The following is a 43,943-nucleotide window of genomic DNA, read 5'->3' as shown; positions in this document are numbered from 1 at the left end:
TTGTCCTGATTTAAATTTAATCCACTATATTTCCGACAACTGGCACAAACCGGATTCCGCTCTTTATCCACGCCCAACAGACCAGTAAGGGGTCGTCTGAAAATTTCAGACGACCCTTTGCCTTGCCTCATCGACTTCCTAAACCCTATCCGATTTATAGTGGATTAACTTGTTGTCTGATTACATTCAATCCGCATCCGTTTCCAAATACTTCAGAAAGATAGTTTCAAGCCTATTTAAATGCAATATTTTTCAAGATAGTTTGTAAACTAATGTTTTTAATATGGTTTGAAAAATATTTCAGTAAAACCGGCAAGCAACGGTCATCATGAGCTTTGCAAGCCTACTGTTTTCAGGTATCCTCAAACGGATTATTTACAATTTAATATGTTTTAATTACATATCTAATTGAATTAATAAATGATTTATTTCTAACAAGCTACAAAAAATAGAAATTTCCGCTGTATTTTAATTAGAAAAATGTTTGGGCGTGGATTGCCTGCAATTTCATCAGCCCGTGATTTTGAAGTTTTAGATGAGGAATAGTACATGAATCCCATGTATATCACTTTTGCAATCTATCTGATTGCCGTTCTCTTGATTGGTCTGGCCGCGTATTTCTCCACGCGCAATTTCGATGATTATATTTTGGGCGGCCGCAGCTTGGGTCCGTTTGTTACGGCGATGTCGGCGGGTGCGTCCGATATGTCGGGCTGGCTTTTGATGGGTCTGCCCGGCGAGATTTATCTTTACGGTTTGAATAAATCTTGGATTGCCATCGGTTTAGTGATCGGCGCGTATTTCAACTGGCTTTTGCTAGCTGGTCGTCTACGCGTTCATACCGAACATGCCAATAACGCGCTGACGCTGCCGGATTATTTCTTCCACCGCTTCGGCGCGGGCGGACATTTGATGAAAGTGGTTTCCGCGCTGATTATCTTGTTTTTCTTCACGATTTATTGCGCCTCGGGCATTGTGGCGGGGGCAACCTTATTCCAAAGCCTGTTTGAAGGCATGACTTACAAGCAGGCGATGTGGCTGGGCGCGGGTGCAACCATTGCCTATACCTTCTTGGGCGGATTCTTGGCGGTCAGCTGGACGGATACGCTGCAAGCTTCTTTGATGATTTTTGCGCTGATTTTGACACCTATGATGGTGTATTTGGGTCTGGGTGGTGCAGAACAAATGTCTGCCGCGATTCAAAGCGTTGCCGCAAGTACAGGCAAGGAATATAACAGTCTACTTGCCGGTACGACCGTCATCGGCATTATTTCCACAGCCGCATGGGGCTTGGGCTATTTCGGTCAGCCGCACATTTTGGCGCGCTTTATGGCGGCTGAAAGCGCGAAATCACTGGTATCGGCACGCCGCATCGGTATGACTTGGATGGTGTTGTGTCTGGCAGGCGCAGTGGCGGTCGGTTATTTCGGTATTGCGTATTTTGGTGCAAACCCCGACCAAACCGCTTCCATGCACGGCAACCACGAACGTATCTTCATCGCGCTTTCTACTTTATTGTTCAACCCTTGGATTGCAGGCATTATTTTGAGCGCGATTTTGGCGGCGGTCATGTCCACTTTGTCTTGCCAGCTTTTGGTTTGCTCCAGCGCGATTACCGAAGACTTCTACAAAGGCTTTTTGCGTAAAAATGCGCCGCAAAAAGAGCTGGTGTGGGTGGGTCGTCTGATGGTGTTGGCGATTGCCATCATCTCGATTTTGATTGCGTCCGACCCTAAGAGCAAAGTTTTGGGCTTGGTGTCTTATGCGTGGGCAGGTTTCGGCGCGGCGTTCGGTCCGATTGTGATTCTGTCGGTATTGTGGAAACGCATTACGGCATACGGCGCTTTGTCGGGCATGATTGCCGGCGCGCTGACTGTGGTGGCGTGGACGGAGTGGGTCAAAAAACCTGCTTTGGCAGCAAATGAAACCGGTATTTGGACTATGTACGAAATCGTCCCCGGCTTTATCGCCTGCTTGATTATCGCTGTTCTGGTTTCACTGACCGACAAAGAGCCGTCTCGTGAAATCCAAGAACGTTTTGAAAAAGCGGACACAGAATACCGCGAGGCGAAATAAGTGTTTTCAGACGACCTGCCGTTGACCGCAGGTCGTCTGAATTTTTATACGGGAAAGCAGGTTTTGTTTTTATATTGATGCTCATGCGGATAATGCACTCTTTTAGCTTTATCTGCTTTTTATCAAAGCAAAAAATCCTGTTTTTGAGATAAATTGCTTGTCCGGCCCTTATAAATTTATTAAGATATTATCTATATGCTTTAAATCTTTTCAGACGACCTCGAAAAGGGATGGGGTCGTCTGAAAATCATCATAAAAACTTTGGAGAACCTTAAAATGTTTGACTTTGCTTTTCCGACACAAACGCCACTGCGCCAAGCGATTACCGATGCTTACCGCCGCGACGAAATCGAAGCCGTTCAGGATATGCTGCAACGCGCCCAGATGAGCGATGAGGAGCGTCGGGCGGCGTCCGAACTCGCGCGCCGTTTGGTTACGCAGGTTCGTGCCAGCCGCACTAAAGCCAGCGGGGTGGATGCGCTGATGCACGAGTTTTCGCTCTCCAGCGAAGAAGGCATTGCGCTGATGTGTCTGGCGGAAGCTTTGCTGCGCATTCCCGACAATGCGACGCGCGACCGCCTGATTGCCGACAAAATTTCCGAAGGCAACTGGAAAAGCCATTTGAACAACAGCCCGTCCCTGTTCGTCAACGCCGCCGCATGGGGCTTGCTGATTACCGGCAAACTGACCGCGCCGAGCGACAAGCAGATGGGTTCGGCTCTGAACCGCCTCGTCAGCAAAGGCGGCGCGCCCCTGATCCGCCAAGGCGTGAACTACGCCATGCGCTTGTTGGGCAAGCAGTTTGTTACCGGACAAACCATTGAAGAAGCGCTGCAAAACGGCAAAGAGCGTGAAAAAATGGGCTACCGCTTCTCCTTCGATATGTTGGGCGAAGCCGCCTACACCCAAGAAGATGCCGACCGCTATTACAACGACTACGTCCAAGCCATTCACGCCATCGGCAAAGATGCCGCCGGACAAGGCGTTTATGAAGGCAACGGCATTTCCGTCAAACTTTCCGCCATTCATCCGCGCTACTCGCGCGCCCAACACGAACGCGTGATGAGCGAACTCCTGCCTCGTCTGAAAGAGCTGTTCCTTTTGGGTAAAAAATACGATATCGGTATCAATATCGACGCCGAAGAAGCCAACCGTTTGGAGCTGTCTTTGGATTTGATGGAAGCACTCGTTTCCGACCCCGATTTAGCCGGTTACAAAGGCATCGGCTTTGTCGTTCAGGCATATCAAAAACGCTGCCCCTTCGTCATCGACTATCTGATTGACCTTGCCCGCCGCAACAATCAAAAACTGATGATCCGCCTCGTTAAAGGCGCGTACTGGGACAGCGAAATCAAATGGGCGCAAGTGGACGGCCTGGACGGCTATCCGACCTACACCCGTAAAGTCCATACCGACATTTCCTACCTCGCCTGCGCGCGCAAACTGCTGGACGCGCAAGATGCCGTGTTCCCGCAATTCGCCACCCACAACGCCTACACCTTGGGCGCGATTTACCAAATGGGCAAAGGCAAAGACTTTGAACACCAATGCCTGCACGGCATGGGCGAAACCTTGTACGACCAAGTGGTCGGCCCGCAAAACTTAGGCCGCCGTGTGCGCGTGTACGCCCCGGTCGGTACGCACGAAACCCTGCTCGCCTACTTGGTGCGCCGCCTGTTGGAAAACGGCGCGAACTCGTCGTTTGTCAACCAAATCGTCGATGAAAACATCAGCATCGACACGCTGATCCGCAGCCCGTTCGACACCATCGCCGAACAAGGCATCCACCTGCACAACGCCTTGCCGCTGCCGCGCGATTTGTACGGCAGGGGTCGTCTGAATTCCCAAGGCGTCGATTTCAGCAACGAAACCGTGTTGCAACAGCTTCAAGAAAAACTCAACCGCGCCGCCGCGCAAGACTTCCACGCCGCATCCATTATCAACGGTAAAGCCCGCGATGTCGGCGAAGCGCAACCGATTAAAAACCCCGCCGACCACGACGACATCGTCGGCACAGTCAGCTTTGCCGATGCCGCGCTTGCCCAAGAAGCCGTCGGTGCAGCCGTTGCCGCGTTTCCTGAATGGAGCGCGACGCCTGCCGCCGAGCGCGCCGAATGCCTGCGCCGTTTCGCCGATTTGCTGGAACAACACACCCCCGCGCTGATGATGCTTGCCGTGCGCGAAGCAGGTAAAACGCTGAACAACGCCGTCGCCGAAGTGCGCGAAGCCGTCGATTTTTGCCGCTACTACGCAGGCGAAGCCGAAAACACCCTGCCCAAAGATGCCAAAGCCGTCGGTGCCATCGTCGCCATCAGCCCGTGGAACTTCCCGCTCGCCATCTTTACCGGCGAAGTCGTTTCCGCATTGGCGGCGGGCAACACCGTTATCGCCAAACCTGCCGAACAAACCAGCCTGATTGCCAGCTACGCCGTTTCCCTGATGCACGAAGCAGGCATCCCGACTTCCGCCTTGCAACTTGTCCTCGGCGCAGGCGATGTCGGCACGGCGCTGACAGGCGATCCGCGTATCGGCGGCGTGATTTTCACCGGTTCGACCGAAGTGGCGCAACTGATTAACAAAGCCCTCGCCAAACGCGACGACAGCCCCGTATTGATTGCCGAAACCGGCGGTCAAAACGCCATGATTGTCGATTCCACCGCGCTGCCCGAGCAGGTTTGCTTGGACGTGCTCAACTCCGCCTTCGACAGCGCGGGACAACGCTGCTCCGCCCTGCGTATCCTTTGCGTCCAAGAGGACGTTGCTGACAAGATGCTCGCCATCATCAAAGGCGCGATGGACGAATTGGTCGTCGGCAAACCCGTTCAACTTACCACCGACGTAGGCCCCGTCATCGATGCCGAAGCGCAGCAAAACCTGCAATCGCACATCAATAAAATGAAAGGCGTTGCCAAGTCTTACCACGAAGTCAAAGCCGCCTCCGACGTTGATCCTGCGAAATCCACTTTCGTGCTGCCGATTTTGTTCGAACTCAACAACTTGAACGAACTCACCCGCGAAGTCTTCGGTCCCGTCCTGCACGTTGTCCGCTACCGTGCCGACGAACTTGACCAAATCATCGACCAAATCAACAGCAAAGGCTACGCGCTCACCAGCGGCGTACACAGCCGTATCGAAGGTACGGTCAAACGCATCCGCGAACGCATCGAAGCGGGTAACGTTTACGTCAACCGCAACATCGTCGGCGCCGTCGTCGGCGTACAACCGTTCGGAGGACACGGTATGTCCGGTACTGGTCCGAAAGCGGGCGGCTCGTTCTACCTGCAAAAACTGACCCGTATCCCCGAATGGGTTGCCCCGCCGCTGAGCCGCATCGGACAAGCGGACGAAGCCGCGCTCAAACGCCTCGAAGCCTTGATTCACAAGCTGCCGTTTAATGCGGAAGAGAAAAAAGCAGCGGCATCAGCATTGGGACACGCCCGCATCCGCACCCTGCGCCAAGCAGAATCCGTCTTGGTCGGCCCGACCGGCGAACGCAACGCCATGAGCTGGCGCGCGCCCAAACGCGTCTGGGTACACGGCGGCAGTCTCCTGCAAGCCTTCTGCGCCCTGACCGAACTTGCCGCCGCAGGCATCGTAACCGTCGTCGAACCCGACAGCCCGCTTGCCTCCTACACCGCCGACCTCGAAGGCCTGCTGCAAGTCAACAGCAAACCTGAAAACACAGGCGTGCACCACGTCGCCGCCCTAAGCCCGCTGGACAGCAGCCGCAAGCAAGAGCTGGCAAAACGCGACGGCGCACTCATCCGCATCCTCCCGTCCGAACAAGGCTTAGACATCCTGCAAGTGTTTGAAGAAATTTCTTGCAGCGTCAATACCACAGCCGCCGGCGGCAACGCCAGCCTGATGGCCGTTTCCGACTAAAAGGACTGAATAAACGCCAGAGCGTTTGAACAAAGGTCGTCTGAAAACGTTAGCAAAACCCGCTAAGTCCATTTTCAGACGACCTTTTTATGCTTTGATAAAAAGTTGGATTAGTTATAGTGGATTAACTTTAAATCAGGACAAGGCGACGAAGCCGCAGACAGTACAGGTAGTACGGTAAGGAGAGGTAACGCCGTACTGGTTTAAAGTTAATCCACTATAACTTATGCCTTCAAAAATGAAGCAGAAATTTGAGAGATATCGTGGATAAGATAAGATGAGGAGAAAACTTATTCCGGTTATTTCGACAAATAGGGATAACGGCAGGCAAATACCCTACTTCTATTTCAATTCGCATCAACAAAAAAGGAAGAAACCGAGGTTTCTTCCTTTTGTATTTGAAGCCGAATATTTAACCGCCGAAATCATCCAAGAGGATGTTTTCATCTTCCACGCCCAAGTCTTTGAGCATTTTGATGACGGACTGGTTCATGATTGGCGGGCCGCACATATAGAATTCGCAGTCTTCCGGTGCTTCGTGGTTTTTCAGGTGGTTTTCGTAAACCACGTTGTGGATGAAGCCTGTGTAGCCGTCCCAGTTGTCTTCCGGCAGCGGATCGGACAAGGCGACGTGCCATGTGAAGTTCGGGAACTCTGCCGCGAGTTGGTCGAAGTCTTCAACATAGAACATTTCACGTTTGGAGCGTGCGCCGTACCAGAAGGTGATTTTGCGTTTGGAGTTCAAACGTTTCAACTGGTCAAAAATGTGAGAACGCATCGGCGCCATACCTGCACCGCCACCGATGAATACCATTTCTGCATCGGTATCTTTGGCGAAGAATTCGCCGAACGGACCGGAGATGGTTACTTTGTCGCCGGGTTTGAGCGACCAGATGTAAGACGACATTTGTCCCGGAGGCGCATCGGGTACGCGCGGAGGCGGTGTCGCGATACGCACGTTCAGCATGATGATGCCTTTTTCTTCTGGATATGAAGCCATGGAGTAAGCGCGCAAAATCGGCTCGTCCACTTTGGAAACATATTGCCACAGATTGTATTTGTCCCAGTCTTCATGATATTCCTTAGGAATGTCGAAGTCCTTATAGGCAACAGTGTGCGGCGGGGCTTCGATTTGGATGTAGCCGCCGGCGCGGAAGGGAACTTCCTCGCCTTCGGGAATGGCAAGCTTGAGTTCTTTAATGAACGTGGCTTTGTTGTCATTGGAGATGACGGTGCATTCCCATTTTTTCACACCGAACACTTCTTCCGGTACTTCGATGTCCATGTCGGTTTTGACGTTGACCTGACAAGACAGACGGCAGCCTTCGCGTGCTTCTCGTTTGCTGATGTGGGACAACTCGGTCGGCAGAATGTCGCCGCCGCCGCTTTTCACGACAACGCGGCATTGTCCGCACGAACCACCGCCACCACAGGCGGAGGGCACGAAGATGCCTTGGCTGGCAAGCGCGCCCAACAGTTTGCCGCCGGCGGGCATAGTCAGCTCTTTTTCATCATTGACTTTGATGGTGATGTCGCCTTCGCTCACCAGCTTGGATTTGGCAAACAGAATCATCAGTGCCAAAGCCAAGACGATGACGGTAAACATCACGATACCTAAAATAATTTCCATGCCGAATCCTTTCTTATAACTGGATGCCGGAGAACGACATAAACGCCATCGCCATCAGGCCGGCGGAGATGAAGGTGATGCCCAGTCCTTTGAGGCCTTTGGGAGCGTCCGAATATTTCATTTTTTCGGTAATGCCCGCCAAAGCGACAATTGCCAACATCCAGCCTAAACCCGCGCCAAAGCCGTACACGACGGATTCGCCGAAGTTGTATTCGCGTTGCGCCATAAACGAAACAGCACCAAAAATCGCGCAGTTTACGGTAATCAGCGGCAGGTAGATGCCCAGCGCGTTATAGAGGGCGGGAACGAATTTGTCCAAGAACATTTCCAAAATCTGCACCAAAGCCGCAATCACGCCGATGAAGGTGATGAATTTCAGGAAGGTCAAATCCACGCCTTCGACAATCGCGCCGTCTTTGAGCAGCGAGTAAACGAGCTGGTTGGCAGGGACGGACAGACCGAGTACGAAAGTAACGGCAACGCCCAAGCCGAATGCGGTGGATACTTTTTTCGATACCGCCAGAAAAGTACACATGCCCAAGAAGAAGGACAGCGCCATGTTTTCAATGAAGACGGATTTCACAAAAAGGCTTAAGTAATGTTCCATGTCTTATTCCTCCGCCTGTTCGGGTTTCCATGTACGCAAACCCCAAATCAAAAAGCCGATGATGAAGAATGCGCTCGGTGCCAGCAGGAAGAGGCCGTTGGTTTGATACCAGCCGCCGTCCTGCACGGTTTGGAAAACGGTGTAGCCCAAGAGTTTGCCAGAGCCGATAAGCTCACGGATGGTTGCGATGATAATCAGCATCATGCCGTAACCTGCGCCGTTACCGATACCGTCCACCAGGCTTTCCAGCGGCGGCTCTTTCATGGCGAAGGCTTCAGCACGACCCATCACGATACAGTTGGTAATAATCAGGCCGACGAATACGGAAAGCTGTTTGGACAATTCGTAGGCATAGGCCTGCAACAATTGGTCAACCAGCGTAACCAGCGACGCGACAATCGCCATCTGCACGATAATGCGGATGCTGTTCGGGATGTAATTACGCACCAGCGAGATAAAGAAGCTGGAAAAACCGGTTACCAAACTGACGGAAATACCCATCACGATGGCCGTCTGAAGTTTGGTGGTAACCGCCAGCGCCGAACAAATCCCCAAAACCTGCAAGGCAATCGGGTTGTTGTCGATAAAGGGTGAAAACATCAAATGTTTCAAGCGTTTCATATCAGCCATTATTGTGCTCCTGCTGATTTCAATTTGTTCAGGTAGGGGATATAGCCGTTTTCGCCGAACCAGTAGGCAAACGAGCCTTGTACGCCTTTGGAAGTCAGCGATGCGCCGGAAAGGGCATCTACGCCATGCTCTTTGTCCGAGCTTCCGCCTTTGGAAACATGCAGGGCAAGTTTGCCTTGTTCGTCAAAGAGTTTTTTGCCGACGAATTTTTGTTGCCACAACGGATTGCCAATTTCGCCGCCCAAGCCCGGAGTTTCGCCTTGGTCGTAGTAGGTAATGCCGTTGATGGTGTTGCCGTCAGGTTGGATGGCGACGAAGCCGTACATGACTGACCACAGACCGTTGCCGTGCATAGGCAGGATGATTTGGCTGACTTTGCCGTCATCGCCTTTTACCAAATAAACTTCAGTGTATTTGGCGCGGCTCTTGATGCCTGCCAAATCGTCTTCAGGTTTGATTTGGATGCTTTGCGCGGGGTCTTTGGCGGCAACGCGCGCGCTAAAATCTTTCGGCGCGTCTTTCACATATTCGCCGGTCGCCAAATCGACCACGCGTTGTTCGATGCGGTCGGCAAAGGTTTTGCTGATGTCGGTACTTTTATCGAGCAAACCGGCAACGCTCAGGATGTAGCTTTGCTTGTCCTGAACCTTTTGTTTTTCCTGCACCGGTTTCAAGCCGACAACCGCGCCCGCCACGATGACCGAGCAAATCAGGCTGACTGCCAACACCACAATCAGCGTGCCGCTGAAGCTGTCTTTATCGAATTTCTTAGCCATTGCTGCGCGCCTTTCTGCGTTTGATGTTCGCTTGTGCGACGAAATAGTCGAAAATCGGGGCAAACAGGTTGGCAAACAGAATCGCCAACATCATGCCTTCGGGGTAAGCCGGATTGACCACGCGGATTAACACGCACATCACACCGATTAGCGCGCCGTACCACCATTTGCCGACATTGGTAAAGGAAGCGGAAACAGGGTCGGTCGCCATAAACAGCATACCGATGGCGAAGCCGCCGACGACCAGATGCCAGTACCAAGGCATGCTGAACATCGGGTTAGTGTCCGAACCGATAACGTTAAACAGCGAAGACATGGCGATCATACCGATCATCACGCCGGCAATAATGCGCCAAGAAGCGATGCGGGCAAACACGATAAACGCGCCGCCGATTAAAAGCGCCAAAGTGGATACTTCGCCGATAGAACCGGGCACATTACCAATAAACGCATCCATCCAAGTGATGGATTGATTGGTAACGGCATTTTTCAGACCTTCCGAACCGTGTGCCGCCCACTGAGCCAGCGCAGTTGCGCCGGAATAGCCGTCAACCGCCGTCCAAACGGTGTCGCCGGTAATATTGGCAGGATAGGCGAAGAACAAGAAGGCACGGCCTGCCAGCGCGGGGTTCATAAAGTTTTTACCCGTACCGCCGAACACCTCTTTCGCAACCACCACGCCGAAGGTAATACCCAAGGCGGCCTGCCACAGCGGCAGCGTAGGCGGAACGATTAAGGCGAACAAAATCGAAGTAACGAAGAAACCTTCGTTGATTTCGTGTTTGCGTACGGTGGCAAACAAGACTTCCCAGAAACCGCCGACGGCAAATACGGTCGCGTAAATCGGCAGGAAGTAAATCGCGCCGAACAGCATTTTGCCCAACACGCCCGCTTCAGACGACATATTGATGCCCAAAGCGTTGGCAAGGGCGTAATGCCAGTCATTGGCGATGCTTTGTTGCAGCAAATCGGGCGTCAATGCGCCGAATGCCTGCGCGCCGACGTTGTACATACCGAAGAACATGGCGGGGAACAAAGCCAGCCACACCAAAATCATCATGCGTTTGGAGTCGAGCGCGTCGCGGACGTGCGCCGCTTTGCGCGTTACCACGCCGGATGTATAGAAAATCGTCGCCGCAGCTTCATAGAGGGCATACCATTTTTCATGTTTGCCGCCTGGCAGGAAGTGCGGTTCGATTTTTTCCAGAAAATGTTTCAAGCCCATAATCAGCCTTCCTTCTCAATGGTTTCCAGCACCTTGCGCAACAGCGGGCCGTATTCGTATTTGCCCGGGCAGACGAAGCTGCACAAAGCGAGGTCTTCTTCGTCCAATTCCAAGCAACCCAAAGCCTGCGCGCTGTCGGTATCGCCGACGATTAAATCGCGCAAAAGCAAGGTGGGCAGGATGTCCAGTGGCATTACGCGCTCGTAAGTACCAATCGGCACCATGGCGCGGTCGCCACCGTTGACGGCTGTCGTGAACTTGAAGAGTTTGTTTTTCAGGAAATGACCGAGGGTCGTACGCGTAATCGAGTATTTGTCCGGCTGCGGCGCAACCCAGCCGAACAGCTCTTTGCTGCGGCCTTCTTCGATAACGGAAATCTGATTGTGGTAGCGTCCCAAATAATCATGCGCGCCTTGTGCAATCGCGCCGTTCAATACCGAACCGGAAATCACGCGGTTGTCCGCATCAACCAATTCGCCGGCGGTAATTTGCGACGCCTTCGCACCCAAAACGGTACGCAAGAGGCGCGGTTTGTTGACTTGCGGGCCACCCAAGGCAACCACGCGTTCGGCGTTCAGACGACCTGTTACGAACAAACGTCCGATGGCAATCACGTCTTGATAATTGATTGTCCACACGGTTTTATTCGCACCGACAGGCTCAATGAAATGAATGTGTGTGCCGCTCAAACCCGCGGGATGAGGGCCGCCGAATTCGTGTGTTTCAATGTTGGCGGCGTTTTCAGACGGCACGTCCGCACCGGCTGCTTTACAAACATGGATTTTGCGTTCGGTCAGACGGCTCAACACCAGTAAACCTCGTCTGAAATCCTCGGCGGCTTCTTTGATCACGACCACAGGGTCTGCCGCCAGCGGATTGGTGTCCATCGCATTGACGAAAATGGCGAACGGCTCGGCATCGACGGCGGGGATTTTGCTGAACGGACGGGTGCGCAGCGCAGTCCACAAACCGGATTGAATCAGATTGCGGCGCACTTCTTCGCCGCTTAAGTTTGCCAACGCATCGGGTGCGTAGCGTTCGAACTCGATTTCGTCATCGCCTTCAACGGCAATCACGACCGACTGAAGCACGCGCTTTTCGCCGCGGTGAATCGCGGCGATTTTGCCGGAAGCCGGCGCAGTAAACACCACGCCCGGATTTTTCTTGTCTTCAAACAGCACTTGGCCTTTTTTGACGGCATCGCCTTCCTTGACTCTCATCGAGGGGCGCATACCGGCATATTCTTCGCCAAGCAACGCGACTTCGGTAATGGCCGGACCGTCGTAAACGGCTTGCTCCGGTCTGCCCGCGATGGGCAGGTCTAGGCCTTTTTTGATTTTAATCATAGATTTGCATTACTTGTGATGAGTTAAACAGAATAAAATGTTCCAACTTTTCAGACGACGTTTGAAATGGCAAAGCATGGGGGAGGTCGTCTGAAAGTAAAGCCTTACTTACGGAAAACAACAATTAAATGAAAACTGTAAAACGTTTGATTTTAGCAGGAACAGTCCGCCTTATGTCAGATTTACGCAGATTTTTTCCAGCTTCCTGCCCCGAATCCCACGCAAAGCAGCCCTCCAATAAAATTACAAGATATTGATGCCCCAAATTAATCCCTTCGAAACAAGCGGCAGAATACAAAAGGTCGTCTGAAAACCGAATCACAAGAATCAGGTTTTCAGACGACCTTTTGAAGTTTAAGAATCAGAACAACTGCCAAACGAAGAAAATCAGCGTGTGCAGTATAAACAGCGGAATCAACACCCCCACCGACCACATCATATAACCGAAGAAAGTCGGCATCGGCACGCCGCGCTGCTCGGCAATCGCTTTAACCATGAAGTTCGGCGCATTGCCGATATAAGTGAGCGCGCCCATAAATACCGAACCCATGGATACCGCCAACAGCGAATGGAACAGATGCCCCGTCATCAGCGCCTGAGCATCGCCGCCCGCCATATTAAAGAACACCAAATAAGTCGGCGCATTATCCAAAAAGGCGGACAACAAACCGCTCATCCAGAAATACATCGTATTAATCGGATTACCCGAAGCATCATGCACCAACGACACCACTGCCCCCAGCGCACCCGCCTCGCCTGCCTTCAAAATCGCCAAAACAGGGGAAATCGTAATGAAAATACCCAAAAACAGTTTGCCCACTTCGGCAATCGGGTCGAAATTGAATTCATTGCCCGCCCTGACCTGTTTGGGCGTAATCAGCAGCGAAACAACGGTCAGCACCAGCAAAATCACATCGCGCACCAAGTTTTGCAACGCATAGTGGCTGCCTAAAATCTCAAACCCCGGATGATCGGGCTTCCACAAGCCGGACAGCAAAACCGCACCGACCACGCCCGCCAGCAGCAGAAAATTCCATTTGCCGGCAATGCGCAAATCTTCATCGGCCTCCTCTTCCTGACGAATCTGCTCCACATTGGCTTCACGCGCGTGATACCGGCTGTCGATAATATAAAACACCAGCAACAGCACCACCGTACTGATCAATACGGGCATCAACATGTGTTTCACCGTCCACATGAAATCCACGCCCTTCAAGAAACCCAAAAACAGCGGAGGATCGCCCAACGGCGTCAGGCCGCCGCCGATATTTGCCACCAAAAAAATAAAGAATATAACGACATGCACCTTATTCTTGCGGTAATGGTTTGCCTTCAGCAGCGGACGAATCATCAGCATTGCCGCACCGGTCGTCCCCATAAAGGAAGCCATCACCGTCCCCGCTGCCAGCAGCCCGGTATTCAGCGCAGGCGTACCATTGAGCTTACCCCAAACCAAAATCCCGCCCGAAATCGTATATAAAGCCAAAAGCAGAAGGATAAACGGGATATATTCCTCAACCAGCGCATGGGCAACCGTATGCACACCCGCCCCGAAACCGAACACAACGGCGAACGGAACCAAAAACAGCAGCGTCCAAAACGCCGTAATTTTGCCGAAATGGTGATGCCAGGTATGCGCGAAAAAGAGCGGGCCCAACGCGATAGACAAAAGAATCAACGCGAACGGCGCACCCCAAAACAGACTGAGCGTTGCGCCGTCAAAATCAGCGGCGTGAGACACAGCGGGAAGCAGGATGAGGGATAGAATTGGTAAGCGGCGCATTGTTTTTCCTTGTTTTTCTTAGTTTTCTTATGAACGAAAAGCCTAAACAAACACATCCGCACAATGCCGTGAAATCAAACAAAAACGTCTGCAACCAACCTTGGCATCAAGCGGCGGAGTGTTGCCATATGTAAACCTTGTTTGATTGTAAGTGAAAACCCTGCCCCAAACCAGTCAAAATAACCGACCGCCCTACCTTGTTTCTCAATATTCACTCCCCTATTCCACCATGTCTGCCGAATCAGATTTTCAAAATCCTTTTGAAAATAAAATGCTAGGTCAAAACAATGTAAACTATCAAAATATAACTTTAGATTTATTTTTCCAAACATTTACACTCAGCCCATTGGACAGGAAATTATCGACCGCCGAAATCCGCTTTCCACCCAAAGCAGCAAACCACAGGCAAGACAAGTCTACTGCGGCAGTACAACCCAAATGATCAATATAAAGCCGGTCGGCAATAGCAGACATATTATAGTGGAATTAACATAAATCAGGACAAGGCGACGAAGCCGCAGACAGTACAGGTAGTACGGTAAGGAGAGGTAACGCCGTACTGGTTTAAAGTTAATCCACTATATCTTTTTCAGACGACCTTGTAAGCGGAATAATTTATGATACAATACGCCCCTACTCTTGAACGGGTCTGTAGCTCAGGGGTTAGAGCAGGGGACTCATAATCCCTTGGTCGTGGGTTCGAACCCCACCGGACCCACCAATCAAATCAATGCCTTGCGTAAGCAAGGTATTTTTTCATGTCGCAACTGTGTCCAATTTGTGTCTTAAATATAGTCGATTCCGTCCAATATCGCAGCATGGGCTTGAAGATATTCCGCCGACAAATTCGCTAAATCATTCCCTGCCTGATTTGCCTGCATCAGGGCAAACCCATGCAGCTCCTAGTGCCAATCTAGTGCAATCTAATCAAAACGTCGTCTGAAAATCGACAATTCGTTTTCAGACGACGTTTTATGAGAAATGCAGCGAATCTCTTTCACCTTCGCCAAAAAACTCAATCCCCTCCCTCGTTCCTTCCTTCTTCTCCCGCCAAGCCGTGCAGCAGCAATCCCAATACGTCTTGAGGCAGCTTTTGCGGCGCAGCGGCATAAAGCGCGGCCAGTTGCGGATGGCGCATCAATATATCCGCCTGACGGATGAACAGGTCGATGAGTTCCACCGGCAAATCGGGCTGGATCAGGCGGCGTTGTTGCAGGGTATGGAAGAAACCGCGCATAAAGGCGTATTTTTCTTCGTTCAATTCGTGGAAAAACCGCTCCAGTTCCAAATCGGTATTCTCTTCGATGTCGCGCAGGAAGGAGGCGGAATAAAGCTCGTCGAACGACCGCCGTTGCAGGGCGAAAACGGCTTCGGCGGCTTCGCGCAGGCTGCACTGCCGTGCAAGTAGCGCCTCAAATTCGGCACGGACGCGGTTTTTCTGCTCGGTAACGATTTCCTGCAAGAGCGCGTTTTTGCCGCTGTAATGTTTGTAAAAGGTAACGCGGCTGACGTCGGCCTCGGCGCAGATTCCGCCTACGGATACGGCGGAAAAGCCGTGTTCGCGGAACAGGCGGCGGGCGGTGTCGGCGATGGTTTGTTGTTTGCTGGCGGTCATGACGATAGGAAGCTTTTGATTTTATTCATAAAGGGTTTTCATTAAAGTTATCCGAAAGTCGGATACTCATCATATTTCCCCACGGCGGCAATGGCAATATGGCGGCGTTTCAGACGACCTCTTTCCTTATCCCTCCGCTCCGCCCTATGGATGAGGGCTGTCGAATGCTTAGCAGGCCAAATTCATAAAGGTCACGGAATTGCCCTCCCAAACCTTCTCCCGCCGAACTGGGAGAGGGAATTGTTTTTGAGATGGTTCACTATAAAAAGGAACAAGTAAAGTGAATGATAAACACTTGCATTCCTGTTTTTTGTTTCTTATACTTTACATTAATAGTTTGTTTTATGTAAATATGTAAACAACAAATATTTGCATACCGACGGAGCGGTTTGATTGTCTGATGTTCAATCCGCCCCGACGTATGCCGTCTGAAAGGATAAGGAAATGCAGAAACCTACCCTCCGCCGCCTGCCCCTATTGATTGCCGCCGCCTTTGCCTCCGAATGGATTTATGCCGCCGATGCGGCGCAAAATGCAGAACAGGTGCAGTTGGAAGAAGTCGTCGTAACCGGCGAACGCACCAACCACAGCGGCTTTGAAACCGCCACGTCCAACCGCGTCTTCACCACGCCGAACATCGACCGCAGCGGCCACAATCTTTCCGCGACCGACCTGCTCAAACAAACCGTGAACACGGTGGACTTGGGCAGCGGCAACGATTTGCCGACCGTGCGCGGCGTGGACGGCTCGGGACCCGCCGTCGGCGCGGTGGCGTTTTTCGCGGGCACGCGGCCGCGCCTGAACCTGTCCATAGACGGCCGCTCCGCCACTTACAACGAATTCGCCTTTGGCACGCAGTCGTTGTGGGACATGCAGCAAGTGGAAGTCTTGCGCGGGCCGCAAAGCCATGTGCGCGGGCAGAACGCGGTGGCTGGCGCGGTGGTGATGCGTTCCAAAGACCCGACCGACGAATGGGAAGGCGCGCTGCGCTTGGGTTTGGGCAACCAGAAAACGCGCAACATCGCCGGCGCGGTGTCCGGCCCGATTGTGAAAAACAACCTTGCCTTCCGCCTGAGCGCGGAGCGGCAGCAGCGCGAAAGCTACGAACCGTTCGTGTCCTACGAGCCGACCGGCAACCCGCGCCGCGTGGAAAACACCAACGTGCGCTTCAAACTCCTGCTCACACCCGAAAACCATCCCGATTTTTACAGCCGCCTGACGCTGAACCACATCCGTTCGCGCGCGCCGCAAAACGAAATCATGGGCAACACCGCCAGCCGCCGTTTTTTAAAAGAAAAACCCGTGTTCGTAACCGGCTCGACATCGGGCATCTGGGACGTATCGTGGCAGCTTAACGACTATTTGAAACTGGAAAACAAACTGGTTTACGGCCGCTACCACAACGAGCGGCTGCATCTGCCGATGACTGTCAGCCCGCAAGGCGTGCCCGCCGAACTCAAAGGCCGCGAACTGCAATGGGAGCCGGTATTGCATTTTTCAAACAAAGGCCGTCTGAAAGGCCTTGCTGGACTGCACTACTTCCGCAGCAAACAAGACGAATGGGTAGATATCCGCAGCGTCGGCGGCCGCAATACCTTTGACGACCGCAACAGCGTGCGCGCCCTGTTTGCCGAAACCACATACAGCCCCAGCGAAAAATGGGACATCACAGCCGCCGCCCGCCTTGAAAAAGAAACGCACAAACGAAGCGGCGGCAGCGGCGCGCTGCACCTTGATTTAGACAAAGGCCAGACCGTCTTCCTGCCCAAAATCGACATCGCCTTCAAACCCACTGACCAATGGGTCAGCGGCATCAAAGCTGCACGCGGCTACAACCCCGGCGGCGCGGGCATCACCTTCGGCCGCCCTGTCGTAACCTACACTTATGAACCCGAATATGTGAACAACTACGAGTGGTACACCCGCTGGCGCAGCGCGGACCGCCGCCTGCAACTCTCCGGCAACCTGTTCCTGAACCACTACCGCGACATGCAGCTCCCCTTCTATCTCGGCACCAACTCCGTCGTCATCCGCAACGCCAAAAAAGTCTACACCTACGGCGCGGAACTCGCCGCCGACTGGCAGGCGACCGACAGCCTGAAACTCACCACCGGACTGGGGCTGCTCAACACCAAAATCAAAAGCTATCCCGACAGCGGCATCGAAGGCAACAAACTCGGCCGCGCACCCAAATACACCGCCAACATCGGCGTGAAATACCTGAACGACAAAGGCTGGGAAGCCGGCGGCGACGTGAGCTTCTACGGCGGCTACTACTCCGCCGCCGACAATGCCGAATCAGGCAAAATCGGCGCATACAACCAAGTCAACCTCTACACCGCCTACAATTTCAAACAAGGCCGCGTCTCGCTCTACGCCAACAACGTGTTCAACCGCCGCCGACCCATATTCATTTCCAGCGCCGACCGCCAAGACGCGCTCTACCAACGCCCCAGAAGCGTAGGCGTGAGCGCGGAATGGAAATTTTAGGCGAAGCTGAAATGATAGAGGCCGTCTGAAAAAAACGTAGATCGGGCATCAATGCCCTACCTACGGTTACTGGAATAACGAAGGTCGTCTGAAACGGCCGTAACAACCGACTGCCGTCATTCCCGCGCAGGCGGGAATCCAGAATGGAGACTCGAAGACACTTCTTTATCCGATAAGTTTCTGTGCGGATGGGTCTGGATTCCCGCCTGCGCGGGAATGACGGCACAAGAAGTCTAATCATCAACAATATCCAACCTGCGCCCAACCCCCAAAACACCCAAAGGAACCCCATGCACTACTTCACCCCCGCCAAAACCCTGCCCGAAGGCACCATCTATCTGACCGACCTGACCCACGTCGCCGACTTCGCCGACTGGCTGGCCGAATTCGAAACCCTGTTAAACCAAAACCGCCGCTTCGCCACCGTCTGCACCCCGATGCGGCGGCAGGTAAGCGACGAACAGCGCATTGCCGACCGCAAAACCTACATCGAATGGATAAAGGCACACCGGCCGCAACTGTCCGAACGCTGCGCCGCCATGCTCCTCATCGAACCCGACGCGGCGCAACTGGCGTTCTTCCGCGAACAATCGTCCAAACTCGCCCCCGCGCTGGGCGTGAACTACATCGTCGAAGCCGACGAGCAAACCGCCCTGTTGCGGGCGGAAGAAGCGTTAAAGGCCGTCTGAAAACAGAATCCATGCTCCGGCAGCAGTTCCATCACTCAGCCTTGCCTGCCCGATACGGATTTGAGCAAACCGACATTCGTTTGATAGCATGGGAACACTCGGCAACTGACTTTCAGGAGTACAAAAATGTCATTTACCACAATCATTTATGCCCATCCCTACGATCAAAGCTTCAATTACGGCATTTTGCGGCGCGTACAGCAACTGTTGGACGAAAAAGGCGAAAAATACCGGCTGATCGACTTATACGCAGACGGTTTCAATCCCGCCTACACCAAAGAAGAGCTTGCCCTGTTCAACCAAGGCAAAGCCCTTGACCCGCTGGTTTTGCATTATCAGGAACTCTTGAAAACCACCAACCGCCTGATTTTTATCTTTCCAATCTGGTGGGCGGATATGCCCGCCATCGTCAAAGGATTTGAAGACAAAGTTTTCCTGAAAACATTCGCCTACGTCCCCACTGCCACAGGCTTGAAAGGCAACCTATCCCACATCAAAGAAGCACTGGTCATCAGCACATCCACCGCCCCCACATGGTATCTGAAATGGTTTGGCGGCAACGGCATCGGCAAAGCGATGGTGGGACACACGCTCAAAGGCATCGGTATCGCCAAACGCCGTTGGCTCAACTTCGGCAATATGGACAAATCCACCGCCGAACAGCGGCAGGCGTTTTTGGCAGATTTGAGCCGAAGCGTGTAATCTTCAGGCGGTCTCTTACTTCACCGCCGAATTTCCGCCGTCCGCAAACAACGCCGTACCCGTTACAAAACTGCCCATCGGGCTGACGAGGAACAAAATCGCGGCGGCAATTTCTTCGGGTCGGGCGATGCGTTTGACCGCATGCAGCCCTTCCGCCCATGCCCGCTGCTGCGGGTCGGTAGTCATCATTTCCGTATCCGTACCGCCGGGAAGCAGGGCATTGGCGCGGATACCTTGGGCTGCATAGTCGGCGGTAATGCCTTTTGCCAGCGCGGAAAGTGCGGCTTTGGCACAGCCGTAGGCGGTTTTGTTCGGCAGGGCACAACTGGTGCCGACAAAGCTGGACGTGAACACAATCGATCCACCGCCGCGTGCGAGCATAGCGGGAATTTGGCTGCGCGCGCCCAGAAAGGCAGCAGTCAGGTTTCCGTCCAGCGTTACCCGCCACTCTTCGGGCGAAAGTTCCGCCAAGGGTTTGTACGCTCCGATGATGCCCGCGTTGTTCACGGCGATATCCAAGCTGCCGAACTCTCGCTCTGCCGCATGGACGACGGCTTCGTGCGTTTCAGGCAGCACTGCGTCACCTGCCACGGCAACAGCCCGTCCGCCGCTTGCGCGTATCAGTGCGGCGGTTTCTTCCAGTTTGTCGGCACGGCGGGCACATAAGACAACGTTTGCGCCGTACTCCGCCAACAGCAGTGCAACCGCGCGACCGATACCCGACGACGCGCCGATAACGGCGGCGGTTTTATTGTTCAAATTCAATAAGCTTGACATAACGTTCCTTACATATGCGGTTAAAGACGATGCAAGTTTAAGGAAGCCACGATATAAAGACGACCCGATTATTGATGAATTTCAGACAGACAAACAATCTTTCCATCAATAATCGGGTCGTTTCTTGTCGGCTTTCAGGCTATCCTATCCCATACAACGACAGGATAATTTATGAACTTAAATCAAACCCGCCAATTCCTCCGTATTGCCCGCGCCATCGAATACCTTTACGACCATGCCGCCGAGCAGCCCGATTTGGCTCAGGTGGCGGCAGTGGTTCATGTCAGCCCCGAACATTTGCAGCGCGAATTTTCCGCATGGGCGGGCATCAGTCCGAAAAAAATGCTGCAACACATCAGCATCAGCCGTGCCAAAGAAGCCCTGAAAAACAGCGAAAGCGTGGCGGAAGCGGCGCATTGCGGCGGACTGAGCGGCACGGGGCGGCTGCACGACTTATTTGTCGGCATCGAAAAAATGACTCCTGGTGAATACAAAAACGGCGGAGCAGGCCTGCAAATCCATTACAGCCTGATTCCCGGCCCCTTCGGCGACCTGTTGGCAGCAGCAACAGACAAAGGCATCTGCTTCATGCGTTTTTCAGACGACCCCTCCGCCGCACTGGACGAATTGCGCGCCGAATATCCGAACGCCCGCCTAACCGAACGGGAAACCGCATTCCACCGACAAGCCGCCGATATCTTCCGCACCCGGTGCGGCCGCGTTACCCTGCACATCAAAGGCACACCCTTCCAGCTCAAAGTGTGGCAGGCCTTGCTCGATATCCCCGCAGGCAGCCTGCAAAGCTACGGCACGGTGGCGCAGCGCATAGGCTCACCCAACGCTGCGCGAGCCGTTGGGACGGCCATCGGGCAGAATCCCGTTGCATTACTCATTCCCTGCCACCGCGTCATCCGCGAAAACGGCATCATTGGCGGCTACCGCTGGCAACGCGGGCGCAAAATGGCGATATTGGCGCACGAATTGGGAGACACTGATGACGCTTGACCTCTTCCCAGAAACCGCCAACCCGCACGCCAACCTCCTGCCCTACGACGGCATCGTCAGCAATTTCGGACGGATTTTCACCATCGCCGAAGCCGACCGTTATTTTGAAATTTTGCAGCGTGATATTCCCTGGCGGCACGACGAAGCCGTGATATACGGCAAACACATCATCACCGCCCGCGAAGTCGCGTGGTATGGCGACACACCCTACAACTACGGCTATTCCGGCGCAAACCGCATCGCCCTGCCGTGGAGCGGCGTCTTGCCCGAACTCAAAAACCGCGTGGAAGCCGCCATCGCCGACATCTGCCCCACCCGCTTCAACTCCTGCTTGCTCAACCGCTACAACAACGGCAACGAAGGCATGGCATGGCACAGCGACGAAGGGCAGGGGCTGGGCAAAGACAGTGCCATCGCCTCCCTCAGCCTCGGCGCAACGCGCAAATTCGCCTTAAAACACAAAGAAAGCAAGGAAAAACGCGAAATGTGGCTGGAACACGGCCAGCTCATTTTGATGCATGGCGAAACGCAGAAACACTGGCTGCACACCATCCTGAAAAGCACCCGCATCCAAGAGCCGCGGATTAATCTGACGTTTCGGGTGATGAAAGGATAAAAAGGGGCTGCTTTTTTCCATTTCAGACAGCCCCCGAAAGTCGTCTGAAAAACTACTTGAAAATGTAAAACAGAAAAGCCGTAGGTCGTCTGAAACGTTTTTCAGACGACCTACGGCACCCACATCATTCCCGTACACTCGCAATAGGGAGCCATCCATGTCCCAACAAAACCCGACATCCCCCGCCCCGCGCGACTGGCTGCTGCTTATCGGCGGCAGCACCTACAAATTCACGCTGACCGGTTTTTATCTGGTCGCGCTGGTCACTATTTTGAAAAACCACGGTTACAGCCTGAACCAACTGAGCTGGATACATTTAATCGGCGGTATCGAAGCGGCGAAGGTGTTGTTTGCCGCGCTGATGGAGCGGCGGCCGGCGGGGCGGTTCGGGCGGTTTCGCGGCTGGCTGCTGGCGGCGACGCTGGGGCTTTCGGCGGTGTTCGGGCTGATGGCCTGCACCGACATAACGCAGAACTTCCCGCTGCTTCTGGCCTGCTGCGTTTTGCTCTCGGCAATGTCGGCGGTGTACGGCTGTGCGATGCTGGGTTTGTCGTGCATCGTCCTGCCGCACCGCGAACGCGGTTTCGGCGGCGTGATTCAGACGATGGCGGCGCGCGGCGGCAAGATGATCGGCGGCGCGCTGGTGTTGTGGCTGTATCAGGAATACGGGCAGACGGCGGCGGCGGGCTTTATGTTGGCGTTCAGCCTGCTGATGCTGCTGCAACTCTTGTGCTACCACGAGCCGGAAAGTCCGACGGCGCAAGGCGGTTTGACGGCATTGGCGGCGCGGCTGGTCTCCTTTTGGCGGCAGCCTGAAACGGGCTGGCGGTGGCTGGTTTTGCTGTTTGCCGTCGCCGCGCCGTATGCGTTTGCGGCGGCGACTTTTGTGCCCAAGTTGGCGGATTTGGGCTTTACCCCGAAGCAGACGGGCGGGATTCTGGCGGTGGGTATTCCTGTTGCCTGCCTGATTGTTACGCCGCTATCGGGCTGGTTTTCGCGCAATTATCCGCGCCGCAAACTCGTGTTCCTGCTCTACGCGCTGCAACTGCCGCTTTTGGCGTCCATGACCGCCATCGACGCGCTCGCCCGCATCCACCCTTGGCTGCCGCCCGCACAAATCATCACCCTGAGCCTGAGCTACACACTGCTGCTGCCGGTGATACTGGCGTTGGTAATGGACAAATCCGACCGCGCCACCGCCGCACTCGACAGCAGCCTGCAATTTTCTGTCGTCCTGCTCGGCAGTTACGCGGCCGGTTTCGCCGCCCTGCGGCTGGCAAAGGCAGTCGGCTATGCCGATGCGTATTGGGCGGCGGTGGGTCTGGCCGTATTGGCGGGCGGGCTACTGTATGCGTGCCGAGGCTTGTTTGATTCAGACGAGCCGTCATGAAAACCCCGTACCTTCGTATTTGAAGTGCAACGGTTTCCCGAATAAAAACAGGACACATCATCTACAACCCTTCTGAGCGATCCCCACTTTCAGACGACGTTTCCTTTTAAATCGACATAGAACTTTTCAGCGGTTGCATTGCCTATTATGTCTTACTGTTCAAAATGACAGACCATTTCAAAAGGAACATATTAATGTCAGAAACTGTTACCTACGATCCCTCCCGCTACGGTGCCAAAGCCGCATACACGACTTATGAAGCCGACCAGGGTACACTCTCAGCAGGTGCAACAGTCAAAAAAGCCGCTTCCACACACTCCACTGCCCACGAAGCCAGCAAACAGTCTTACGTTGACCTGCCGGCCAATGCCGCCGTTTCGTTTACAGCAAAAGCGGATGCGGATGCCGCCACCCTCCGCTATACCGTTCCCGACGGGGCAACCGGCAAAGTTGAAATCCAAGTAAACGGCAAACCCGTAGCCAACCTCGATTTATCATCAAAACACAACTGGCAGTATTTGGAAAATTATGAACACCACAAAGGCGAAGACATCAAAATCCACGATACGCCTGCTGCCGACCGTGTCGCCCGCTTCCAGTTCGACGAAGTGGGTACGCTGTTGAAAAATACATCCATCCAAAGCGGCGACACCGTCACCATCGTCAACCAATCAGGCAACACCCCGGTCGGTATCGACTTCGTTGAATTGGAAAAAGCCCCTTCCGCGATCAAACAGCCCGCAAACAGCGTCAGCATTACCGATTTCGGCGCAAAAGCAAACGACGGAATCGATGATTCGAAAGCCTTGACGGCGGCAATCGAATCGGCAAAAACCTTCGGAAAATCCGTTTACATTCCCGAAGGGCAGTTTGATTTCGACCACCAGCTCCACATCTATGCCCCTAAAGGAATCAGCATCGGCGGTGCCGGCAGGTGGCATACCAAACTGCATTTCACGAGCGAGGAACCGCCCGTTTTTGAAAACGGTACAGTGAAAAAAGGCGGCGGCATCGTGTTTGAACATGGCAGCAACAATATTGATTTCGGCAATCTGTCGATGGATTCAAATTTGGCATCCCGTTTCCACCAACAAGCCAACTACAAAGGCATTTCCGGCACTTTGGGCAAAGGCTCGTCCATCCACGACATCGCCATTGAGCATTTTGAAGTAGGCATCTGGATCGGCGATTACACCAAAGTGGACAATGAACACCCACTGCACTACACAGACGGGCTGACCGTCTCCAACGCCCTCATCCGGAACAATCTCGCAGACGGCATTAATTTTGCGCAGGGAACCAGCCATTCGACCGTCATCAATTCCAACATCCGAGGCAACGGCGACGACGGTCTGGCGACATGGTCGAGCATTGCAGACCAAACAGAATCCAAAGTAGCCGAAAACAACCGTTTCCTGAACAACACCGTCGAACTCGGCTGGCGCGCGGCAGGTATCGGAATCTTCGGCGGCGCCGGACATGAAGTAGCCGGCAACCTGATTCGCGACAACACCGCATGGTCGGGCATACGCCTCAACACCGTTTTCCAAGGACACAATTTTGACCTGAACAAAAAAGGTATTTCGGTTCGGGACAATCTGTTAATCGGCAATGGCACACGAACCGACACATACGGACGCGAAAAAGGCTCTATCGACTTCGAAGAAGAGCATGGCGCAATCAAAAACGTCAAAGTCGAAAACAACATCATTGCCAACAACCTGTCCGACACAGCCATTACTCAGACATCGCCGATTTCAAACGGCAAAGGCATCGCCCTATCCGGCAACAACATCATCGGAAATGCGATGGTTTCTGATCCATCCGCTGTTGATCATCCGGAAAAAGTTACCTCCATTACCCGTCAGGAACTCAGCAATATTCCCGATCAAAATTATTATTACGTCAACGAAACCGCCGGCTTCAAATCCGTCAGCGTGACCTATATTACAGGAACGGCAGGCAACGACAGCATCAAAGGCACTGACAGCATAGACCATATTGACGGCAAAAGCGGCGACGACAACATTTATGCCGGCGGCGGCAACGATACCGTATTCGTCAGCGGTGGAACCAACTTCATCAGTGGCGGCGATGGCGACGATATCGTCAGAGGCGGCGACGGCAGAGATACCGTCAATGGAGATTCAGGAAACGATGTGATTTTCGGCAACGGCGGAGACGACCATCTCAATGGCGGGGCGGGCAATGATACGTTGTTCGGCGGCGAAAACAACGATGTCTTTTATGGCGAGTCGGGCAAAGACGTGCTGTATGGCGGCTCCGGCGACGACTTACTGTTTGGCGGTTTAGACGACGATATCCTGTATGGTGGCGCAGGGAATGATACCTATGTCTTCTGCTTCGGAGAGGGACATGACACCATTTCTGACAATCACGGCAACAACGCCCTCCAATTCGGACAAGGCATCGCCGTCAAGGATTTGCATATCCATGCAAGCACCGACGCAAGCGGGGCAATCGATTGGGAAATCACCATTGCCAACTCAGGCGGCAAAATCACCATCGACAACCAATATCTCAAAGGCAGCAACTCCGCTTCTGTCGGAGAATTCCGATTTGACGAAGGGACATTTACCGTAGAAACCTTGCTGGACAAACTGTTGGCAAGCGGTCAAACCAGCGGGTTTGAAACAGTCAACAACGGAGTCGGCAGCTTTAACTACACTGCCGATACGGCAAACGTGCAGCACTACGATGCCGTAACGCAACCGACAATTTTATAGCGGCCTGATGGAAATTCAGAACTGGCGTGGTTTGGTTCTGACTTCCACGCCCCCTCGCAGGATATTAAGCTGCTGTAACAGTATGCCGAAGTCAGGCTGAAATGTTCACGCTGTCCGCACAAACAAGAGGTCGTCTGAACCGGCTTTCAGACGACCTCTCTCAATTTTTGGCATAAAATATCTTTTTTTACACATTTTAATTTAAATCATTTCTCAAATCATAGCCATTTAAAAAATTCACGCCAAAAGCTTATCGTTCTACGCACCATCCATGCGTTATTTTCCACCGCGTCCGCCATCCAGTATTATCCCCGACTACGCTTTGTTACAATTCAGCCAATTTTATTTCTCAACATATCCCGCTATGAGTCATTCATCCTCTTGGTCTTCCAAAATCGGTTTCGTCCTTGCCGCGGCAGGCTCTGCCATCGGTTTGGGTGCGATTTGGAAATTCCCTTATACCGCCGGTACGAACGGCGGGGCAATTTTTGTCCTTCTGTTTGTCATCTTCACGATTATCGTGGCGTTGCCGGTACAACTTGCCGAGTTTTATATCGGGCGCACAGGCGGTAAAAACGCCATCGATTCGTTCAAAACCCTGCGTCCCGGCTCGCTTTGGCCTTGGGTCGGCCGGATTGGTGTGGCGGCGTGCTTCATTTTATTGTCGTTTTACAGCGTAGTCGGCGGCTGGGTTTTGAATTATGTCGTACACAGCTTCACCGGCGAAATTGCCCCGAATGTTGATTTTGGCGCCCTATTCGAAAAAACAATTTCCAATCCGACAAGTTCGATTCTTTATCAGGGGCTGTTCATGCTGATTACCATTTGGGTAGTCAAAGGCGGAATCTCTGACGGCATTGAAAAAGCAAACCGCTATCTGATGCCTGCTTTGTTTATTTTGTTTATCATTTTGGCAATCCGCTCGCTGACCTTGCCCGGCGCGATGGAAGGCGTCAGTTTTTTATTGAAACCGGATTGGTCGAAAATCAAATCGGAAACGATGCTGACCGCGCTGGGTCAGGCTTTCTTTGCGTTGAGTATCGGTGTATCGGCAATGATTACCTACGCCTCGTATTTGGGTAAAGATCAGGATATGTTCCGCTCGGGCAATATCATTATGTGGATGAACCTTTTGGTATCGCTGCTGGCAGGCTTGGTCATCTTTCCGGCGGTATTCGCATTGGGCGCCACGCCCAGCCAAGGTCCCGGCCTGATTTTCGTGGTCTTGCCTGCCGTATTCATGAAAATTCCGTCCGGCAACTATCTGTTTGCCGTGTTCATGATGTTGGTTGTCTTTGCTACGCTGACTTCAGCGTTTTCCATGCTGGAAACCGTGATTGCGGCAACCATCCGCCAAGATGAACGCAAACGCAGCCGGCACACTTGGGCCATCGGCATTGCCATCTTTATTGTCGGCATCCCTTCTGCCCTATCATTCGGCGTATGGAGCGATGTGCTTATTTTTAATAAATCTATTTTTGATTTATGGGACTACATTATTACTGCCATTATTATGCCGCTATGCGCATTAAGCATCTCCATCTTTACCGGCTGGATTCAAGACAGGCAGTCCGTTTTGACCCATGCCGGCATGGGCAGTATCGTACCGAAAACGCTTCTATATCTATGGCTGGGCGCGTTGCGCTACATCGCTCCGATTGCCATTATCGTGGTCTTCATTAATTCTCTTCAAATCATCTGATTTGCCACTATTTTCGACAAATAAAAAAGGACGGAAGCAAACCCGTCCTTTTTATATTTCATCACCTTATCCCTCATCCTCAAACAAAAACCCGCTTTGCGCCTCCACACCGACTTCTGGCGCTGCCATGGCATCGAGCTGGCGGTTGCGGATTTTGGTTTTCCTCATACTGAGAAGACGCATGACCTGATGCTTTTGATCATCGGTCATTTTTTGCCAATAAAGCCTTTCTTCACGGCTGCGCAGACAGCCTTTGCAATAGCCTTTGGCATTGGCTTCACAGACGCCGATACAGGGGCTGGGGATGGGAAAAAAATCAGGTTGTTCCATATTTTAAAAACGTTTGTGAAAAGAGGTCGGAGCGAACCAAAAATCCGACTGCGTCCGTTTCCGTCCAAACACGACATATATCTCGTAGGGTTTCTATATAAGACGTAAGACAATAAACAGCAGAACGCGTAAGAATTTTACTATAACCCGTTTTAAGAACAAATCAATTTGATTTTCAGACGACCTATGCCCTACCCCAACCGTCTGGATTTTATGACTCAAGCAGTTTACGCAAAGACTGATTGTTGTATTTGATATCGGCAATCATTCGGTCGTATTGGTGCATTCTACGGAGCGATCGGGTTATCAGATAGACCGAGAAAAAAATCAAACTGATGTTCATCAAACTGACCAACACAAGCAAAGGCCAAACATCCACAGCCTCGTACCATTTCGATGTCGCAATCAGCGCGCTGAAAATAGACAACGGCAACGCAAAAACAGCAATACCCGTGCGCATGACAGCGAGTGCCGTGCGTTTTTCAGCAAGGAGAAGCTGCACTTGATTGATGCTGAGGATATCGTTTTGCTGTTCGGTAATCATAGGGCGCATCTAGAACAAATTGACTTGAATCACGGCAAACCGGCAAATATGGTTTGATGTTACCCGAAAGTCTTGAAAATAAAAACAAAGGTCGTCTGAAAATTTTCAGACGACCTTTGCTATTCCTCTTTACACCGTTTGCGAATATTGGGCTTTGGTTTCCCTGTGGCGCAGGTGGTAGTCGAATACCATGGCGATGTTGCGTATCAGGAAGCGGCCTTTGGGGGTAACGGTCATCCCGTGCGGTTTCAGGCGAACGAGTCCGAGGGAGGCGAGTTGCTCCAAGTCGGCAAGTTCGTCTTTGAAATAGCGGTCGAACGGAATACCGAATACGCTTTCGTAGATTCGGTAATCCAAGGCGAAGCGGCACATCAAATCTTGGATGATATTGCGGCGCAAAAGGTCGTCCTGATTGAGCTGGTAGCCGCGCATGATGGGCAGGTGTCCTGCATCAAGCGCAGCATAGTAGGCGTCGATGTCGCGTTCGTTTTGGGAGTAGGTGCTGCCGATTTTGCCGATGGAAGATACGCCGATGGCGACCAAATCGCAGTCCGCGTAGGTTGAGTAACCTTGGAAGTTGCGCTGGAGGAAGCCTTCTTTGAGGGCGATGGAAAGTTCGTCATCGGGTTTGGCGAAGTGGTCCATACCGATAAAGACGTAACCGCGTTCGGTCAGGGTTTGGACGCAGTATTGCAGCATATCGAGTTTTTCTTCGCTGCCGGGAACGGCTTCGGTATCGATACGGCGTTGCGGCTTGAAGATATGCGGCAGATGGGCATAGTGATAAAGGGCAAGGCGGTCGGGATCGAGCGACAATACGGTGTCGATGGTGGTTTTGATGCTTTCGGCAGTTTGGTGTGGCAGGCCGTAAATCAAATCGACGCTGACGGATTTGAACCCTGCTTCGCGGGCGGCATCAATAACTTCTTTGGTTTCATCGTAGCTTTGGATGCGGTTGACCGCTTCCTGAACTTTAGGATCAAAATCCTGAATACCGACGCTCATGCGGTTGAAGCCGAGCTTGCCGAGCATGAGGACGGTTTCGCGGCTGACTTTGCGCGGGTCGATTTCGATGGAGTATTCGCCGCCGGGGATAAGTTGGAAATGTTTGCGTATCATGCGGAATACGCGTTCGATTTGGTCGTCGCTCAAGAAAGTCGGTGTACCGCCGCCGAAGTGCAGTTGGGCGAGCTGATGCCGTCCGCCCAGATGCGGGGCGAGCAGCTCCATTTCTTTTTCAAGGTATTCGATGTAGGCATCGGCGCGGCTTTTGTCTTTGGTGATGATTTTATTGCAGCCGCAGTAGTAACAAATGGTGTTGCAGAAGGGGATGTGGATATAAAGCGAAAGGGGCTTGTTCAAAGCCCCCATACCGCGCTGATTCAAGGCATTGATATATTCGGCTTCGCGAAATCCGTCATGAAAACGGTCGGCTGTCGGGTAGGAAGTGTAGCGCGGACCGCTGGAAGGAAGGCTGGCGATGAGTTCGCGGTCGAACTCAGGCTTGTCATTGTTTCTATTGTGATTATTTTGTATTGGTATTACTTTCATGGCGTGTGCGTGATTAGAGTAATGATGTTAGGCAATTTTCGGATAGTTTGGTAGAATGCCACAGTATGATAAACCTGTCTTGATATGTGTCAATAACTTACGTAATCATGACAGGATAAAAACCTTAATTTTAAGGGTGTTTTATGACCACACACAATGCTATGCATCAGATGAAAACCCTGTGTTCTTCCTGTTCGCTGCGTGAACTCTGCCTGCCTGTCGGGCTTTTGCCCAATGAGTTTGCACAATTGGACGCGGTCATCCGACAGAGCCGCCGCTTGAAGAAGGGTGAATATCTGTTCCGCACCGGTGAGCCTTTCGCGTCGCTGTTTGCCATCCGTGCCGGTTTTTTCAAAACCACGGTTGCCAGTCAGGACGGTCGCGATCAGGTTACCGGCTTTTTTATGTCCGGCGAACTCATCGGCATGGACGGCATTTGCTCCCATGTCCACAGCTGCGACGCGGTGGCTTTGGAAGACAGCGAAGTGTGTGAGCTGCCCTTCACCCACATCGAAGAGCTGGGACACAACATCCCCAGTCTGAGAAGTCATTTTTTCCGGTTGATGAGCCGCGAAATCGTGCGCGACCAAGGCGTGATGCTGCTTTTGGGCAATATGCGCGCCGAAGAACGTCTGGCGGCGTTTTTGCTTAACCTGTCCCAACGCCTTTACTCGCGCGGATTTGCCGCCAACGATTTCATCCTGCGGATGTCGCGCGAAGAAATCGGCAGCTATTTGGGGCTGAAACTGGAAACCGTCAGCCGCACGCTGTCCAAGTTCCACCACGAAGGCTTGATTTCGGTCGAACACAAACACATCAAAATCCTCGACTCGCAAGCCCTCAAAAAAATGGTGTCCGGCTGTTCGCACGCCATCTGATGGATACCGAGACCATTTTCAAACAGAACCCAAGGTCGTCTGAAAAAATTTCAGACGACCTTCTTCATAAAAACCAATTATGAAACACAAGAAAAAACTCATTGCCTTGACCGCTGTCTGCGCCCTGCTCGCCTACTGGCTCTATCCCGACCAACATCCCGTTTACCCCGCAAGCGACCATTACGACCCGAAAACGCAAACCTTCTTCAACCCCGAACCGCAGCAGAAACCGACCGGCCTGACCGGCGCATTTTGGAAGATCCTGACCGACCCGCAGGCAACGCGCCCGCCCAAACCTCTGCCTACCGTCAAACCCGATTGGCAAACCTTCCTCGCCGCACCCGAAGGAAAAAGCCGCTTCGTCTGGTTCGGACATTCCACCCTATTGATGCGGATCGGCGGGCAAACCGTCATTACCGACCCCGTTTTCGGCAATTCCGTCTCCCCCATCCCCATCACCATGAAACGCTTCCAGCCTGCGCCCGCAGAAATCGACGAACTGCCGCCCGTCGATGTCATCCTGATTTCACACAGCCACTACGATCACCTCGAAAAAGACAGTGTGCAGGCACTCAATTCAAAAGGCAACAGCCATTTCATCGTCTCACTCGGTATGGGCGTACTGCTGAAAAAATGGGGCGTGCCGCAAGAGCGCATTACCGAACTCGATTGGTGGCAAAGCACCGAACGCAACGGCATCCGCTACACCGCACTACCTGCCCGTCACGATTCATCCCGAACCCTGACCGACCACAACCAAGCCCTGTGGTCCAGCTTTGCCATCGAACACGGCAGCGAAAAATTCTATTTTCACGGCGACTCGGCACAAGGCAGCCATTTCGACAAAATCGCCGAAAAATTCAACGGGTTCGATATCGCGTTCATCGAAAACGGGCAATACAGCGAACATTGGCCCAACAACCACCTCTTCCCAGAGCAAACCGCCCGCTATGCCGCGCAGCTTGCCCCCAAACGCTTCATGCCCATCCACTGGGGCGCCTACGCCATGGCACTGCACGCTTGGAACGAACCCCTGCTGCAAAGCCTCCCGCAGGCACGCAGCTTGGGCGTGAATCCGCTGACCCCGCTGATGGGGCAAGTCTTCGATGCCGATACCGCCACGCAAGACTGGTTTGCCGAACCTTTACAATAAAGCTGCCTAAAGGTCGTCTGAAAACAAATACAGCACATTCATCAGGGTATAAATACCGACGGAGCAGAAGCTGTTTTCAGACGACCTTTTTTGAATTTACCTGTTGCAGCATTTCCAACATTTCTCTCCTTCTCCCGCTTATCCGTTTTGCAATATTCTGATAATAAAAAACTAATTTCCCCTCAGCCGAAAACCTTATTTTGCAACGCGCGGTTCGCGTATAAATCACTTGACCGATTACATCGTATTACGTAAAGTATGCGGCATTCTTTTGAATTGGTATTACCAATTTATTTGGTAATTACTCTCAGATTAAGGTTCGGTATCTCTCCCGCATCCGACATCATGATAAAAATTGATAAACAACGCCGATTTAAGGATTCACCATGGCACTATTCCTCAGCATTTTTCCCATCATCCTGCTGATTTGGCTGATGGTTAAGAAAAACAGTATGCCTTCCTATATTGCGCTGCCGATTACCGCCGCGCTGATTTACGCCATCAAGCTGTTTTATTTCAAAGACGACGCTATGCTGCTCAACGCAACCGCAGCGTCCGGACTGGTTTCCACATTGACGCCGATTACCGTGATTTTCGGTGCGATCATGTTCAACCGTATGATGGAAACCACCGGCTGTATCGACATTATCCGCAAATGGCTGGCAACCATCAGCCCGAACCCCGTGGCGCAGTTGATGATTATCGGCTGGGCGTTCGCCTTTATGATTGAGGGTGCATCCGGCTTCGGTACGCCTGCTGCGATTGCCGCCCCGATTCTGATGAGTTTGGGTTTCAACCCGTTGAAAGTGGCGATTTTTACGCTGGTCATGAACTCCGTGCCGGTATCTTTCGGCGCGGTGGGTACACCGACTTGGTTCGGTTTTGCGCCATTAAACCTGAGTCCCGAAAACATCTTGGCTATCGGCAGACAAACCGGCGTGATGCACTTCTTCGCAGGCTTCGTCATTCCCGTCATCGGCTTGAGCTTCATCGTGCCTTGGTCTGAAATCCGTAAAAACTTAGGCTTCATCGGCATCGCCGTCTTCTCTTGTACCATTCCTTATGTTGCATTGGCGATGGTTAACGAAGAATTCCCATCACTCGTTGCCGGCGCAATCGGTCTGATGGTATCCGTATTCGCCGCCAACCACGGCTGGGGCTTAAGCAAAGACCATCCGAAAGACCCGAATGCCGAAAAAGTACCTTTCGCCCAAGTCGCCAAAGCACTTGCCCCCCTGGGTATGCTTATCGGTATGCTGGTGGTTACCCGTATCAAACAGCTCGGCATTAAAGGCCTGCTGACCAGCAAAGAAGAATGGTTCAGCTTCCAACTGCCGTTTGATTTGAGCAAAATCACCGTCAGCGACTCTTTGACCATTACCTTCGGCAATATTTTCGGACAAGGTGTCAATGCGTCTTACCAAACCCTCTACGTTCCCGCATGGATTCCGTTTGTCTTTACCGTTTGGATTTGTATCCTGCTTTATAAAACCAAATTCAAAGATGCATGGGCTTTCTACGCTGCAACGTTCAACCAAACCAAAAAACCGCTGCTTGCCTTGATGGGCGCGCTGATTATGGTTCAACTGATGATGGTCGGCGGCGACGACTCCATGGTGAAAATCATCGGTAAAGAGTTTGCCGCGATGGCAGGCGAACACTGGGTTTACTTCTCCCCTTACCTTGGCGCTATCGGTGCATTCTTCTCCGGTTCGAACACCGTATCCAACCTGACATTCGGCCCGATTCAACAGCAAATCGCCCTTGATACCGGCCTGTCCGTGACCCTCATCCTCGCCCTGCAATCCGTCGGTGGCGCAATGGGCAACATGGTCTGCATCAACAACATCATCGCCGTATGTACCGTACTGGACGTGAAAAACGCCGAAGGTGCGATTATCAAGAAAACCGTCATCCCCATGGCGATTTACGGTGTGATTGCTGTCGCCATAGCAATTATTTTCTTCCCTCTAAGGTAAGCACCTTGTAACGCAAGAAGAGGTCGTCTGAAAAAATGTTCAGACGACCTTTTTTATGAAGCAAACAGTTAGTCAATACTCCCCTTCCCTACCAGATTATAGTGGAATTAACATAAATCAGGACAAGGCGACGAAGCCGTAGACAGTACAGATAGTACGGAACCGATTCACTTGGTGCTTCAGCACCTTAGAGAATCGTTCTCTTTGAGCTAAGGCGAGGCAACACCGTCCTGGTTTAAAGTTAAGCCACTATAAAAAATGCAGATAAAAAAACGGGCCGCCAAAAGGCGACCCTAAGAAACTCTTGCAGCTGGGAGTAATAGCAAGAGATTACGACACTTTAACCTGGTTTATGCCGGAGAAACGACGCATCAGCTCTGGAATGGCTTCGGCATTTGAAGCAACAGTGATGCCCATTTTCCGCATTTGGTAGATAGTCTCGATGGTGCTTTCAGGCGCATAGCCGTGGCAGGCACCGAGATTGACAATAATATGAAGATTATCGCTGTACCAAGACAATTGCTTGGCCGTATTGGCGACAGTTTCTTCGATGGCCAATCCGCCAATAATGACAGTATCGGCTTTTTGTTCGTGCAGCCATTCCAACAGACCTGTGCTATTTGCCTCATTGGCTTCATGAAAACAAGCACCGTGAACATGCTTACCGCTTAATTCGAGCGCATGATCGTAATCTGCCGGAGAGGGCAAGCCTTGGAGCAAATGCGTCCCGCGACAACCTCCGGCGCATTGGCTGAAAAAACCGGACGGTCGGCCGAACATGACACCGTTGCGATTGACGACGGTCGCACAAATGCTCTCCGGATCAATGCTCACATTCTCAATTAAAACCCTTTTATCTGCCAACGCTGCCTGGCGGTTAAGTTCATTAACCATATTTTCCGGACGCAACAAAAAATGGGTTGCATTAGCAGCCATACAGGTAAAGCGAAATTGCGGTTGGATGTCGATTGCAACGGTAGTCATAAGATATGGCTCTCTATATTTAATTCTGCAAACAGAATCAGGATTGCTCCGTTCAATCACTGACCAGACAAATGGTTTAATTTAACGATAATCGGTGTATTTATGATGAACGGTATAATATCAGGATAATCGTTGTATAGCTAGTAAATATTTTAAGATTTGTAACAATACTCGCAGTAAATATAATTTTTGTTGTATTTAAGGTTAACACTCTAATCAATTATCATTTTTAAGCGATTATTTTTATTCATTAATTTTTTATTAATTCCATGATTTCCCTGTATTTTCAAAATATGGGACACCATGAATAAAACTGTTGTTTAAAAGAAAAATATGCCTCTAGAAAGCAAAAATTGTTGGCAATATCCCTATCGCAAGCTGATTTTGCTCCCCAATGGTAAAAATAAACGGTACAAAAACCTTGCCGAATCCGACAAACGCAGGCTCAAACAAATTAAACGCGCAACACAGTTTCTACCCGTGTTGCGCGTTTTATAGTGGATTAACTTTAAACCAGTACGGCAAGGCGAGGCAACGCCGTATTGGTTTAAAGTTAATCCACTATATTATCACCCCCCGCTCATCGCGAACGGGACAAATCAACAAATCTCCACTTCCAAATCCAAGCGTCGTGCCGTTGCCTGTACTGCTTCAATATCATCCAGCCAAAAAATCGCAAACAGGTAACAATCATCGCCTGTCTGTACGTCACACAACACCAAACCATCCTTCTCCAATGCCGCTTGCACATAGGGAAACAGTTCTTCACTATAAGTCTCTTCGGGATATTCCCATTCCCATTCATCCCAACCTAATAGATCTTGGACAATCGCCTCCATCTCTTCCGGTTCGAATTTCCAATCCGAACGCCATGTTGCGCCATATCTTTCCAAGACGCAAAAGATGTCCGCCCACTCTTCCCCATACCCCAAGTCCTCCATTGACTCTTCATTTTCATCTACACGGATATAAAAATTCTTAACCTGTTCCAGCTCCGCACCGGAACCATCGTCATTCTCCCCTGAAGGCCATCCCCTCTTCCGTAACGTAGCCCAAAGGCTTTCTTGAATCTGATAAACCCATTCGCCCCGCTGCAAAACAGCCAAATCGTCTTCCGTCACTTCCAACCATTTAAACAATGCCCACAAATCCGCTTTTTGTTCAGGCGTAGCAGGATAGAAAATTGCTTCGTCCATGTCGTGTTCCTAATATCAAAATACAAAAACAGGTCGTCTGAAAACGGTTAAACATTTTCAGACGACCTTTGCTTCAATCAAACTTGAATCAATGCCTAAAATGGCGAACGCCCGTTACCACCATGGCAATACCGTGTTCGTCCGCCGCGTCAAAGACTTCCTGATCGCGCATCGAGCCTGCGGGGTGGATGATGGCTTTGATGCCCTGTTCGGCGATGACGTCCACGCCGTCGCGGAAGGGGAAGAAGGCATCGGAGGCGGCACACGCGCCGTTTAAGTCTAGGCCTGCGTCCTGCGCTTTGCGGGCGGCGATGCGGGTGCTGTCCACACGGCTCATTTGGCCTGCGCCGATGCCGTAGGTTTGACCGCCTTTGCCGAAGACGATGGCGTTGGATTTGACGTATTTTGCGACGTTCCAGACAAACAGCAAATCGTTCCATTCCTGCTCGGTCGGTTGGCGTTTGGAGACGACTTTCAAATCGGCGCGGCTGATGCGGCGGATGTCGGGCGTTTGTACCAATAATCCGCCGCCGACGCGTTTGAGTTCGAAGCGGTTCGCGCCTGCTTCGAGCGGAACTTCCAATACGCGCACGTTTTTCTTGGCGGCGGCGATTTCGAGGGCTTCGGCGGTAAATTTCGGCGCCATCAAGACTTCCATAAATTGGTTGTCGGTAATTTGTTTGACGGTTTCGCCGTCCACTTCGCGGTTGAAGGCGATGATGCCGCCGAACGCGCTGGTAGTGTCGGTGGCGTAGGCGAGTTTGTAGGCAGTCAAGGTATCGGCTGCGACGGCGACGCCGCACGGATTGGCGTGTTTCACAATCACGCAGGCGGGCGCGTCGAAGGATTTGACGGCTTCCCAAGCGGCATCGGCATCGGCGATGTTGTTGTACGACAATTCTTTGCCTTGCAGTTGTTTGTAGGCGGAAAGGCTGCCTGCGGCGGGGTACACATCGCGGTAGAACGCGGCGCGTTGGTGCGGGTTTTCGCCGTAGCGCATGTCTTGTACTTTAATCCAGCTTTGGTTGAACTGGCTGGGGAATTCACCGATTTCGGGCGTGCCGCTCAAGACGTCGTCTGAAAGCGAGGTCAGGTAGTTGGAAATCATGCCGTCGTATTGGGCGGTGTGGCTGAACGCTTTGCGCGACAGGTTGAAGCGGGTTTTGTCGCTCAACGCGCCGCCGTTGGCTTCCATTTCGGCGGCGATGGCGGGGAAGTCGGCGGTGTCGGTAACGATGGCGACGTGTTTCCAGTTTTTCGCGGCGGAGCGCACCATGGTCGGGCCGCCGATGTCGATGTTTTCAATCGCATCTTCCAGCGTGCAGTTTGGTTTGGCGATGGTGGCGGCGAAGGGGTAAAGGTTGACGCAAACGAGGTCGATGTTGCCGATGCCGTGCTCTTCCATCTTGGCGACGTGTTCGCCCAAATCGCGCCGCCCCAAAATACCGCCGTGGATTTTCGGATGCAGCGTTTTCACGCGGCCGTCGAGCATTTCGGGGAAACCGGTGTAGTCGGCGACTTCAATCACGGGAACGCCCGCATCGGCAAGCAGCTTCGCCGTGCCGCCGGTGGAGAGGATTTCGACACCGAGTTTGTGCAGGGTTTGGGCAAATTCGACTGCGCCTGTCTTGTCGGACAGGCTGATCAGGGCGCGTTTGATGGAAGGCATGGGGATTCCTTTTTTTGAAGGTTTAATCGATACACGCTGCTAGCGCAAAAATGAAACAAAATTTGATGAGATGTTTAGCTCCGATGGCGTTCTCTTGGGCAATTCAATAAATTTATACCTTGCGGCAAGCCATATCTTGACTCTCTCCCTGCATACGGACGCTTAGGCTGTCATTCCCGATTTTTTTAACCTGCATTTGCGATTTATCTGATTTACCAATGTCGTTTCTCATCTGGGTAAACATTTCCTTATCCACTTTACGCCACAGAATGGTGCGAATTTTAGCTGTACTATGTTGTCTTTGAACATCGGTGATTTTAATATTCAAACCAATTTTTCCTCCGTCCAACGTCCAAGTACCATCTGCAAAATTCCGATAAACTAAGGTTTCATCATCAGGTGAAGGAAAATTCATATCCACAATCACGCTTACTTTTTGCCCACTGCCAAAAGTAAACGTCATCGGAGTTTTATCATTGGCAACGCACTGCCATTTACCGAGTAGTTGCGCTTCTTGAACAACAACAGGTTTTGCCAACACAGGCGCAGCAGCAAAGGCAGCAAGAAGAAAAATCAGGTGTTTTTTTTTGCATAACAGTTTCTTTCTATAAAATCGTGAGTGAATAAGCTACTTTCTTAGTTTTCCAACTGCCTTATACAAGTTTGAAGACACTGGCGGTCAGTTTGACAGAATACGTCTTCAATCTTGGCAAAACATTATGGGATGAATTTTCAGGGCGGTATTATCCCCTAGTTTCGGGTTTTTGGCAGCAGTTTTCTGGAAATATTGTTGACAATTTTCTAGAAAAAAGGTCGTCTGAATTGATTTTCAGACGACCTTTCTGCCTTTCCCTTCCACTATATTGCCTGCATAAGGCTAACGATTCAGATACGCCCGTCCTGCGGCTGACAGCTCGGACAAAACCCGCGCCGACGGTTTTCAGACGACCCTTTTCCCCGCCCTGCTTATTCAAACCCCATTTTCCTTGCCGTTGCCACTGCACCCGCCATCGTGATACACAAAGGCATCAGCAGGGCGGCGGGGGCGTAGGTGAGTTCGAGGATAAAGACTATGGCGGTCAGGGGCATTTTGAGGGAAACGCCGAGAAATGCCGCCGCGCCGATGACGGCGGCACTTTCAGACGACATGGCGGGAAAGAAGGTGTTCCACGCGGCTGCGGCGGCGAAGGCGATGGTGCTGCCGAGCATCATGGACGGGGTAATCAGCCCGCCGTATGCGCCTGCGGCGAGTGCGAGCAGGACGACGAACCATTTGACGGCGGTCATTTCCAAGCTGTACCGCCAGTCGGTCATGCCGCCGAACGTAAGCTGGTTGCCCGCCTTGCCGTTGCCCAGTATTTCGGGAAACCAAACGGAAACGATGCCGATAAAGGCAAACAAGGCAATCGCCAAAGGAATGATTTTCGGGTCGTTGCGCTTGAGGAAGGGAAATTTTTTGGCACTGCGCTGAAACCATACCGCCGTTGGGCCCAAAACGGGACCGATGGCGGCGGCAAACCACAGCAGCGGGATGTTCACATCGAGATAGACGGGATGGTATTGCTGCACGTCGCCCAAGCCGATGCGGGCGACGGCGGTGGCGGTGACGGAAGTCAGCAATGCGGCGGCTACTGCCTGTTGCGTCCAAATGCCCAACATGGCTTCGAGGATGAAAAGTGTGGAGGCGAGCGGGACGTTATAGACCGCCGCCAAACCTGCACCCGACGCGCAGGCGAGCAGCAGGCGCATTTCATCCTCGTCCAAACCCAAACGCCTGCCACCGACGGATGCAAACGCGGCGGTCATTTCACGCGGGGCGACTTCGCGTCCGAGCGGGGAACCGAGTCCGACGGTGATGATTTGCAGCAGCGCATGGGAAACGGTGGTCAAAAACGGCAGCCCCTGCAAGGGCTGCTTCAAGGCTGCCTTGATTTCGATTTGCGGTCTGCCGAAACGTTTGAGCGACCACCAGCCGAACCCTACCGCGACGCCGCACAAAATCAATACGAGGATACGGCGTTCAGACGACGTTTGAACCACGCCTTCCCGAAAGGAAACATGCCCGCCGCCCGTGCCGTAACTGTAAGCCGTGTGCTGGATAAAGTGCATAAGCTCCGTCAAGGCAATGCCGACCATACCGCCGACGATGCCGGTGAGGATGAGGGCTATCCAAAGTTTGTGCGTATGTTTCATGGGGATTTTGTTTTTGAGACAGGGTTCGGCAGTTTCGTTAAAAAATCAAACGGCCTCAATATTTAATATTGAGCGGATAGCTTTTCGGCGCAACGTGTGTCTTGCCGTTGTAAGGAATCGCATATTTCTGATTTTTATAACGTTTTTTGCCACCCACCCCCTGCACCGTTGCGCTTAATGCCCAAACGCCTGAGACTGAAGGACGGCTTTTGTCCAAGGTAATTTTCGCATCGATGCTGGTATAGCTGTTTTCACAATTACGTTTTTCCCGCCCTTTGTATTCATCACAATTGCCATAATGTGCGCCATTATCTCTACCGTTGATAATGAAGCTTTTACGGACACGGTTGCTGTTATCGGTAAACAGGAAATTTTCTCCGGTCATCGTTTCGCCCTGACCTGTATAGCCTGATTCGACAGTGTAGCCCCAGTTTTGCTCACCCATTTGGACAAACCGCCAATCCTTATTCTCCGGCACATCCCCCCATGCGCCGATTTCATCGCTTCCATGTTGTTTGATTGCCCACTTTCCGTCTGTTTTTTCCAAAACAAACAATTCCGCCAGACCCGAAGAAGCATGCGCGTCCCGTTTGACTTTGAGCTTCATATCGTAGGCAAAACCCGTGTACAACACATAGCGCGTAGGCGTGCCGTTGCGGGTAACGGCATGGTCGGCAACGGGGTTCATGCAATACATAATATTGTCAGATGCTGTCTCACTGTCTTTCGGCGGCTCAGTAAGCTGACAGTTGTGCGCCGCAAGCGGTCGGTTGTAATACTGGGCAATAGCTGCTTGGACGGCAGCTTTGTCGTTATTGGGCGCAGCCGATGCCAAAACGGGGCAGGCGGCAAGCAGCAGGGCAATCATATATTTCATCGAAAATCTCCTGATATTTTTAAAACCACATTAAAACAAGATACTCGCGTACCTTCTCAGGTCGTCTGAAAACCCGATTCACACGTTTTCAGACGACCCCTTACGCATTCTTTCCTCTGTTCGACAGCCATCCTGCGACAAACGTCGCGGCGATGACGATGAACACGCCCAAAGCGGACACGGCGGACAAATGTTCGCCCAGAATCCATACCGCCATGATGACGCCGACGACGGGTTCGAGCGAAATCAAGAGGCCGGAGACATTGGCAGGGACTTTGTTCATGCCTTTGTTCCATAAGAGATAGGCAAGCCAACTGCATCCCACCCCCAAATACAAAACCGCCAGCACGCCGCCCCACGACCAGTGGACTTCATAGCTCTGAGCCAACACCAGCGAAAACGGTAGGCACAACAACGCCGCCGCCGCCATGGAAGCAGAAGTAAATGCAGGCGCGCCGATGCGGGCAATCATCTGCTGGCTCGGCCGTATCACGCCGGCGAAACCGAATCCGGCAAGCAGAATCAGCAAACAGCCGAACCAATCGACCGCGCCGCCCTCTTCCGCACCGCCCAGCACCATCATCCCGATGCCGGCAAACGCCGCCGCCCCGCAAATCCAGTGGTAAATCTTGGCTTTATCGTTAAAAACGAAATGACCGACAAACACTACCAGCAAGGGTTCCAGCCCGACCATGGTAATCGCGCTGGCGGCGGACGTGTATTTCAAGCCGATAAACTGAAGCAGCAACACCACGACGTAGTTGATAAAGGCAATACACAACAACGGCTTCCACTCGCGGCGCGGAATCTTGCTGAAATGGCGGTAACAGGAAGGCAGCACCATCAACGCGGCAATCAACAGCCGCGCCTCGACCATCAGCGCGGCATCAAGCATCTCGTAAGTATATTTGGCGGCGATAAACGAGCTACCCCAAATCAATAAGGAGAGTATTTGGTAAATCATGGCTCAAGTCGTCGGATAAAAGGATGCACTGATGAAAGGCAGGACATCACGCCCCACCCTGCCCCGATTCGGTCAGCGAATCCAAAAAGGCAAAGAGTTTCGCGTTCATCTGCGTAAAATCGAAACGCTCGATTTCATCGGGATGCTGCACATAAGCCTGCGTCCTGCTTTGCGCCGCCAAGTTTTCGCGCCCGTCGGCGGCAATCAAGAGGCCGACGGCGGCGCGGTCGAATTCCAAATGCGCCTGAAACGCATAATGCTTGGGTGAGAAGCGGACAATCTGGCGCGGACAGCCTTTGCTCGCCGCCAATACTGCCGCCCCATCCGTCAGTCCGGGCATATCCCCGTGCCAATGCCCCGCAAGGAAAGACGCGCCCAACAAGGCGGTATGCGGGTCGTTCAAACCTTCCTGCGTCAACTCGACCGGATACACGCCGATTTCGCGGTGCGGGCTGCGCCCGTGCCGTGCGCCGTAGGCGACGGATAAAAGCTGCGCGCCCAAGCACACGCCGACAATGTACTTGTCCGCCGCCACCGCCTGACGCATCAGGCACAGCTCGGCTTCAGGGTCGTAATACGGAAAAGCCTGCCTGTCTTCATCGGGCGACTGCGGTCCGCCCATGACAATCAGAAAATCGATACCGTCCGCGTTTTCAGGCAACGCTTCCGACTCATAAACCTTAGTCAACGCCGTACGATGCCCGCGCGACCGCGCCCAATCCCAATACGCGCCCGGCACTTCAAAATCCTCGTGCAGGATGAAATGGACGTTCAGCGTTTTCCCCCGCGTACCGCCGTCATGGCGAAGTTCCTGCTTCATCAGTTTTCTCCCTTTGCAACAAGACCGATATTTACAGCAAACCGTGTTGCAACAGTTTCTTACGCAGCGTATTGCGGTTCAACCCCAAAATCACCGCCGCTTTGGACTGATTGCCGCCGCATTGTTCCATCACGCACGCAAGCATCGGCTTTTCCACTTGGTGCAACACCATATCGTACACGCCGCAAGGCTCCGTACCGTTCAAGTCTTTGAAATACTGTTGCAAATTCTGTTCAACGCATTGCGCAATATCGGGGATGGGTTGTTTCATAACATATCCTCCTTCGTTGTTTTTAAAGATGACAGGTCGTCTGAAACGGGGTTCAGACGACGTTTGTTGAGTTTGAATTAAATAGATTGTTTTTTATTTCGATAAAACTGTGTTTTCAGACGACCTAATATTGCCGCCATTTCCGGATAAGAATCATCCTGTTGACCCGACGGCCCAAGCTACCCGCTGATAACCTTAATCCCCAGCAAAGCCAACGCTCCGCCGCAAAATCGGTCTATCCAATGACCGAAACGCTGAAAACGTTTGCTCACGGCAGGGGCGGACAACATCAGCGCGACAAGGCCGAGCCAAACGAACAGCATCAGCGCCATCCATACGCCGTAAACCCCCATCTGCCACATCGGCGTATCCGGCGACAATACGACGGTAAACAGCGACAGCATATACACGACCGCCTTCGGGTTCAGCACATTACACAACACCCCGCGCCATATCGTTTTCCATGTCGGTTCGTCCGCCAAATGGTCCTTACGGATTTCGACCGTCCCGCCCGCAGCTTTCGCGCGCAAACCTTTATAGCCGATATACAGCAGATACAGGCCGCCGACGATTTTGACCGCGGTCAGAAGCGGAGCAGACTGAGCCACCAGCGTAACCAAACCGAGTACGGAATAAATAATGTGGATACCGAATCCCAACGCAATGCCCAGCGCGGTCAACATTCCGGCAGCCCGCCCCCGGCTCAACGCCTGCTGCGAAACGAGTACAAAATCGGGACCGGGCGACATGCACGCCAAAAAATGTACGCCGGTGATAATCCAAAAGCCATGCCAAAAAGTCATACTGAAGCCTTTTGTATAGTGGATTAAATTTAAATCAGGACAA

At 52.3% G+C, this 43,943-nt stretch carries 36 protein-coding genes, 1 tRNA gene and 1 pseudogene; 16 read left to right on the top strand and 22 right to left on the bottom strand.

The features are described from left to right. Nucleotides 1-549: 549 nt before the first annotated feature. The 3 genes and pseudogenes from putP to HMPREF3277_RS15190 form a co-directional block, all read left to right on the top strand. Nucleotides 550-2,076 (top strand): sodium/proline symporter PutP, encoded by a 1,527-nt coding sequence (putP, locus tag HMPREF3277_RS03870; protein ID WP_070870100.1) that lies wholly within the window; start codon nt 550-552, stop codon nt 2,074-2,076. Between the two features lie 276 nt (nt 2,077-2,352). Then, nucleotides 2,353-5,958: a bifunctional proline dehydrogenase/L-glutamate gamma-semialdehyde dehydrogenase PutA gene (putA, locus tag HMPREF3277_RS03865; protein ID WP_070870099.1), complete on the top strand. Its 3,606-nt coding sequence runs from the start codon at nt 2,353-2,355 to the stop codon at nt 5,956-5,958. A gap of 115 nt (nt 5,959-6,073) precedes the next feature. Next, nucleotides 6,074-6,136: pseudogene (locus tag HMPREF3277_RS15190) on the top strand (transposase); the annotation flags it as partial. Nucleotides 6,137-6,370: 234 nt separating this feature from the next. Here the strand turns inward: HMPREF3277_RS15190 and nqrF are convergent. From nqrF to HMPREF3277_RS03830, 7 genes are all read right to left on the bottom strand, one after another. Next, complete coding sequence (gene nqrF, locus HMPREF3277_RS03860) at nt 6,371-7,588, bottom strand: NADH:ubiquinone reductase (Na(+)-transporting) subunit F (RefSeq protein ID WP_003741084.1); 1,218 nt, start codon at nt 7,586-7,588, stop codon at nt 6,371-6,373. 13 nt (nt 7,589-7,601) lie between these two features. Then, nucleotides 7,602-8,195: an NADH:ubiquinone reductase (Na(+)-transporting) subunit E gene (gene nqrE, locus HMPREF3277_RS03855; protein WP_049222568.1), complete on the bottom strand. Its 594-nt coding sequence runs from the start codon at nt 8,193-8,195 to the stop codon at nt 7,602-7,604. Nucleotides 8,196-8,198: 3 nt separating this feature from the next. Further along, a complete protein-coding gene (locus HMPREF3277_RS03850) occupies nt 8,199-8,825 on the bottom strand; it encodes an NADH:ubiquinone reductase (Na(+)-transporting) subunit D (protein WP_003755984.1) in 627 nt (208 codons plus the stop codon). Continuing rightward, entirely contained in the window at nt 8,825-9,601 is a 777-nt protein-coding gene (locus HMPREF3277_RS03845) for a Na(+)-translocating NADH-quinone reductase subunit C (RefSeq protein ID WP_070870098.1), read from the bottom strand. Before HMPREF3277_RS03845 ends, HMPREF3277_RS03850 begins: the two co-directional genes overlap by 1 nt. Next, on the bottom strand, nt 9,594-10,826 hold the full coding sequence (locus HMPREF3277_RS03840; RefSeq protein WP_070870097.1) for an NADH:ubiquinone reductase (Na(+)-transporting) subunit B: 1,233 nt from the start codon (nt 10,824-10,826) through the stop codon (nt 9,594-9,596). Before HMPREF3277_RS03840 ends, HMPREF3277_RS03845 begins: the two co-directional genes overlap by 8 nt. Nucleotides 10,827-10,828: 2 nt before the next feature. Next, nucleotides 10,829-12,172: a Na(+)-translocating NADH-quinone reductase subunit A gene (locus tag HMPREF3277_RS03835; protein ID WP_070870096.1), complete on the bottom strand. Its 1,344-nt coding sequence runs from the start codon at nt 12,170-12,172 to the stop codon at nt 10,829-10,831. A gap of 361 nt (nt 12,173-12,533) precedes the next feature. Beyond that, complete coding sequence (locus HMPREF3277_RS03830; protein WP_003755974.1) at nt 12,534-13,955, bottom strand: sodium:proton antiporter; 1,422 nt, start codon at nt 13,953-13,955, stop codon at nt 12,534-12,536. Nucleotides 13,956-14,106: 151 nt separating this feature from the next. On the opposite strand from HMPREF3277_RS03830, the gene HMPREF3277_RS14865 reads away from it, so the two are divergent. Beyond that, nucleotides 14,107-14,397: a hypothetical protein gene (locus tag HMPREF3277_RS14865; RefSeq protein ID WP_168168246.1), complete on the top strand. Its 291-nt coding sequence runs from the start codon at nt 14,107-14,109 to the stop codon at nt 14,395-14,397. Between the two features lie 203 nt (nt 14,398-14,600). Continuing rightward, nucleotides 14,601-14,676: transfer RNA gene (locus HMPREF3277_RS03820), tRNA-Ile, on the top strand. Between the two features lie 294 nt (nt 14,677-14,970). Here HMPREF3277_RS03820 and HMPREF3277_RS03815 read toward each other — a convergent pair. Then, nucleotides 14,971-15,570: a TetR/AcrR family transcriptional regulator gene (locus HMPREF3277_RS03815; protein ID WP_070870095.1), complete on the bottom strand. Its 600-nt coding sequence runs from the start codon at nt 15,568-15,570 to the stop codon at nt 14,971-14,973. 444 nt (nt 15,571-16,014) lie between these two features. On the opposite strand from HMPREF3277_RS03815, the gene HMPREF3277_RS03810 reads away from it, so the two are divergent. From HMPREF3277_RS03810 to HMPREF3277_RS03800, 3 genes are all read left to right on the top strand, one after another. Then, entirely contained in the window at nt 16,015-18,060 is a 2,046-nt protein-coding gene (locus HMPREF3277_RS03810; protein ID WP_070870094.1) for a TonB-dependent receptor, read from the top strand. A gap of 290 nt (nt 18,061-18,350) precedes the next feature. After that, nucleotides 18,351-18,749, top strand: a complete 399-nt coding sequence (locus tag HMPREF3277_RS03805) for an extensin (RefSeq protein ID WP_070870093.1) — start codon at nt 18,351-18,353, stop codon at nt 18,747-18,749. Nucleotides 18,750-18,875: 126 nt separating this feature from the next. Continuing rightward, nucleotides 18,876-19,451: an NAD(P)H-dependent oxidoreductase gene (locus tag HMPREF3277_RS03800; protein ID WP_070512766.1), complete on the top strand. Its 576-nt coding sequence runs from the start codon at nt 18,876-18,878 to the stop codon at nt 19,449-19,451. A gap of 15 nt (nt 19,452-19,466) precedes the next feature. Here HMPREF3277_RS03800 and HMPREF3277_RS03795 read toward each other — a convergent pair whose 3' ends face one another. Next, on the bottom strand, nt 19,467-20,228 hold the full coding sequence (locus tag HMPREF3277_RS03795; RefSeq protein ID WP_070870092.1) for an SDR family oxidoreductase: 762 nt from the start codon (nt 20,226-20,228) through the stop codon (nt 19,467-19,469). Between the two features lie 171 nt (nt 20,229-20,399). Between HMPREF3277_RS03795 and HMPREF3277_RS03790 the strand changes: the two genes are divergently transcribed. The 5 genes from HMPREF3277_RS03790 to HMPREF3277_RS03770 all read left to right on the top strand — a co-directional run bounded on the left by HMPREF3277_RS03790 (nt 20,400) and on the right by HMPREF3277_RS03770 (nt 27,688). Continuing rightward, on the top strand, nt 20,400-21,233 hold the full coding sequence (locus tag HMPREF3277_RS03790; RefSeq protein ID WP_070870091.1) for a bifunctional transcriptional activator/DNA repair enzyme AdaA: 834 nt from the start codon (nt 20,400-20,402) through the stop codon (nt 21,231-21,233). Next, nucleotides 21,223-21,849, top strand: a complete 627-nt coding sequence (locus tag HMPREF3277_RS03785) for an alpha-ketoglutarate-dependent dioxygenase AlkB family protein (RefSeq protein WP_070870090.1) — start codon at nt 21,223-21,225, stop codon at nt 21,847-21,849. Before HMPREF3277_RS03790 ends, HMPREF3277_RS03785 begins: the two co-directional genes overlap by 11 nt. 157 nt (nt 21,850-22,006) lie before the next feature. Next, nucleotides 22,007-23,239 carry an MFS transporter gene (locus HMPREF3277_RS03780; RefSeq protein WP_070870089.1) on the top strand — a complete coding sequence of 411 codons (1,233 nt, stop codon included), beginning with the start codon at nt 22,007-22,009 and terminating at the stop codon, nt 23,237-23,239. A 194-nt stretch (nt 23,240-23,433) separates the two neighbouring features. After that, nucleotides 23,434-25,986: a calcium-binding protein gene (locus tag HMPREF3277_RS03775; protein WP_070870088.1), complete on the top strand. Its 2,553-nt coding sequence runs from the start codon at nt 23,434-23,436 to the stop codon at nt 25,984-25,986. Between the two features lie 364 nt (nt 25,987-26,350). Then, a complete protein-coding gene (locus HMPREF3277_RS03770) occupies nt 26,351-27,688 on the top strand; it encodes a sodium-dependent transporter (RefSeq protein ID WP_070870087.1) in 1,338 nt (445 codons plus the stop codon). Between the two features lie 66 nt (nt 27,689-27,754). Here the strand turns inward: HMPREF3277_RS03770 and HMPREF3277_RS03765 are convergent, their stop codons facing one another. The 3 genes from HMPREF3277_RS03765 to hemN all read right to left on the bottom strand — a co-directional run bounded on the left by HMPREF3277_RS03765 (nt 27,755) and on the right by hemN (nt 30,113). Then, the gene (locus tag HMPREF3277_RS03765; RefSeq protein WP_003761976.1) at nt 27,755-28,018 is read right to left on the bottom strand and encodes a DUF1289 domain-containing protein; all 264 of its coding nucleotides are present in this window, start codon (nt 28,016-28,018) and stop codon (nt 27,755-27,757) included. Between the two features lie 211 nt (nt 28,019-28,229). After that, nucleotides 28,230-28,562 (bottom strand): hypothetical protein, encoded by a 333-nt coding sequence (locus tag HMPREF3277_RS03760; RefSeq protein ID WP_003776702.1) that lies wholly within the window; start codon nt 28,560-28,562, stop codon nt 28,230-28,232. A gap of 129 nt (nt 28,563-28,691) precedes the next feature. Next, entirely contained in the window at nt 28,692-30,113 is a 1,422-nt protein-coding gene (hemN, locus tag HMPREF3277_RS03755) for an oxygen-independent coproporphyrinogen III oxidase (protein ID WP_070870086.1), read from the bottom strand. A 143-nt stretch (nt 30,114-30,256) separates the two neighbouring features. On the opposite strand from hemN, the gene fnr reads away from it, so the two are divergent. From fnr to HMPREF3277_RS03740, 3 genes are all read left to right on the top strand, one after another. Beyond that, nucleotides 30,257-30,991, top strand: a complete 735-nt coding sequence (gene fnr / locus HMPREF3277_RS03750) for a fumarate/nitrate reduction transcriptional regulator Fnr (protein ID WP_009311137.1) — start codon at nt 30,257-30,259, stop codon at nt 30,989-30,991. A gap of 79 nt (nt 30,992-31,070) precedes the next feature. After that, entirely contained in the window at nt 31,071-32,144 is a 1,074-nt protein-coding gene (locus tag HMPREF3277_RS03745; RefSeq protein WP_070870085.1) for an MBL fold metallo-hydrolase, read from the top strand. A gap of 386 nt (nt 32,145-32,530) precedes the next feature. Next, complete coding sequence (locus tag HMPREF3277_RS03740) at nt 32,531-34,123, top strand: L-lactate permease (protein WP_070870084.1); 1,593 nt, start codon at nt 32,531-32,533, stop codon at nt 34,121-34,123. A gap of 330 nt (nt 34,124-34,453) precedes the next feature. Here the strand turns inward: HMPREF3277_RS03740 and HMPREF3277_RS03735 are convergent, their stop codons facing one another. The 10 genes from HMPREF3277_RS03735 to HMPREF3277_RS03690 form a co-directional block, all read right to left on the bottom strand. After that, complete coding sequence (locus HMPREF3277_RS03735) at nt 34,454-35,107, bottom strand: cysteine hydrolase family protein (RefSeq protein WP_009311134.1); 654 nt, start codon at nt 35,105-35,107, stop codon at nt 34,454-34,456. 599 nt (nt 35,108-35,706) lie between these two features. After that, nucleotides 35,707-36,303, bottom strand: a complete 597-nt coding sequence (locus HMPREF3277_RS14860; RefSeq protein ID WP_070870083.1) for a DUF6630 family protein — start codon at nt 36,301-36,303, stop codon at nt 35,707-35,709. Between the two features lie 88 nt (nt 36,304-36,391). Then, nucleotides 36,392-37,972 (bottom strand): bifunctional phosphoribosylaminoimidazolecarboxamide formyltransferase/IMP cyclohydrolase, encoded by a 1,581-nt coding sequence (purH, locus tag HMPREF3277_RS03725; protein WP_070870082.1) that lies wholly within the window; start codon nt 37,970-37,972, stop codon nt 36,392-36,394. Nucleotides 37,973-38,084: 112 nt separating this feature from the next. Further along, nucleotides 38,085-38,513: a hypothetical protein gene (locus HMPREF3277_RS03720; protein ID WP_210401150.1), complete on the bottom strand. Its 429-nt coding sequence runs from the start codon at nt 38,511-38,513 to the stop codon at nt 38,085-38,087. A 425-nt stretch (nt 38,514-38,938) separates the two neighbouring features. Beyond that, nucleotides 38,939-40,165, bottom strand: coding sequence for a chloride channel protein (locus tag HMPREF3277_RS03715; protein WP_070870080.1), 1,227 nt, complete (start codon nt 40,163-40,165; stop codon nt 38,939-38,941). 55 nt (nt 40,166-40,220) lie between these two features. Beyond that, nucleotides 40,221-41,042 (bottom strand): hypothetical protein, encoded by an 822-nt coding sequence (locus HMPREF3277_RS03710; protein WP_070870079.1) that lies wholly within the window; start codon nt 41,040-41,042, stop codon nt 40,221-40,223. A gap of 100 nt (nt 41,043-41,142) precedes the next feature. Next, a complete protein-coding gene (locus HMPREF3277_RS03705; protein ID WP_070870078.1) occupies nt 41,143-42,006 on the bottom strand; it encodes a DMT family transporter in 864 nt (287 codons plus the stop codon). A gap of 46 nt (nt 42,007-42,052) precedes the next feature. After that, nucleotides 42,053-42,826, bottom strand: a complete 774-nt coding sequence (locus tag HMPREF3277_RS03700; RefSeq protein ID WP_070870077.1) for a glutamine amidotransferase-related protein — start codon at nt 42,824-42,826, stop codon at nt 42,053-42,055. Nucleotides 42,827-42,857: 31 nt separating this feature from the next. Next, nucleotides 42,858-43,097, bottom strand: a complete 240-nt coding sequence (locus HMPREF3277_RS03695) for a Fis family transcriptional regulator (RefSeq protein WP_003761869.1) — start codon at nt 43,095-43,097, stop codon at nt 42,858-42,860. 179 nt (nt 43,098-43,276) lie between these two features. Next, the gene (locus HMPREF3277_RS03690) at nt 43,277-43,900 is read right to left on the bottom strand and encodes a LysE family translocator (protein WP_070870076.1); all 624 of its coding nucleotides are present in this window, start codon (nt 43,898-43,900) and stop codon (nt 43,277-43,279) included. Nucleotides 43,901-43,943 lie beyond the last annotated feature (43 nt).

Source organism: Neisseria sp. HMSC70E02, from assembly GCF_001838645.1.
GTDB classification, from domain to species: Bacteria; Pseudomonadota; Gammaproteobacteria; order Burkholderiales; family Neisseriaceae; genus Neisseria; species Neisseria macacae.
Note: the sequence above shows the minus strand (reverse complement) of the source record. Positions and strands in the feature narration are given on the sequence as shown.

Excerpts from the sequence above, each read along its gene's own strand:
- fnr (WP_009311137.1), top strand. The coding sequence starts at position 30,257 with ATGACCACACACAATGCTATGCATCAGATGAAAACCCTGTGTTCTTCC.
- HMPREF3277_RS03810 (WP_070870094.1), top strand. The coding sequence starts at position 16,015 with ATGCAGAAACCTACCCTCCGCCGCCTGCCCCTATTGATTGCCGCCGCC.
- HMPREF3277_RS03695 (WP_003761869.1), bottom strand. The coding sequence starts at position 43,097 with ATGAAACAACCCATCCCCGATATTGCGCAATGCGTTGAACAGAATTTG.
- HMPREF3277_RS03790 (WP_070870091.1), top strand. The coding sequence starts at position 20,400 with ATGAACTTAAATCAAACCCGCCAATTCCTCCGTATTGCCCGCGCCATC.
- HMPREF3277_RS03780 (WP_070870089.1), top strand. The coding sequence starts at position 22,007 with ATGTCCCAACAAAACCCGACATCCCCCGCCCCGCGCGACTGGCTGCTG.
- putP (WP_070870100.1), top strand. The coding sequence starts at position 550 with ATGAATCCCATGTATATCACTTTTGCAATCTATCTGATTGCCGTTCTC.
- HMPREF3277_RS03795 (WP_070870092.1), bottom strand. The coding sequence starts at position 20,228 with ATGTCAAGCTTATTGAATTTGAACAATAAAACCGCCGCCGTTATCGGC.
- HMPREF3277_RS03845 (WP_070870098.1), bottom strand. The coding sequence starts at position 9,601 with ATGGCTAAGAAATTCGATAAAGACAGCTTCAGCGGCACGCTGATTGTG.
- putA (WP_070870099.1), top strand. The coding sequence starts at position 2,353 with ATGTTTGACTTTGCTTTTCCGACACAAACGCCACTGCGCCAAGCGATT.
- HMPREF3277_RS03715 (WP_070870080.1), bottom strand. The coding sequence starts at position 40,165 with ATGAAACATACGCACAAACTTTGGATAGCCCTCATCCTCACCGGCATC.
- HMPREF3277_RS03705 (WP_070870078.1), bottom strand. The coding sequence starts at position 42,006 with ATGATTTACCAAATACTCTCCTTATTGATTTGGGGTAGCTCGTTTATC.
- HMPREF3277_RS03805 (WP_070870093.1), top strand. The coding sequence starts at position 18,351 with ATGCACTACTTCACCCCCGCCAAAACCCTGCCCGAAGGCACCATCTAT.
- nqrF (WP_003741084.1), bottom strand. The coding sequence starts at position 7,588 with ATGGAAATTATTTTAGGTATCGTGATGTTTACCGTCATCGTCTTGGCT.
- HMPREF3277_RS03830 (WP_003755974.1), bottom strand. The coding sequence starts at position 13,955 with ATGCGCCGCTTACCAATTCTATCCCTCATCCTGCTTCCCGCTGTGTCT.
- HMPREF3277_RS03745 (WP_070870085.1), top strand. The coding sequence starts at position 31,071 with ATGAAACACAAGAAAAAACTCATTGCCTTGACCGCTGTCTGCGCCCTG.
- HMPREF3277_RS03770 (WP_070870087.1), top strand. The coding sequence starts at position 26,351 with ATGAGTCATTCATCCTCTTGGTCTTCCAAAATCGGTTTCGTCCTTGCC.
- HMPREF3277_RS03840 (WP_070870097.1), bottom strand. The coding sequence starts at position 10,826 with ATGGGCTTGAAACATTTTCTGGAAAAAATCGAACCGCACTTCCTGCCA.
- HMPREF3277_RS03760 (WP_003776702.1), bottom strand. The coding sequence starts at position 28,562 with ATGATTACCGAACAGCAAAACGATATCCTCAGCATCAATCAAGTGCAG.
- HMPREF3277_RS03800 (WP_070512766.1), top strand. The coding sequence starts at position 18,876 with ATGTCATTTACCACAATCATTTATGCCCATCCCTACGATCAAAGCTTC.
- HMPREF3277_RS14860 (WP_070870083.1), bottom strand. The coding sequence starts at position 36,303 with ATGGACGAAGCAATTTTCTATCCTGCTACGCCTGAACAAAAAGCGGAT.
- HMPREF3277_RS03710 (WP_070870079.1), bottom strand. The coding sequence starts at position 41,042 with ATGAAATATATGATTGCCCTGCTGCTTGCCGCCTGCCCCGTTTTGGCA.
- HMPREF3277_RS03735 (WP_009311134.1), bottom strand. The coding sequence starts at position 35,107 with ATGACTACCGTTGCAATCGACATCCAACCGCAATTTCGCTTTACCTGT.
- hemN (WP_070870086.1), bottom strand. The coding sequence starts at position 30,113 with ATGAAAGTAATACCAATACAAAATAATCACAATAGAAACAATGACAAG.
- HMPREF3277_RS03765 (WP_003761976.1), bottom strand. The coding sequence starts at position 28,018 with ATGGAACAACCTGATTTTTTTCCCATCCCCAGCCCCTGTATCGGCGTC.
- HMPREF3277_RS03785 (WP_070870090.1), top strand. The coding sequence starts at position 21,223 with ATGACGCTTGACCTCTTCCCAGAAACCGCCAACCCGCACGCCAACCTC.
- purH (WP_070870082.1), bottom strand. The coding sequence starts at position 37,972 with ATGCCTTCCATCAAACGCGCCCTGATCAGCCTGTCCGACAAGACAGGC.
- HMPREF3277_RS03700 (WP_070870077.1), bottom strand. The coding sequence starts at position 42,826 with ATGAAGCAGGAACTTCGCCATGACGGCGGTACGCGGGGGAAAACGCTG.
- HMPREF3277_RS03835 (WP_070870096.1), bottom strand. The coding sequence starts at position 12,172 with ATGATTAAAATCAAAAAAGGCCTAGACCTGCCCATCGCGGGCAGACCG.
- HMPREF3277_RS03850 (WP_003755984.1), bottom strand. The coding sequence starts at position 8,825 with ATGGCTGATATGAAACGCTTGAAACATTTGATGTTTTCACCCTTTATC.
- HMPREF3277_RS03690 (WP_070870076.1), bottom strand. The coding sequence starts at position 43,900 with ATGACTTTTTGGCATGGCTTTTGGATTATCACCGGCGTACATTTTTTG.
- HMPREF3277_RS03815 (WP_070870095.1), bottom strand. The coding sequence starts at position 15,570 with ATGACCGCCAGCAAACAACAAACCATCGCCGACACCGCCCGCCGCCTG.
- HMPREF3277_RS03740 (WP_070870084.1), top strand. The coding sequence starts at position 32,531 with ATGGCACTATTCCTCAGCATTTTTCCCATCATCCTGCTGATTTGGCTG.
- HMPREF3277_RS03775 (WP_070870088.1), top strand. The coding sequence starts at position 23,434 with ATGTCAGAAACTGTTACCTACGATCCCTCCCGCTACGGTGCCAAAGCC.
- nqrE (WP_049222568.1), bottom strand. The coding sequence starts at position 8,195 with ATGGAACATTACTTAAGCCTTTTTGTGAAATCCGTCTTCATTGAAAAC.